At 63.6% G+C, this 57,671-nt stretch carries 49 protein-coding genes and 3 tRNA genes (2 of these 52 cut by a window edge); 30 read left to right on the top strand and 22 right to left on the bottom strand.

Annotation, left to right across the window (positions count from 1 at the left end):
• From BMW76_RS02160 to BMW76_RS02175, 4 genes are all read left to right on the top strand, one after another.
• Positions 1-803 carry the 3' portion of a sugar kinase gene (locus tag BMW76_RS02160; protein WP_090862192.1) on the top strand. It extends 136 nt beyond the left edge of the window, so the window shows 803 of its 939 coding nt (coding positions 137-939); the start codon falls outside the window, past its left edge; its stop codon occupies positions 801-803.
• 145 nt (positions 804-948) lie between these two features.
• Positions 949-2,133 (top strand): beta-ketothiolase BktB, encoded by a 1,185-nt coding sequence (gene bktB, locus BMW76_RS02165; RefSeq protein ID WP_090862194.1) that lies wholly within the window; start codon positions 949-951, stop codon positions 2,131-2,133.
• A 172-nt stretch (positions 2,134-2,305) separates the two neighbouring features.
• Positions 2,306-2,932, top strand: a complete 627-nt coding sequence (locus BMW76_RS02170) for a hypothetical protein (protein ID WP_090862196.1) — start codon at positions 2,306-2,308, stop codon at positions 2,930-2,932.
• A 61-nt stretch (positions 2,933-2,993) separates the two neighbouring features.
• Entirely contained in the window at positions 2,994-4,181 is a 1,188-nt protein-coding gene (locus tag BMW76_RS02175) for a cystathionine beta-lyase (RefSeq protein WP_090862198.1), read from the top strand.
• Between the two features lie 114 nt (positions 4,182-4,295).
• On the opposite strand, the gene serB is transcribed toward BMW76_RS02175, so the two are convergent.
• Positions 4,296-5,135: a phosphoserine phosphatase SerB gene (gene serB, locus BMW76_RS02180; RefSeq protein ID WP_090862200.1), complete on the bottom strand. Its 840-nt coding sequence runs from the start codon at positions 5,133-5,135 to the stop codon at positions 4,296-4,298.
• Between the two features lie 211 nt (positions 5,136-5,346).
• Here serB and BMW76_RS02185 point away from each other — a divergent pair, with 211 nt between their 5' ends.
• The 4 genes from BMW76_RS02185 to BMW76_RS02200 all read left to right on the top strand — a co-directional run bounded on the left by BMW76_RS02185 (position 5,347) and on the right by BMW76_RS02200 (position 11,278).
• Positions 5,347-6,582: a cytochrome P450 gene (locus BMW76_RS02185; protein WP_090862542.1), complete on the top strand. Its 1,236-nt coding sequence runs from the start codon at positions 5,347-5,349 to the stop codon at positions 6,580-6,582.
• Positions 6,583-6,801: 219 nt separating this feature from the next.
• On the top strand, positions 6,802-7,800 hold the full coding sequence (gene ku, locus BMW76_RS02190) for a non-homologous end joining protein Ku (protein ID WP_090862544.1): 999 nt from the start codon (positions 6,802-6,804) through the stop codon (positions 7,798-7,800).
• A 78-nt stretch (positions 7,801-7,878) separates the two neighbouring features.
• Complete coding sequence (ligD, locus tag BMW76_RS02195) at positions 7,879-10,794, top strand: DNA ligase D (protein ID WP_090862202.1); 2,916 nt, start codon at positions 7,879-7,881, stop codon at positions 10,792-10,794.
• A 145-nt stretch (positions 10,795-10,939) separates the two neighbouring features.
• Positions 10,940-11,278 carry a hypothetical protein gene (locus tag BMW76_RS02200; protein WP_090862203.1) on the top strand — a complete coding sequence of 113 codons (339 nt, stop codon included), beginning with the start codon at positions 10,940-10,942 and terminating at the stop codon, positions 11,276-11,278.
• A gap of 62 nt (positions 11,279-11,340) precedes the next feature.
• Here BMW76_RS02200 and BMW76_RS02205 read toward each other — a convergent pair whose 3' ends face one another.
• Positions 11,341-12,300, bottom strand: a complete 960-nt coding sequence (locus BMW76_RS02205; RefSeq protein WP_090862547.1) for a LysR family transcriptional regulator — start codon at positions 12,298-12,300, stop codon at positions 11,341-11,343.
• A 153-nt stretch (positions 12,301-12,453) separates the two neighbouring features.
• Between BMW76_RS02205 and BMW76_RS02210 the strand changes: the two genes are divergently transcribed.
• Positions 12,454-13,470 (top strand): zinc-binding alcohol dehydrogenase family protein, encoded by a 1,017-nt coding sequence (locus BMW76_RS02210; protein ID WP_090862205.1) that lies wholly within the window; start codon positions 12,454-12,456, stop codon positions 13,468-13,470.
• Between the two features lie 357 nt (positions 13,471-13,827).
• Positions 13,828-14,394: a DUF6013 family protein gene (locus BMW76_RS02215; RefSeq protein ID WP_090862208.1), complete on the top strand. Its 567-nt coding sequence runs from the start codon at positions 13,828-13,830 to the stop codon at positions 14,392-14,394.
• Between the two features lie 189 nt (positions 14,395-14,583).
• Here BMW76_RS02215 and BMW76_RS02220 read toward each other — a convergent pair whose 3' ends face one another.
• Both BMW76_RS02220 and BMW76_RS02225 read right to left on the bottom strand, forming a co-directional pair.
• The gene (locus tag BMW76_RS02220) at positions 14,584-15,390 is read right to left on the bottom strand and encodes an ABC transporter permease (protein WP_090862211.1); all 807 of its coding nucleotides are present in this window, start codon (positions 15,388-15,390) and stop codon (positions 14,584-14,586) included.
• Positions 15,390-16,148, bottom strand: a complete 759-nt coding sequence (locus tag BMW76_RS02225) for an ABC transporter ATP-binding protein (RefSeq protein WP_090862550.1) — start codon at positions 16,146-16,148, stop codon at positions 15,390-15,392. Before BMW76_RS02225 ends, BMW76_RS02220 begins: the two co-directional genes overlap by 1 nt.
• Before the next feature lie 105 nt (positions 16,149-16,253).
• Here BMW76_RS02225 and BMW76_RS02230 point away from each other — a divergent pair, with 105 nt between their 5' ends.
• Positions 16,254-18,806: an AsmA family protein gene (locus BMW76_RS02230; RefSeq protein ID WP_090862213.1), complete on the top strand. Its 2,553-nt coding sequence runs from the start codon at positions 16,254-16,256 to the stop codon at positions 18,804-18,806.
• 15 nt (positions 18,807-18,821) lie between these two features.
• A complete protein-coding gene (locus BMW76_RS42405) occupies positions 18,822-18,956 on the top strand; it encodes a hypothetical protein (RefSeq protein ID WP_281248478.1) in 135 nt (44 codons plus the stop codon).
• Here BMW76_RS42405 and BMW76_RS02235 read toward each other — a convergent pair.
• Complete coding sequence (locus tag BMW76_RS02235) at positions 18,953-19,453, bottom strand: hypothetical protein (protein WP_087735769.1); 501 nt, start codon at positions 19,451-19,453, stop codon at positions 18,953-18,955. The genes BMW76_RS42405 and BMW76_RS02235 overlap by 4 nt on opposite strands.
• 605 nt (positions 19,454-20,058) lie before the next feature.
• Between BMW76_RS02235 and BMW76_RS02240 the strand changes: the two genes are divergently transcribed.
• From BMW76_RS02240 to BMW76_RS02250, 3 genes are all read left to right on the top strand, one after another.
• Entirely contained in the window at positions 20,059-21,678 is a 1,620-nt protein-coding gene (locus tag BMW76_RS02240) for a sensor histidine kinase (protein WP_090862216.1), read from the top strand.
• Positions 21,679-21,857: 179 nt separating this feature from the next.
• Positions 21,858-22,349, top strand: a complete 492-nt coding sequence (locus BMW76_RS02245; RefSeq protein ID WP_090862552.1) for a response regulator — start codon at positions 21,858-21,860, stop codon at positions 22,347-22,349.
• 81 nt (positions 22,350-22,430) lie between these two features.
• Positions 22,431-24,422 (top strand): hybrid sensor histidine kinase/response regulator, encoded by a 1,992-nt coding sequence (locus BMW76_RS02250; RefSeq protein ID WP_090862218.1) that lies wholly within the window; start codon positions 22,431-22,433, stop codon positions 24,420-24,422.
• A gap of 171 nt (positions 24,423-24,593) precedes the next feature.
• Here BMW76_RS02250 and mscL read toward each other — a convergent pair whose 3' ends face one another.
• Positions 24,594-25,043: a large conductance mechanosensitive channel protein MscL gene (mscL, locus tag BMW76_RS02255; protein ID WP_090862220.1), complete on the bottom strand. Its 450-nt coding sequence runs from the start codon at positions 25,041-25,043 to the stop codon at positions 24,594-24,596.
• Positions 25,044-25,227: 184 nt separating this feature from the next.
• Here mscL and BMW76_RS40130 point away from each other — a divergent pair, with 184 nt between their 5' ends.
• The gene (locus BMW76_RS40130; RefSeq protein WP_143062193.1) at positions 25,228-25,494 is read left to right on the top strand and encodes a hypothetical protein; all 267 of its coding nucleotides are present in this window, start codon (positions 25,228-25,230) and stop codon (positions 25,492-25,494) included.
• Positions 25,495-25,564: 70 nt separating this feature from the next.
• Here BMW76_RS40130 and BMW76_RS02260 read toward each other — a convergent pair whose 3' ends face one another.
• The 4 genes from BMW76_RS02260 to mfd form a co-directional block, all read right to left on the bottom strand.
• A complete protein-coding gene (locus BMW76_RS02260) occupies positions 25,565-26,584 on the bottom strand; it encodes a threonine/serine dehydratase (RefSeq protein ID WP_090862221.1) in 1,020 nt (339 codons plus the stop codon).
• Between the two features lie 85 nt (positions 26,585-26,669).
• The gene (gene argE, locus BMW76_RS02265; RefSeq protein WP_090862223.1) at positions 26,670-27,917 is read right to left on the bottom strand and encodes an acetylornithine deacetylase; all 1,248 of its coding nucleotides are present in this window, start codon (positions 27,915-27,917) and stop codon (positions 26,670-26,672) included.
• Positions 27,918-28,106: 189 nt separating this feature from the next.
• The gene (locus tag BMW76_RS02270; RefSeq protein WP_090862225.1) at positions 28,107-29,285 is read right to left on the bottom strand and encodes a M20 family metallopeptidase; all 1,179 of its coding nucleotides are present in this window, start codon (positions 29,283-29,285) and stop codon (positions 28,107-28,109) included.
• A 13-nt stretch (positions 29,286-29,298) separates the two neighbouring features.
• Positions 29,299-32,787, bottom strand: coding sequence for a transcription-repair coupling factor (gene mfd, locus BMW76_RS02275; protein ID WP_090862227.1), 3,489 nt, complete (start codon positions 32,785-32,787; stop codon positions 29,299-29,301).
• A 235-nt stretch (positions 32,788-33,022) separates the two neighbouring features.
• On the opposite strand from mfd, the gene ispD reads away from it, so the two are divergent.
• Positions 33,023-33,733 carry a 2-C-methyl-D-erythritol 4-phosphate cytidylyltransferase gene (gene ispD / locus BMW76_RS02280; RefSeq protein ID WP_090862229.1) on the top strand — a complete coding sequence of 237 codons (711 nt, stop codon included), beginning with the start codon at positions 33,023-33,025 and terminating at the stop codon, positions 33,731-33,733.
• Between the two features lie 72 nt (positions 33,734-33,805).
• A complete protein-coding gene (gene ispF, locus BMW76_RS02285; RefSeq protein WP_090862231.1) occupies positions 33,806-34,285 on the top strand; it encodes a 2-C-methyl-D-erythritol 2,4-cyclodiphosphate synthase in 480 nt (159 codons plus the stop codon).
• A 103-nt stretch (positions 34,286-34,388) separates the two neighbouring features.
• Here ispF and BMW76_RS02290 read toward each other — a convergent pair whose 3' ends face one another.
• The 4 genes from BMW76_RS02290 to ompR form a co-directional block, all read right to left on the bottom strand.
• Entirely contained in the window at positions 34,389-34,913 is a 525-nt protein-coding gene (locus BMW76_RS02290; RefSeq protein ID WP_090862232.1) for a carboxymuconolactone decarboxylase family protein, read from the bottom strand.
• Between the two features lie 76 nt (positions 34,914-34,989).
• On the bottom strand, positions 34,990-35,538 hold the full coding sequence (locus tag BMW76_RS02295) for a peroxiredoxin (protein WP_090862234.1): 549 nt from the start codon (positions 35,536-35,538) through the stop codon (positions 34,990-34,992).
• A gap of 292 nt (positions 35,539-35,830) precedes the next feature.
• Positions 35,831-37,180 (bottom strand): ATP-binding protein, encoded by a 1,350-nt coding sequence (locus tag BMW76_RS02300; protein ID WP_087735756.1) that lies wholly within the window; start codon positions 37,178-37,180, stop codon positions 35,831-35,833.
• Positions 37,181-37,223: 43 nt separating this feature from the next.
• On the bottom strand, positions 37,224-37,958 hold the full coding sequence (ompR, locus tag BMW76_RS02305) for an osmolarity response regulator transcription factor OmpR (RefSeq protein WP_007585880.1): 735 nt from the start codon (positions 37,956-37,958) through the stop codon (positions 37,224-37,226).
• A gap of 230 nt (positions 37,959-38,188) precedes the next feature.
• Between ompR and BMW76_RS02310 the strand changes: the two genes are divergently transcribed.
• Together BMW76_RS02310 and BMW76_RS02315 are read left to right on the top strand one after the other, a co-directional pair.
• On the top strand, positions 38,189-38,524 hold the full coding sequence (locus tag BMW76_RS02310; protein WP_090862236.1) for a hypothetical protein: 336 nt from the start codon (positions 38,189-38,191) through the stop codon (positions 38,522-38,524).
• A gap of 95 nt (positions 38,525-38,619) precedes the next feature.
• Positions 38,620-39,801: a DUF1501 domain-containing protein gene (locus BMW76_RS02315; RefSeq protein ID WP_090862238.1), complete on the top strand. Its 1,182-nt coding sequence runs from the start codon at positions 38,620-38,622 to the stop codon at positions 39,799-39,801.
• A gap of 12 nt (positions 39,802-39,813) precedes the next feature.
• Here BMW76_RS02315 and BMW76_RS02320 read toward each other — a convergent pair whose 3' ends face one another.
• Entirely contained in the window at positions 39,814-40,647 is an 834-nt protein-coding gene (locus tag BMW76_RS02320) for a squalene/phytoene synthase family protein (RefSeq protein ID WP_090862555.1), read from the bottom strand.
• 267 nt (positions 40,648-40,914) lie between these two features.
• Here BMW76_RS02320 and BMW76_RS02325 point away from each other — a divergent pair.
• Positions 40,915-41,001: transfer RNA gene (locus BMW76_RS02325), tRNA-Leu, on the top strand.
• A 211-nt stretch (positions 41,002-41,212) separates the two neighbouring features.
• Here the strand turns inward: BMW76_RS02325 and BMW76_RS40985 are convergent.
• The 3 genes from BMW76_RS40985 to BMW76_RS02335 form a co-directional block, all read right to left on the bottom strand.
• Positions 41,213-41,350, bottom strand: coding sequence for a hypothetical protein (locus tag BMW76_RS40985; RefSeq protein ID WP_177200285.1), 138 nt, complete (start codon positions 41,348-41,350; stop codon positions 41,213-41,215).
• Positions 41,351-42,062: 712 nt separating this feature from the next.
• Positions 42,063-42,518: a MarR family winged helix-turn-helix transcriptional regulator gene (locus BMW76_RS02330; protein ID WP_090862240.1), complete on the bottom strand. Its 456-nt coding sequence runs from the start codon at positions 42,516-42,518 to the stop codon at positions 42,063-42,065.
• Positions 42,519-42,581: 63 nt separating this feature from the next.
• Entirely contained in the window at positions 42,582-43,727 is a 1,146-nt protein-coding gene (locus BMW76_RS02335; protein WP_090862242.1) for a glycerate kinase, read from the bottom strand.
• A 523-nt stretch (positions 43,728-44,250) separates the two neighbouring features.
• Here BMW76_RS02335 and tig point away from each other — a divergent pair.
• The 8 genes from tig to BMW76_RS02375 all read left to right on the top strand — a co-directional run bounded on the left by tig (position 44,251) and on the right by BMW76_RS02375 (position 53,441).
• Positions 44,251-45,597 carry a trigger factor gene (tig, locus tag BMW76_RS02340; RefSeq protein WP_090862244.1) on the top strand — a complete coding sequence of 449 codons (1,347 nt, stop codon included), beginning with the start codon at positions 44,251-44,253 and terminating at the stop codon, positions 45,595-45,597.
• A gap of 193 nt (positions 45,598-45,790) precedes the next feature.
• Positions 45,791-46,450, top strand: a complete 660-nt coding sequence (gene clpP / locus BMW76_RS02345) for an ATP-dependent Clp endopeptidase proteolytic subunit ClpP (protein ID WP_007585897.1) — start codon at positions 45,791-45,793, stop codon at positions 46,448-46,450.
• 207 nt (positions 46,451-46,657) lie between these two features.
• On the top strand, positions 46,658-47,929 hold the full coding sequence (gene clpX / locus BMW76_RS02350) for an ATP-dependent Clp protease ATP-binding subunit ClpX (RefSeq protein WP_090862246.1): 1,272 nt from the start codon (positions 46,658-46,660) through the stop codon (positions 47,927-47,929).
• Between the two features lie 183 nt (positions 47,930-48,112).
• On the top strand, positions 48,113-50,530 hold the full coding sequence (lon, locus tag BMW76_RS02355) for an endopeptidase La (RefSeq protein ID WP_090862249.1): 2,418 nt from the start codon (positions 48,113-48,115) through the stop codon (positions 50,528-50,530).
• Positions 50,531-50,877: 347 nt separating this feature from the next.
• Entirely contained in the window at positions 50,878-51,150 is a 273-nt protein-coding gene (locus tag BMW76_RS02360) for an HU family DNA-binding protein (protein WP_007585907.1), read from the top strand.
• 70 nt (positions 51,151-51,220) lie between these two features.
• Positions 51,221-51,296 (top strand) — tRNA-Val (locus BMW76_RS02365).
• 41 nt (positions 51,297-51,337) lie between these two features.
• A tRNA-Asp gene (locus tag BMW76_RS02370) sits at positions 51,338-51,414 on the top strand.
• Between the two features lie 98 nt (positions 51,415-51,512).
• A complete protein-coding gene (locus BMW76_RS02375) occupies positions 51,513-53,441 on the top strand; it encodes a SurA N-terminal domain-containing protein (protein WP_090862251.1) in 1,929 nt (642 codons plus the stop codon).
• A gap of 119 nt (positions 53,442-53,560) precedes the next feature.
• Here BMW76_RS02375 and BMW76_RS02380 read toward each other — a convergent pair whose 3' ends face one another.
• On the bottom strand, positions 53,561-53,899 hold the full coding sequence (locus BMW76_RS02380) for a hypothetical protein (protein ID WP_090862253.1): 339 nt from the start codon (positions 53,897-53,899) through the stop codon (positions 53,561-53,563).
• A gap of 143 nt (positions 53,900-54,042) precedes the next feature.
• Positions 54,043-54,720 carry an arylesterase gene (locus BMW76_RS02385; protein WP_407668880.1) on the bottom strand — a complete coding sequence of 226 codons (678 nt, stop codon included), beginning with the start codon at positions 54,718-54,720 and terminating at the stop codon, positions 54,043-54,045.
• Between the two features lie 70 nt (positions 54,721-54,790).
• Here BMW76_RS02385 and BMW76_RS02390 point away from each other — a divergent pair, with 70 nt between their 5' ends.
• Positions 54,791-55,477, top strand: coding sequence for an ABC transporter ATP-binding protein (locus BMW76_RS02390; RefSeq protein ID WP_090862257.1), 687 nt, complete (start codon positions 54,791-54,793; stop codon positions 55,475-55,477).
• 102 nt (positions 55,478-55,579) lie between these two features.
• Here BMW76_RS02390 and pgi read toward each other — a convergent pair whose 3' ends face one another.
• Complete coding sequence (gene pgi / locus BMW76_RS02395) at positions 55,580-57,202, bottom strand: glucose-6-phosphate isomerase (RefSeq protein ID WP_090862259.1); 1,623 nt, start codon at positions 57,200-57,202, stop codon at positions 55,580-55,582.
• Positions 57,203-57,507: 305 nt separating this feature from the next.
• Positions 57,508-57,671, bottom strand: partial view of an NAD(P)H-hydrate dehydratase gene (locus tag BMW76_RS02400; protein ID WP_090862261.1) — the 3' portion only. 1,447 nt of this gene lie beyond the right edge of the window; the window shows 164 of its 1,611 coding nt (coding positions 1,448-1,611); its start codon lies off the right edge, out of view; its stop codon occupies positions 57,508-57,510.

A 57,671-nucleotide genomic window follows, 5' to 3' on the forward strand; every position in this document is an offset into this window, starting at 1 on the left:
CGGCCGCGCGTCAGGGCGCGTCGACGGGCTTCGTGTCGGCTGTCGGCGGCGATCAGTTCGGGCGTCTGCTGCTCGATCTGTGGCAACGCGAGCACGTGGATACCTCGTTCGTGTGCATCGACGATCAGGCGTCGACGGGCGTGTATTTCGTGTCGCATGGCCCGTCCGGCCATCAGTTCGACTATCTGCGCGCCGGCTCCGCCGCGAGCCGCTACGCGCCGCGCGATCTGCCGCTCGACGCGATTGCCGCCGCGAAGGTCATCCATCTGTCGGGCATCAGTCTCGCGATCAGCGTGAGCGCCTGCGATGCCGCGCTCGCCGCCATCGAACACGCGCGCGCGAACCGAGTGCTCGTCAGCTTCGACACGAATCTGCGCCTGAAGCTTTGGCCGCTCGCGCGAGCGCGCGCCGTGATGCTCGAAGCGATCCGCCAGACGGACATCTGCCTGCCGAGCTGGGATGACGTCATCGAACTGACGGGTCTCTCGAAGCGCGACGACATCGTCGATTTCCTGCTGGCGCAAGGTCCGCGTATCGTCGCGTTGAAGCTCGGCAAGGAAGGCTCGTATGTCGCGACGCCCGATGAGCGTTGCGTCGTGCCGGGTCATGCCGTCGACGCCGTCGATGCGACGGGCGCGGGCGACTGCTTCGGCGGCGCGTTTATCGCGCGCATTGTCGCGGGCGACGACCCGTTCAAGGCCGCGCGTTACGCGAACGTCGCAGCGGCACTGTCGACGCAAGGCTTCGGCGCTGTCGCGCCGATTCCCGATCGCGGGACCGTCGAAAAACTCCTGGGCGCTTGAGCGCATCGCACGATGCTCGCTCACAATAGCGTCAGGGCGCAATGCGTCAATCCGGCAACCCGGACAGATTCAGCGGGACATCGTCGCGCGTGTTGTCTTCATGAAGCACGCGGCATTCATCTGAGACACGAGAGAGGAGCAAGCGATGCAACGTGAAGTGGTGGTGGTAAGCGGCGTACGGACCGCAATCGGCGATTTCGGCGGCAGCCTGAAGGACTTCGCGCCTACGGAACTGGGCGCGCGTATCGTGCGCGAGGCGCTGTCGCGCGCGAGCGTCGTCGGCGACGAAGTCGGTCACGTCGTGTTCGGCAGCGTGATCCACACGGAGCCGAAGGACATGTATCTCGCGCGCGTCGCGGCGCTGAACGGCGGCGTCGCGCAGCACACGCCCGCGCTGACCGTCAACCGGCTGTGCGGCTCCGGGCTGCAGGCGATCGTGTCCGCGGCGCAGAGCGTGCTGCTCGGCGATGCCGACGTCGCGATCGGCGGCGGCGCGGAAAGCATGAGCCGCGCGCCGTACATGATGCCGGCGGCGCGTTTCGGTCAGCGCATGGGCAACGCGAGCATGATCGATATGATGCTGGGCGCGCTGCACGATCCGTTTCAGCCGATCCATATGGGCGTGACGGCCGAAAACGTCGCGAAGAAATACGACATCACGCGCGAAGCGCAGGACGCGCTCGCGCTGGAGTCGCATCGACGTGCTGCGAAGGCGATCGAAGGCGGCTATTTCAAGGAACAGATTCTCCCGATCACGGTTGCATCGAAGAAGGGCGACACCGTCTTCGACACGGACGAGCACGTCCGCATGAACGCAACCGCCGATGACTTCGCGAAGCTCAAGCCCGTGTTCGCGAAGGAGAACGGCACGGTCACGGCGGGCAACGCGTCGGGCCTCAACGACGCGGCGGCGGCCGTCGTGCTGATGGAGCGCAGCGTCGCCGAGAAGCGCGGCGCAAAACCGCTCGCGCGGCTCGTCGCGTACGCGCATGCGGGCGTCGATCCGAACTACATGGGCATCGGCCCCGTGCCCGCCACGCAGAAGGTGCTGGAGCGCGCGGGCCTGAAGGTCGGCGATCTCGACGTGATCGAGGCGAACGAGGCATTCGCCGCGCAGGCGTGCGCCGTAACACGGGAACTGGGCCTCGACCCCGCGAAGGTGAACCCGAACGGCTCGGGCATTTCGCTCGGACATCCGATCGGCGCGACGGGCGCGCTGATCACGGTGAAGGCGCTGTACGAGTTGCAGCGCATCGGCGGGCGCTACGCGCTCGTGACGATGTGCATCGGCGGCGGCCAGGGCATTGCCGCGATCTTCGAGCGCATCTGACGAAGAAGCGACGCGTGAAAAGGGGACGGCGAAAAATCGCGCCGCCCCTAGCTGAACGAACTTGCGGTATAACCGGTCGAAGCCGGTTCTCGCTGCGCTTGATGTTAAAACATGATGTCAAGGCGTGACGTCGAAGGCGGGACACCAAAGGCCGGTTGAAAGGAAACAACGGATGCAGAAGATGAGGTCGAAACAGAGGGCGTCGTGGCCCGCGATGATCGCTGCCGCGGCATTGGCCGTCACGGTCGCGCTGCCCGCTGCGACGTACGCGCAAAGCGATGCCGTGAAGCAACTCGCGGCGCCGCCGCCGATCCAGTTGCCGTTGAAGCCGAGCCCCGAGTTCGCGAAGTTTCCGCACTATGCGGGGACGCTCGGCAAGCGGCAGATCGTGCTGCGCCTGGGCGCGAAGACAGACGACCCATCCGGCGTGCACGGCGAGTATCAGTTCGCCGATTCGGGCGAGGTGATTCTGATCGCAGGCGATCGCGACGGCGATACGCTCGAAGTCGAAGAGTCGAATGACGGCACGCACATCACGGGCAACTGGGTCGGCAAGTTTGCCGCCGACGGCTCGCTCGAAGGCGAGCGGATGAACGTCGACGATTCCGATCCGCAAGCGTTCTCGCTGCGGCCGCTCGCGGCGGGACAGGCAGCGGCAGGCGTAAGTGCCAAGAGCGCGGCGGCTCAGTTACCCGTTCAGACTCCTTCTCAAATGCAACAGCCCCAGCAACAGCCCGCTCAGGCGCGCAAGGGCGGCCAGCCCGTCAACGGCGTGAGCAATCTGACGACGGGAGAGTAGGCGCGCCGCGCGCATCACTGACGTACTACCTCAAGCACTTCGAATCAAACATCAACTGACCATGACTCAAAAGACTCCGAAGCACGGCTTGCAAACACGCATCGTCCAGCCCGCCGATCAGCTGACGCCCGGTTTCGAATCGTTCTCGGTGCCCGTTGCGCGCGCATCGACGGTGGTTTTTCCGGATCTCGCGGCGATGCGCACGCTCGACTGGCGCAACGACGCGCAGTGGCGCTACGGCCTGCACGCAACGCCGACGTCGATCACGCTCGCGCAGCGCCTCGCCGCGCTCGAAGGCGGCAATCACGCGCTGTTGCAGCCGTCCGGCCTCTCGTCGATTTCGAACGTCTATTTCGGCCTCGTGAAGTCGGGCGACGACGTGCTGATTCCCGACAACGTCTATTCGCCGAACCGTGACCACGCCGAGTGGCTCGCGAAGGACTTCGGCATCAGCGCGCGCTACTACGATCCGCTGATCGGCGCGGGTATCGCCGACCTGATCCAGCCGAACACGAAGCTGATCTGGCTCGAAGCGCCGGGCTCCGTGACGATGGAAGTGTCCGACATTCCCGCGATCACGGCCGTCGCCCGCGCGCGCGGCGTCATCACCGCGATCGACAACACGTGGTCGGCGGGCCTCGCGTTCCGTCCGTTCGATCACGGCGTCGATATTTCGATGCAGGCGCTCACGAAGTACCAGTCCGGCGGCAGCGACGTGCTGATGGGCGCGACGATCACCGTCGACCGCGAATTGCATCTGAAGCTGAAGCTTGCGCGGATGCGCATGGGCATCGGCGTGTCGTCGGACGACTGCTCGCTGATCCTGCGCAGCCTGCCGTCGATGAAAGTGCGCTTCGAGCAGCATGACAAGAGCGCGCTCGAACTCGCGAAGTGGCTGAAGACGCGGCGCGAAATCGCGGCCGTGCTGCATCCGGCGCTGCCCGACTGCCCGGGCCACGCGTTCTACAAGCGCGACTTCACGGGCGCGGGCGGGCTGTTCTCGGTCGTGTTCGACGAGCGCTATACGCCCGCGCAAATCGACACGTTCTGCGAATCGCTCGAACTGTTCTCGCTGGGCTGGAGCTGGGGCGGCGCGCAGAGTCTCGCGATGCCGTACAACGTCGCGTCGATGCGCACCGAGTCGCAGTGGCCGCATCGCGGCACGCTGGTGCGCTTCTATGTCGGCCTTGAAGACGAATCGGACCTGCGCGCGGATATCGAGCGTTGCCTCGCGGCGCTGGCCGCTTGACGGCTGCATTCGCCGCCTGCTTTCGAGTTGAACGCGACGCAAGCAGAAAGGCCCGCTCGGAAACGAGCGGGCCTTTCGCGTTTTCACACCATCCGGCGATGCAAGCGCGCCGGCTCAGAACAGCCGCAGCAGCCCATCGAGTCCGACGTGATTGAACGCGACGCTCGCGGCCTCGCGCACGACGGGCTTCGCGCGGAACGCGACCGACAGGCCCGCGGCCGCCATCATCTTCAGATCGTTCGAGCCGTCGCCCATCGCGATCGCCCGCGACGGTTCGATGCCGAGCTTGTCGCATGCTTCGCGCAGCGTGCGCGCCTTCACATCGGCGTTGACGATTTCTCCGAGCACGCGGCCCGTCAGCTTGCCGTCGACGATCTCCAGCGTATTCGCGCGCGTGAAATCGAGGTTGAGCCGCGCCTGTAGCTTCTCGGTGAAGAACGTGAAGCCGCCCGACACCAGCAGCGTTTTAAGACCCGCCGCCTTCGCGCCCGCCAGCATCCTTTCCGCGCCCGGCGACAGACGCAGACGCTCTTCGTAGACCTTTTCGAGCGCGCTCGCGTCGAGGCCCTTGAGCAGCGCGACGCGGCGCATGAGGCTCTCGTTGAAATCCTTGATCTCGCCGCGCATCGCCGCTTCCGTGATGGCCGCCACTTCGGCCTTCAGGCCGCAGAAATCCGCGATCTCATCGACGCACTCGATCGTGATCAGCGTCGAGTCCATGTCCATTGCCACGAGGCCGAAGTCGGTCAGCCGGCGGCCTGCTTCGACGAACGCGTAGTCGAGCGAATGCGTCGCGCAGTACACGTCGAGGTCGGCGCGCTGCGCGAGGTCGGCGTTGTCGATGCGCACCGCGTGCGGATCGATCACGGTGAGGTTCGAACCGCGCGAGAGCGCGGTCAGCGGCTTGTGGTGTTCGGCGGCAAGAGGCGCGAGGCTTTGGATGACGAGATTCATGTCGACGCGGAAAATAGGCGCGCAACGTGTGGCATGCGCGCGTGAATTGTGCAGCGGGACAGCACGGGAAATCCGGCTATTGTAACGGTTCCGTGGGCGACGGCCGGTCGGCGGGTGGGGCGGCGATGCTCGTGAAGGCGGCATGCTTCATACTGACGACTCGACGCATTCAGCCGCGACGTGCGGCGAAAACAACAACATGGAGACACCGATGACCCCGTTTCACGGAACGGCAACCGATGCCGACATCGCCCGCGATTTCGACTTGCGGCATCTCGATGCGTCGTTTCACGCCGACCCGTATCCCGTCTATCGCGCGCTGCGCACGCATGAGCCCGTCAAGCGCATGCCCGACGGTTCGCTCTTTCTGACGCGCTATCGCGACGTGCAGGCCGTCTATCGAGATCCGAAGACCTTCAGCTCCGACAAGAAAGTCGAGTTCGCGCCCAAGTACGGCGCGACGCCGCTTTTCGAGCATCACACGACGAGCCTCGTGTTCAACGATCCGCCGCTGCACACGCGCGTGCGCAAACTGATCGCAGGCGCATTGACGGCGCGCGCGATCGCCGCGATGGAAGACGGCCTCGTCCGTCTCGTCGATGGCCTGCTCGATCGCGCGGCTGCGCGCGGCGAGATCGATCTGATCAGCGACTTCGCGGCCGCGATTCCCGTCGAAGTGATCGGCAATCTGCTCGACGTGCCGCACGACGAACGCGAGCCGTTGCGCGACTGGTCGCTGGCGATTCTCGGCGCGCTCGAACCGACGCTCACGCCGGCGCAGCACGAACGCGGCAACCGCGCAGTGACGGAGTTCGTCGCGTATCTGAAGCATCTCGTCGCGCGACGCCGCGCGAAGCCCGGCGATCCGCAGCACGACGTGCTTACGCGCCTGATCCAGGGCGAGGCGGGCGGCGAGCAACTGTCCGAAGTCGAGCTGCTGCAAAACTGCATCTTCATTCTCAACGCCGGCCACGAAACGACGACGAATCTGATCGGCAACGGTCTCGTCACATTGAGCGCGTGGACGGCCGAGCGGGATGCGTTGCTGCGCGAGCCGGAGCTGATCGAGAGCGCCGTCGAGGAGTGCCTGCGCTTCGAGAGTTCGAACCAGCTCGGCAACCGGATGACGATGCTCGACACGGAGCTCGGCAGCGTGCGCGTGACGGCGGGGACGCCCGTTACATTGTGCATCGGCGCGGCGAATCGCGATCCCGAGCAGTTTCCCGAGCCCGACCGCTTCGACATCCGGCGCACGCCGAACCGCCATCTCGCGTTCGGCTTCGGCATTCACCAATGCGCGGGACTGTCGCTTGCGCGCCTCGAAGCACGCATCGCGATCGGACGTTTCGTGCGGCGCTTTCCGTCGTACAGAATCAGCGGCGAGCCGACGCGCGGCGGGCGCGTGCGCTTTCGCGGCTACGCAGCAGTGCCGTGCGCCGTCGAGTGAAGCCGTCGCCTGAAGCAGAAGCGAGCTGAAGATTCCAAAGGCCGGCAAGCCGGCAAGCGAGCATCAGGCGCGCATCCGTAGCTTTTGCCGCACACACGCAAGACTTACAGCGCCGCCTGTCGCTGTCGCGGCGATGCGTGGAAGCAGACGCGAGCGGGCTCGCGGAACGGCTGGGCACGCTTGCTGCTTCGCATGAAGTTCAACTTCGGGGAGCGCGCTATGCCTCATATGATCTGGAAGGGCGCGATCAGCTTCGGCCTCGTGCATGTGCCCGTGCAACTTTATCCCGCCACGAGGTCCGAGAAGGTCGGCTTCAATCTGCTCGACAAGCGCACGATCGATCCCATCGGCTATCGGCAGATCAACAAGCGCACGGGGAAGGAAGTGACGCGCGACAACATCGTGCGCGGCTACGAGTACGAGAAGGACCGGTACGTTGTGCTGACCGACGAGGAGATTCGCGCGGCGAACCCCGAGTCGACGCAGACGGTCGACATACTCGCGTTCGTCGAGGCGCCCGACATTTCGTTCCTTTATCTCGACACGCCGTATTACCTCGCGCCCGACCGCAAGGGCGAAAAGGTCTACGCGCTGCTGCGCGACGCGATGAAAGAGTCGGGCAAGATCGGCGTGGCGAGCGTCGTGCTGCATAACAAGCAGCATCTCGCAGCGCTAATTCCCGTCGGGCCCGTGCTTGCGCTCAACACGCTGCGCTGGTCGGAAGAAGTGCGTTCCCTCGACGAATTCAAATTGCCGGACGAAAGCGCGAAAAAGTCGGGCGTGACGACGCGCGAACTCGACATGGCGAAGAAGCTGATCGACGACATGAGCGATACGTGGGACCCGTCCGAGTACAAGGACACGTTTCGCGACGACATCCTCGCGCTCGTCGACAAGAAGGTGCGCGCGGGCAAGATCGAGGAAGTCATGGACATCGAGACGCCGCGCGAAGCGCGGCCATCGGCGGATATTCTCGACCTGTCCGATCTGTTGAAGCGCAGCCTCGGGCGCGGCAAGGGCAAGCCGGCGGCACGCGCCGCGCGCAATACGGAGGACGCCGAACAGGCGCAAGTCGAGGACAGCGACGAAGAGGCGGAAGACGCCGAAAAAGCGTCCAGGAAATCGCGCGCGCCCGCGAAGAAAGCGGCGCGCCACGCGACGGGCAAGGCCGCGCGCAAGAGTACGTCATCGACGGCGCGCAAGCGTCGCGCGGCGTGACACCGCAGTGCGAGGCGAACGCGACGCAAACAACGTATAGCGCAACATACAGCGCCACGTATAGCGCAAACACACATCATGACGGACAAGCTCGAGACCTATCATCGCAAGCGCCGTTTCGACAGGACACCTGAACCGTCGGGGATCGCCGCGCGCGCGACGAGCGCAAAAAGCACGAAGGGCACGGAGAGCACGAAGGGCACGCCGAAAACGAAGCGCGCCGCGAAGATGCCGGCAACGGCGGCCTCGAAGCACGCGCTGTCGTTCGTGATCCAGGAGCATGACGCGCGTCGTCTGCATTACGACTTCCGTCTCGAACTCGACGGCACATTGAAGTCGTGGGCGGTGCCGAAAGGGCCGAGTCTCGATCCGTCGGTGAAGCGGCTCGCCGTTCACGTCGAGGATCATCCCCTCGAATACGGGTCGTTCGAAGGCGACATTCCCGAGGGCAACTACGGCGCGGGCTCGGTGATCGTCTGGGACCGCGGCACATGGGAGCCCGTCGGCGGCGAAACGGGTGCGCGCGATGCGTATGCCGCGGGCAAGCTCAAGTTCCATCTGGACGGCGAGAAGCTGCACGGCGGCTGGACGCTCGTGCGCAGCCACATGCAAGGCAGCGGCGGCAAGGAGCAGTGGCTGCTTATCAAGGAATGCGACGACGAAGCGCGCAGCGAAGCCGAATTCGACGTGCTCGAAGCGATGCAGGGCAGCGTGATATCCGACGCGCCGGGCGCGCGCGGCGGTGCCGACGGTAGCGACAGGTCCGCTGCCGGCAAGTGGAAAACCAGGGCACAACGCGCGAACGTATCGACGAGGCCAGCGAAGGCAGCCACGCCGCGCAGAGCAAAGGGCACGGCCGACGGGCATCCCGACATCGTCGCGACGCGCAGTGCGGAGTCGTTGCGCGAGCTGGCCGGACATCCGTCGATCGAAGGCGCCGTCGAGGCGAAGATGCCCGCGACGCTCAAGCCGCAACTCGCGACGCTGGTCGATACCGCGCCCGCCGGCGACGACTGGGTCTATGAGATCAAGTTCGACGGCTATCGGGCGCTCGCCCGTATCGATCATCACGCGAAAGAGCCCGTGAAAGTCTTCACGCGCGCGGGCAACGACTGGACCGCGAAGTTTCGCAAGCAGGCGCAGGCGCTCGCGCGCATCGGGCTCGACTGCGCATGGCTCGACGGCGAGGCCGTGGTGCTCGACAGCAATGGCGTCCCGAGCTTTCAGCTGCTGCAAAACGCCTTCGACGCAAACCGGCCGCAGGACATTACGCTCTATCTGTTCGATCTGCCGTATCTGAACGGCTACGATCTGCGCGGCGTGCCGCTCGTGCAACGGCGCGCGATTCTGCACGCGCTGATGGAAACCGTCGACGACGATACGCTGCGTTTCTCCGACGACTTCGGCTACGACGCCGGCGAACTGCTGAAGAGCGCATGTGCGATGCACCTCGAAGGGATCATCGGCAAGCGGCGCGACGGTCACTACACGTCGGGCCGCACGCCGTCGTGGATCAAGCTCAAGTGCCGGCGGCGCCAGGAGTTCGTGATCGGCGGCTATACGGAACCGACGGGCAGCCGCGAGGCGTTCGGCGCGCTGCTGCTCGGCGTGTACGACACGAAGGGCAAGCTGCAATACGCGGGACGCGTCGGCACGGGCTTCAACGCGGCCTTGCTGCGCTCGGTGAAGCAGCAACTCGATGCGCGCGAAACGGCGAAGATGCCGTTCGCGAGCGAGCCGCGCGAACGCAGCCGCACGCCCGTGCATTGGGTGAAGCCCGAACTCGTCGCCGAATGCAATTTCGCGGAATGGACGGGCGACGGCATCGTGCGGCAGGCGTCGTTCGTCAGCTTGCGCAGCGACAAGCCTGCGAAGCAGATCGTTCACGAAACGCCGCAAAAGGGAGCCGACGTGGAGCACACGAACGAAGAGCGGGACGCGGGCAACGTGAAGACGTCAACGGCGAAAACGTCAACGGCGAAAACGTCAACGGCGAAAACGTCGACGTCAAAAGCATCGACATCGAAAACATCGACGGCGAAGAAGGTGGAAGCGCAAGCCCCAAGCGCAACGACGACGAAGCGCTCGGGCGCAACGACGACAGTCGCGGGCGTGCGCATCTCGCACCCCGAGCGCGTGATCGACAAGAGCACCGGCGTGCGCAAGATCGAGCTGGTCGAACACTACGAGTCGGTTGCATCGTGGATGCTGCCGCACCTGAAGGACCGGCCCGTCGCGCTCGTGCGCGCACCCGAGGATATCGGCGGCGAACTGTTCTTCCAGAAGCACAGCCAGAAGCTGTCGATTCCGAACATCACGCAGCATCCGGGGCTGGACCCGGATCATCCGCCGCTGCTGACGATCGAGAGCGAGGCGGCGCTCGTCGGCGCGGCGCAGATGGGCACGATCGAGCTGCATACGTGGAACGCGGTCGCCGCCAACATCGAAAAGCCCGACCGCATGGTGTTCGATCTCGATCCGGACCCGGCGCTCGGCTGGAAGCGGATGATCGAGGCGGCGCAGCTCACGCACGAACTGCTCGAAGAGCTGGGCCTCGCGTCGTTCTGCAAGACGAGCGGCGGCAAGGGGCTGCATGTCGTCGTGCCGATCGCGAAGCAGCTCGGCTGGGACGACGTCAAGGCGTTTTCGCAAGCCGTTGCGCAGCACATGGCGAATGCGCTGCCGAAGCACTTCGCCGCGAAGATGGGCGCGCAGAATCGCAAGGGCAAGATCTTCGTCGACTATCTGCGCAACAACCGCGGGTCGAGCACCGTGTGCGCGTATTCATTGCGCGCGCGTCCGGGGCTGGGCGTATCGGTGCCGCTTGCGTGGGACGAAGTGTCCGATACGACGGCAGGCGATCAGTGGAATATCGCCAACGTGCATGAACGCCTCGACGCGTTGAAGAGCGATCCGTGGGCTGCCTACGCGAAGACGAAGCAGCGCATCACCGCGGAGATGCGGCGCAGGCTCGATACAGCGGAGCATGAATGAGCGCTGCGTTTTCGAGCGATTTCATCGCAGAGAATGACCTCATCGCAGTGAACGACCTCATCGCAGCGAACGACAGCGACGCGCGCAATGTGCTCATGCACGCGCATGCACGAAGAGGCACCGCACCTGAATCATGGAGAGCATCATGAAGACATCGCAGCAACACGCGACAGGCGACGATCATCAACGGCAGTCGGAGCGCCCGGAGGGCAACGACAATTCGAACGTGCCGAATCGTCCGTTCGAGGAGAAGGCCGCGCCATTGCCGCATGAGAACGATCAGAGCGCCGGATCGCAGGAAGAGCATGAGCCGCGCGACGTCGGCAAGCAGGCGCATAGCGATCTTGAACACGGTCTCGAAGACACGGACCTGCGCGGCGGCGGCGACTATCAGGCGCGCACGCAGAACGACGCGCACGCGAACAAAAATTCGGCGACGCGAGGCAAGCAGGACAAGTCCGCGACGCCAACCAGGCGCCGTTGATCGAACGGCATGCGATGCGCGCGCCGTGGCGTGACATCAGCGCCGCATCGCTTCGCTTCACTTCACTGAGGATCGGCATCCCAGTACGGCGGATCGCCGAAATGCGCGGCGAGAAAATCGATGAACGCGACGGTCTTCGGCGGCACGAACGCGCGCGACGGATACACCGCCCAGATCGCGACCGTCTCCGCGAGCGGATACGTGTCGAGCACCGTCACCAGTTGGCCGCTGCGCAGATACGGCGCGACGTCCCACGTCGATTTCAGCGCGATGCCGAAGTCTGCCAGCAGCGCATCGCGGATCACTTCGCCGTTGTCGGTCGCGAGCCGGCCGCCGACGCGCACGGTCAGCGGGCCCGTCGGCGTGACGAACGACCAGTCGCGCTGACCGGAGAGGATCACGCATTCGTGCTGCGCGAGATCGGACGGATGGCGCGGCGTGCCGTGTTCGGCGAGATACGACGGCGCGCAGCAGATCACGCGCCGGTTCATCGCGAGGCGCCGCGCGACCAGCGACGAATCCTTCAGCGCGCCCAGACGGATGCCGACATCGACGCCCGCATCGACGAGATCGACGATGGTGTCCGTGAGCCGCAAGTCGACGCTCACGCCCGGATAGCGGCGCAAGAACTGCGCGATGACGGGCGACACGTGCTGCCGGCCGAACGACGACGGCATCGACACGCGCAGCCGTCCCTGCGGCTCGGCCTGCCCACGGCCCACCGACGCGCGCGCGGCCGAGGCCGCGTCGAGCAGCGCCTCGGCGCGCGCCATGAAGACTTCGCCGTCCTGCGTGAGGCTGACGCGGCGCGTCGTCCGGTGCAAGAGGCGCGCGCCCAGCAGCCGCTCGAGACTCGCGATGCGCGCGCTCGCGACGGCGGGCGACAGTCCGAACTCGCGTCCCGCCGCTGACACGTTCGCGAGCAGCGCGGCGCGCACGAAGAGCGCGACGTCGAGCAGATCGAGCCGGTGGCGCTCGTCGGCGGAAGATGCAACAGGCAACGCGGCAGGGTTCGGCTTCATCGATTCTTCGGAAAATCCATAAAATGTTTCAGTCATTGCGCTGGTTTTCAGAGGGTAAAGAATTTTCTACGATTCGGTCAATGCGAGCGGCGCCCCGCGCATGCCGCCGAAGCTCAATCCCATCAAAGACTTCACACGAATCAAGGAGCCGTCATGAAAGCCGTAGGCCTTACCCGTTACTTGCCCATCGACAATCCAGAGTCGCTCGTCGATATTGAAATCGACAAGCCGCAGCCGACGGGGCACGACATCCTCGTGAAGATCGAAGCGATTTCCGTGAACCCGGTCGACTACAAGGTGCGCGCGCCGAAGGACACCGTCGAGAAGGCGCCGCGCGTGCTCGGCTGGGACGCCGCGGGCGTCGTCGAGGCCGTCGGCCCGGACGTGACGCTGTTCAAGGCGGGGGACGCCGTGTTCTACGCGGGCAGCATCACGCGGCCGGGCGCGAACAGCGAGTTCCATCTCGTCGACGAGCGCATCGTTGGACGCAAGCCCGCGTCGCTCGATTTCACGCAGGCGGCCGCGTTGCCGCTCACGGCGATCACTGCGTGGGAGGCGCTGTTCGATCGCCTCGGCGTGTCGCCGCAGGGCGCGGACGCGGGCAAGTCGGTGCTGATCATCGGCGGCGCGGGCGGCGTCGGCTCGATCGGCATTCAGCTCGCGAAGCAGTTGGCGAAGCTCACCGTGATCGCGACGGCGTCGCGCCCCGAATCGGCGAAATGGGCGAGCGGGCTCGGCGCGGATGATATCGTCGACCACTTCGGCGACATGCCCGCGCAGCTGAAGCAACTCGGCTTCGAGCAGGTCGATTACGTGCTGATGTTCAACGACACCGACCGCCACTTTCCGGCCGCCGCTGCCGTCATCAAGCCGCAGGGCGGCATCGCGACGATCGTCGAGAACGCGAAGCCCGTGCCCATCGAGTTGCTGAAGGCGAAGAGCGCCGCGTTTCACTGGGAGTTCATGTTCACGCGCTCGATGTTCGGCACGCCGGACATGATCGAGCAGCACAAGCTGCTGACGGAAGTCGCGCGCCTGATCGACGCGGGCACGCTGCGCACGACGGTCGGCGAAAACCTCGGCAAGATCAACGCGGAGAATTTGCGCCGCGCGCACAAGCTGCTTGAGGAAGGGCGCGCGATCGGCAAGCTGGTGCTGAGCGGCTTCTGATGCCGCGCGCCTGACGTCGTTGTCACAATGCCGCTGCAAGTGAAGGGCGCATGAACCGTCATGCGCCCTTCATCCGCTGGACAGGCACCAGAGATGTCCAGCCATTCATCCGACGTCCCGATGCCGGATCGAATCCCTGCGCACCGTGAGCGTCAAATGGACAGATCACGGACAGATCACGGACGGATTGCGCACGCAAAAACGCGCGGTTGCGCAAGCGGGGTAATACCCGATCACAGCAAAGCCCGCGCCCGTCCGCTTGGCGTTAGACTGCTTCTGCATCATGCAAACCTGCCGCGCGCCTTCGACGCGCCCGCAACGCATGGCCGCGTGGCAGCACAACAACGAGGTGACAGTATGAGCATCAGCGTCAAACTTCCCGCCGTTTCTGTTGTGACTTCTCTCGCATGCGCGGCTTTCGTGCTTGCCGCGATGCCGGCGCCCGCGCGCGCGGCGACGCCGATCACCGTGACGTCGCAGGCGCCCACGGACGGTCCCATCCGCTATACCGTCAAGGTGACGTCGAAGCAGTTCGGCAACTCGCAGGAAACGCGCACGATCCGCTCCGGGGAATCCGACGACTTCACGTGGAAAACGGTGCCGCCCGGCGGCCCCGTCGCTGCCGATGGCGACTGTCCCAACATGTCGTCGCTGCCCGTCGATACGAACGGCGCGATGATCCGCCAGACGCAGATCCGCTTCGCGCCCGTCGTCGCGAAGGACGGCACCGCGACCGTGCAGATGAACTTCCAGGCGCAGACGCCGAAGGGCACGAAGACGGTAACGAACAACGGCAAGTCGCTCAAGTGTCCGAACTACACGAGCGTGAGCCAGGTATTGCGCTTCACGATGCCGACCAACGGCAGCACGAAGACATTGACGCTGAGCGACGGCTCTCAGGTGTCGGTCACGGCGAAGCGTTAGCGTAGAAGCGGCATCAGCGGCATCAGCGGCATCAGCGGCATCAGCGGCATCAGCGGCATCAGCGATCTGACCGTTCGCGCGCCGCATCGATCGCATGCGTTGAACGATTGCATGCGGCGTGCACGTATCGACGATCATCGTCTCGCGACGGCCCGCGCGCACGACCGCGCGCGCTGGCCCGGCTGACGTCTAGCTTCGCCCCGAAGCGCGCTCGACGAGCCGCGATGCGAGAAAGCGGTGCTCCGGCGAAAAGAGCCGCCGATAGGTGAGCAGCACCGCGCCCACCGTGCCGAGCGCCGACGCCGCCGCGATCAGGAACATGATCACGATCTGATAGCGCACGGCCTGCAACGGCGATTGCCCTGCAAGCACCTGGCCCGTCATCATCCCCGGCAGGCTCACGACGCCGACCACGGCCATCGCATTGAGCGTCGGGATCATGCCCGCGCGCACGGCCTGGCGCGCCGGTCCTTGCGCCGCTTCCCAGCGCGTCGCGCCGAGCGCGAGCGCCATGTCGACGCGGTCTCGGCGCGCCGTCAGTTCTTCCGTCATCCGTTCGATGCCGAGCGATACGCCCGTCAGCGTGTTGCCGAGAATCATCCCGAGAATCGGTATCGCGTATTGCGGCTCGTACCACGGGCGAATGCGGATCACCGCGAACAGGCCGATCGCCGCGACGAGCCATGCGCTTGCCCAGATCGACGCGATGCTGTCGGCGCGCTGCCCGGCATAGGTGCGCGAGCCGCGTCCCGCGCCCGCGAAGCCCGCGATCAGCGTCATCACGATCATCAGCGGCAACACGACGTACCAGCGGTCGTACGCGAACACCCATGCGAGCACGTAGCCGATCGCGAGCAACTGGGCGACGGTGCGCACGGCGGCCCACGCGAGCTTGCGTTCGAGATCGAGCTTCAGCGCCACCGACACCGCGCCATTCACAACGATCAAAAGCGCCGCGAGCCCGACGTCCCACAGACTGAGGTTTTGCAGCGTCATCACTTGATCCCCGTTGTGGTGTCGGCGGACGCGTTCACGTGAGTGGCCGCTTGCGCATCGGATTGCGCTTCGCCGAGCACGCCTGCGCGCATCGTCAGATGGCGGTTGCTCACGCGCGCGGCCTGCGCGAGATCATGCGATACCCATAGCCACGCGCGCGCATCCGGCGCAGCGTCGAACCATCCGCGCAGCAGCGCTTCGATCGCGCGCGCCGATTCGGGGTCGAGCGATGCCGTCGGTTCGTCGAGCAGCAGCACATCGGGCGCGAGTTGCAGCACGCGGATCAGCGCGGCGATCTGCGCTTCGCCGCCCGACAGCTCGCTTGCGCGACGGTCGAGGAAATCGTTCGCGCGCCCGGCCTGCGATGCGAGCTTGGCGGCCTGCTGGCGATCGAAGCGCACGTCGCGATAGACGTGCAGCGTGTACGGATAGCGCAAATTGTCTTCGACACTGCCGTCGAGCAACGCGGGTCGTTGCCGGATATACGCGACATGCCGCCGGTAGCGCGGAATCGCCGCGCGCGCGATGCGCTTGCCTCGCCACAGCACGTCGCCGCCGTCGAGCGGATCGAGCAGCGCAAGCGCGCGCATGAACACGCTTTTGCCCGAGCCCGATGGGCCCGTGATCGAGATGCGCGCGCCGGCATCGATGGCGACGCTCGTCGCATGCAACAGCGTCTCACCGCGCGTCGCGTCGCGCCGCACGATGTTGTTCGCATGGACGAGCGGTGCGTCCGTGGGGTAGGTGTTGTGGGGCATGGGCAAATGGAAGCTGTCGCAGCGCATCATCATAGCGGGCGCGTGGGGCGGGCACATCTCATGCTGCGCTGACTATCGATGGTCGTATTCCCCCACGGAGCCCTCATGGCTGCGCTGCACCCGACTGGATTATCCATCGGCAAAACGATAGGCAAGATCCTCGCGTGGCTCATCGCCGTGCTGATCATTCTGATCGCCGCGCTCGCGGTATTCATCCTCACATTCGACTGGAATCGCGCGCGTCCGTATGTCAACGACAAGGTGAGCGAAGCCATCGGCCGGCCGTTCGCGATCGAGGGCGATCTGAAGGTCGGGTGGCGGCATCCCGTCGGCGAAAACGGCTGGCGCGCATGGGTGCCCTGGCCGCGCTTTTCCGCGCAGAACATCACAGTCGCCAATCCCGACTGGACGAAGCAACAGCACTTCGCGACGCTCGACGAAATCGACTTCCAGGTGAAGGTGCTGCCGCTGCTCACACACGACATCGTGATCCCGGCGATCAATCTCGTGAATCCGTCCGTCGATCTCGAACGGCTCGTCGATGGACGCAACAACTGGACCTTCAAGCTGAAGTCGGCGGGGCCGTCGGAATGGAAGCTCGATCTGCACGACATCCAGTTGAACAAAGGCAACATCGCGTTCAACGATCAGCAGAAGAAGATCGACATGCAAGCCGTCGTCGATACGCTCGGCCAGCCGATTCCGATCGGCGAAGCGCTCAGGCAGCAGGAGCAGGCGTCACGCAACGCTTCAGCAGACGTGGTCGGCAAGCAGGGCGCAAAACGGCTCAATGCGCAGGTGCAGCAGAGGGCCGCTTCGGAGGCGGCTGCTGCGTCCGCTGCATCGGCCGCGCCTGGCGCGCCTGCCTTGCCGGGTGCATCGGGTGCATCGGCTGTACCAGGCGCTTCGGCGTCTGCCGCGCCCGCGGGCGTGGGCGCATCGAGTCTCGCGAGCGCGAGCGCCAGCGCGGGTGGCTCGACGGCCATCGCAGCATCGGGCAGCGCGCCCGCCAGCGCAACGGGCACGGCCGTCGCGCAACATCCAACCGCGCCGCAATATGGAATCGGCTGGACCGTGAAGGGCACGTACAACCGCTCGCCCGTATCGGGCAGCGGCAAGTTCGGCGGCGTGCTCGCGTTGCAGGACGCGTCGCGCCCGTTCCCGGTGCAGGCCGATGTGAAGGCAGGCGACTTGCGCATCGCGATGGTCGGCACCGTTACCGATCCCGCGCATCTTGCCGCTGTCGATCTGCGTCTGTGGCTGCAAGGCACGAGTCTCGACCATCTGTATCAGCTGACGGGCATCACGCTGCCCGAGACGCCGCCCTATGCAACGGAAGGCCATCTGATCGGTAACTTCAAGCAGGGCGGCAGCGTGTTCAGGTATGAAAATTTTACAGGCCGTGTCGGCGGCAGCGATGTGAGCGGCACGGTCGTCTACACGCAGCGCGAAACACGTCCGCTGCTTCAGGGCACGCTCGTGTCGAACCTGCTCCAGTTCAAGGATCTCGCGCCCGTCATCGGCGCGGACACCAACGCGAGCAAGAAGAAGCGCGGCGAGACGGCACGCCAGCCTTCGAACAAGGCGCTGCCGACCGAAGAGTTCAAGACCGACCGCTGGAAGGCCATCGATGCCGATGTCAGATTCACGGGCCGACGCATCGTCAAGGACCCGGCGCTGCCCATCACCGATCTCGACACGCACGTCGTGATGACGGACGGCGTGCTGTCGCTGGAGCCGCTGAAGTTCGGCGTGGCGGGCGGCTCGCTTGCGTCGAACATTCATCTCGACGGCAGCGGGACGCCGCTCAAGGGCCGCTTCTCGACGGAAGCGCGCCACCTGAAGCTCAAGCAGTTGCTGCCGACCGTGAAGACGATGCAGAACGCGCTCGGCGAAATCAACGGCGATGCCGCGTTGTCGGCGACGGGCAATTCGCCGGCGGCACTCGCGGGCACGTCGAACGGCGAAGTGAAGCTGCTCGTCACCGACGGCACGATCAGCCGCCTGCTGATGGAAGCCGCAGGATTGAACGTTGCGAACGTGGTCTATGAAAAGCTCTTCGGCAACCGCGACGTGCAGATCAATTGCGCAGCCGGCGATTTCGTCGTGACGAATGGCGTGCTCGATTCGCGCGTGTTCGCGCTCGATACGCAGGACGCGGTGATCAATATCGACGGCACGGTGAGCATGAAGGACGAGTCGATGGACCTCGGCGTGCATCCGCACACGAAGGGCTTTCGCGTCTTTACACTGCGCTCGCCGCTGTACGTGAAGGGCACGTTCAAGAACCCGAGCGTGGGCGTGAACGCGGCGGCGCTCGCACTGCGCGGCGGCGCAATGGTCGGCCTCGGCCTGATCAATCCGTTTGCCGCGTTGATTCCGCTGATCGCGCCGAGCAACAACAAGCCGCTGCCGTGTCATCAATTGCTGACGGCGCTGCAGGCGCAGCCCCCGACCGCGCCGTCGCCGGGACAGCGCGAAAAAGCGAAGGGTCCTGTACTCCCGCCGGGCACGCCGGGTGCATCGGCCGTCGAGCCGTCCGCGCCTGCGACATCGGGATCGAAGAAGTCTTCCGGGTCATCGAAGAAGCCCGCTGCGCCCGCTAGCGGCGCGTCGCTGCCGGGGCCCGGCCATGCTGCCGACTACAAGGGAAGTTGAACGTTAGCCGTCGACATGGCGGTGAAACACATCCGCATGTTCGATGCGGCGAAAGCCATTGAGCGCTATGCAATAGAGCAGCAGCGCAGCACGCGAAAACACCACGGCCGCGAATTTCGCGGCCGTGTTTCATGGGTTCTGCAGATCTAGCGCAGCGAACGAGGCGTCGCGTCGCCGGCGGCATCCTGACGCCGCACGCCGCGCCGCGTGCCCGCAGCCGTAGCACGCGTCGCACCAAATTCCGGCAGGATGCGCGCTCGCGCACGGCTCGCGAACACGAGGAAACCGAAACCGTCGGCCTCGTACCAGTAGCCGCCGTTCTCCAGTCCGTCCAGCGGCTGTTCGAGCGCGTTCGCAATGGATTCGATACAGCGGCGGCGCAACTCGGCGACAGCGGGATAGGGCGGCTGCGCGCCGCGCACGCTGCACAGCAGGACGTCGAGTCCTGGCAGCACATGTGCGTAGAGCACCGGCTCGTCTTGCGCGCGAGCGCGCGCAATCTTGGTATCGAGTTGACCGAAGGGCTTGAAGTGCCGCAGCACAGCGAGGAACGACTCGTCGCCGTCCACCTTCGCGCGCCTGCGCTTTTTCGGGAAGGACATAAAAACTCGCCTGAAAAAGAATTGCAAGAAACGCAGCGTCCTCATGCGACCACTCCCGGCTTCGCGCGCCGCACGTCGATCTTTTATAGCATACGAAAATGCCGGATACACGGTGATTCGTCTGTCTCACTCCATCGTCCCGTGCGAACCAGGCCGAATCGCGTCGCCGTGCGCTTTCGCATCCCCTGTGCATCTGGTCTCAATAATAGACTCACCCACGCGCGACGTGTTTCCGGCACCGTAAAAAAAGACATTTTTGTGTGCGCCAGCCCCTTCTGTGCGTACGTTGAAATATCTTTTGTGCCCGTCGATAATGGCCCGGTCCCAGTTGCGGCGCGGCTTCGGACGCAGTGCACGGCGCCATGTCGAATCGATGAGCGGCGCGCATGAGTGAAATCATCAATGGCGCATGGTGCGTGTCGACGTTCCACGCTTCACATGCCGCGATGATGCATGCGTGCGTTTCATGATTCGTGCCGGTTCCGCATGTCAGGACGTGCGTTCGTTGCCGTGTATGTCTGCACGCGCAGTCGCCCGCAAGGCAAGCGCCGTGCTGACAGTTCGATGCGCGAAACGTAGCGCTGCTCGTGCGCCGCGCTCGCTGCTTTCCGCCGTTCTCGATGTTTCCGCCGCCATCGCACGATGCGTAGATGAAACTGTTCACAAAGGGCCTGTTGCTGATCGCATTGCCGAGCGCCGTCGAGCTGGCGCTGCTAGGCGTCGTGTCCGATATGCAGGCACAAACCGCGCAGGCCGTCGAACGCGCGTCGGACAGCAGGCAGATCGTGTATCAGGCTGCATCCCTCGAAAACCCGATGCTGCGGCAAGTGGCTCGCGTGCGTGCGGGCATCGTCACGGACGATCCGTCATTCATGGATCGTCATGCAGCATGGGGCGATCTCGCCGACCGGCTGGCGCGGCTCGAAGAGGCCGTTGCGGACACACCGGAGCAGGCTGCGCGCGTGCGGCAGATGCGCGAAGCGGTCGACAGTTATCGCCAGCAGGCGGTGTCCGTTGCGCAATCGCTGCGCACGGGCGCGACGATGAAGCCCTTCGCGACGCTCGAAGGCGGCGCATTGCCCGCGCAAGCCGTGCGCTTTCGCGACGTGCTGCACGCGTTCGTCGACGAAGCGATGCGGCTCGAAGCCGAACACAATGCCACGCTCGCGCAAACGCGCACGCATCAGCAAATCGCGCTGGTCGGCGCCGTGCTGGGGTCGATGCTGATCTGGGCCGCGACGGCGTTCGCGTTCGCGCGCGGCATCGGCCGGCGGCTGGATGTGCTCGCGTCGAACGCACGACGGCTCGGCGGCGGAATGCCGTTGCCCGCGCCGCTTGCGGGCAACGACGAAATCGCGGCACTCGATGCCGCGCTGCACCGCACGAGCGCGCTGCTGCGTGCCGCCGATCTGAATCAGGCGGCGCTCCAGGCGTCGTTGCAGACGCGCGCGGCGGAACTGGCGAGCGTCAACGAAACATTGCGCCAGGAGACGCAGGACAACGAGATGTTCATCTACAGCGTGTCGCACGATCTGCGTTCGCCGCTCGTGAACATGCAGGGCTTCTCGAAAGAACTGCAGGTTTCGTGCGATGAACTGCGCGCGACGATCCTCGAAGCCCGCCTGCCCGCCGACGAACACAAACGGCTCGCCGATGTGCTCGACGGCGACGTGCAGGAATCGCTGCGCTTCGTGCGCTCGTCGGTGACGCGCGCGGCCGCGATCATCGATGCGCTGCTGCGCATCTCGCGCGCCGGGCGGCTCGAATATCACTGGCAGCGCGTGAGCGTGAGCCGTGCGGTCGCCCGGGCCGTCGATGCGCTGCAAAAGCGGATCGACGAGCGCGAGGCCGTGGTCGTCGTGCGCGAATTGCCGGCGGCATGGGGCGATCCTGCCGCGATCGAGCAGGTGTTCAGCCAGTTGATCGGTAACGCACTCAGTTTTCTCGATCCGGCGCGGCCAGGACATATCGAAGTGGGCGCGCTCGATGTGGCCGACGCCGCGCACGAAAACAGCGCGATCGCGCCGCCGCAAAGAACGCGCACTTACTTTGTGCGCGACAATGGCATGGGCATTCCAGCCGCGTATATGTCGAAAGTATTTCGCGCGTTTCAGCGGCCGCATGGCGATGTCGCGCACGGCGAGGGCGTCGGCCTCGCGTTGGTGCGCCGCATGGTCGAGCGCCATGGCGGGCGCGTGTGGGTCGAATCGGCGGAAGGCGCGGGCTCGACATTCTTCGTCACGCTGCCCGATCAGCCATTGCGGGCCTGATGAATACGTGAATGCGCGCAGCGCGGCATCGCTGCATGGCGCAGTGCAAGAAGTGCGGTGCAAGAAGTCGTAAGCTGAACAACGCATAATGGCGTGCATCGGGTCGTGCTGGTTGACGCGGAATCGGAGAAGGTCGTGACACACGCGCGATGCGCAATGCAGGCGCGCCGGAGGGAACAATGTCACACGGGGAAGCGGTCGGTAAGTCGGTTGGCATCGTGCTGATCGAAGACGATGACGGACACGCGACGCTCGTCGAGCGCAATCTGCGGCGTGCCGGCATATCAAACGGATTCATACGCTTTGCGGACGGCCAGGAGGCGCTCGACTATTTCTTCGGCGAGCGAACGCCTGGCGAGCAAACGAGCGGTCGTCCATCGCGCGGCGATCTCGCCAATTACGTCGTGCTGCTGGACCTTAAGATGCCTCGCGTGGACGGCTTTGAAGTGCTGCGGCGTCTGAAGGACACACCGTCGACGGCGTCGATGCCCGTCATCGTGCTCACGACCACCGACGATCCGCGTGAAATCGAGCGTTGCTACGAATTGGGTTGCAACGTCTACATCACGAAGCCGGTCGAATACGATGCGTTCATCGAAGCCGTGCGGCGGCTCGGCTTCTTCCTGCAGGTCGTAAAGCTGCCGCCGGGACAACGCTACGCGTCTGCATGAATGCACGAAGGGGCACGCGGTGCTCGCTCATCATGGCGAGTCCGTGCCGCAAGCAGTCCAATTGACGATTGATCATCTGGCATGACTGAAGACGGATCCACGCCGCTCGCCGCGCACGTGCTCGTCGTCGACGACGACGAGGGCATCTTGCGGCTTGCGCGCAAATCGCTGGAGCGCGCCGGCTGCCGCGTCGAGCTATGCAATAGCGTCGAAAGCGCGCATCGCGCGATCGCCGGGAATGCGCCCGACCTGATCGTGCTCGACTATCAGCTCGATGGCGCGGAGACGGGGCTCGATTTTTTCAGACGTCTGCGCCACGAAGGCGTGCGCATTCCCGCGATACTCGTCACCGGTTTCACCGATGAATCGCGCGTGATCGAAGCGCTGCGTTCCGGCGTGTCCGATGTCGTACCCAAAGCGGGCGACTATCTCGACTATCTGCCCGAAGCCGTCGAACGCGTGTTGTCGCAAGTGCGGCTGCAGCGTGCGTCCGCGGAAGCGCTGCTGCTGCGCGAGCGCGAGGCGCACTACCGCACGCTGTCGGAAGCGCTGCCGCATCTCGTGCTCACCTGCAACGCGAATGGCGACTGCGATTTTCTGTCGAAGCAGTGGGTCGACTACACGGGCCTCGACGGCGCGAATGCGCTCGGGCTGGCGTGGCTCGACGCCGTGCATCCCGACGACCGTGAAGACGTGCGCCGCACGTGGCTCAAGACGGTGCGCAGCGAAGCCACCTTTTACCGCCACGAATTGCGCATTCGCCGCCAGGACGGCGCGTATCGCTGGTTCGACGCGCGCATTGCCGCCGTGCGCGACGCGAGCGGCACGCTCAGCAAGTGGTTCGGCAGTTGCACGGACATCCATTCGCAGCGCGAAGCCATCGAGGAACGCGAACACCTGCTCGCGTCCGAGCAGGCCGCGCGCCAGGCGGCGGAAGAAGCGAACCGTTCGAAGGACCGTTTTCTCGCGATGCTGTCGCATGAATTGCGCACGCCGTTGACGCCCGTGCTCGCGGGCGCGCGCATGCTCGAGATGATGCCGGAGCTGCCTGAAGCGGTGCGCTCGGGCGTCGTGATGATTCGCCGCAATGTCGAACTGGAAGCGCGCCTGATCGATGATCTGCTCGATCTCACGCGCGTGGCGAATGGCAAGCTGCGGCTGTCGCTGGAAACGGTCGATGTGCACGAGGTGATCGACAGCGTGCTCGATCTGTTTCGCAGCGAGATTCAGACCAAGCAGCAGGACGTGCACGTCAGCAAGACGGCGCAAAATCACTACGTGCTGGCCGATCGCGCGCGCTTGCAGCAGATGCTATGGAACCTGATCCGCAATGCCGCGAAGTTCACGCCTGACGGCGGGCATATTTTCGTGCGCACGCGCGACGAAAGAATGCATGTGCAGATATCGGTCGAGGATACGGGCGTCGGCATCGAGCCCGAGCAGATCGGCAAGCTCTTCAACGCATTCGAGCAGGGCAGCGAGAACATGTCGCGGCAGTTCGGCGGCCTGGGACTCGGGCTCGCGATCACGAAGGCGCTCACCGATGCGCATGGTGGCACCGTCACCGCGCAGAGTCCGGGCGCACATTGCGGCGCGACGTTCACGATCACGCTGCCGACAGCCGAAGAGCGTTTCGCCGAGCCCGCCGCGCCCGTCGCCGAGAGTGTGCAGCCGGCAGGCGGGCTCACGATTCTGCTGATCGAAGATCACGCGGACACGGCGGACGTGATGGCGCAGCTGATGCGCACGCTGGGCCATGAAGTGACCGTCGTCGGGCGTGTCGCCGATGCGCTTGCCGCGACGCAGAGCGCGCCGTTCGATCTGATCGTCAGCGACGTCGGCTTGCCGGATGGCACGGGCCTCGATTTCATCAAGGCGTTCCGCGAGCGCGATGATGCGCCTGCTGTCGCGCTGACGGGCTTCGGCAGTGACGAGGATATTCGCCGATGCCTCGAAGCGGGCTTCACGTCGCATCTGACGAAGCCCGTCAACTTCTCACAGCTCGAACAGGTGATCGAAGGCGCGGCGGCAGCGAAAGCGCAGAGGAATGCAGGCGAGGGGAGAGCGGACTAGGTGCGTGTGTCGGATACGAATTCGATATGAAGCATTCGATAGCTGGCATTCGATAGCTGGCATTCGACAAAAAGCGAAGGGCCTGTTGCGCACTAACGTACGCAACAGGCCCTTCGCGTGATGTGTTCTTTGCACGCGACGCCGAAACGGCGCCGCCTCACTCGCACGCGGTCAGCTACGCGGCGAATTCTTCAGCGAGTCGCGGATCTCGCGCAGCAGCAGCACGTCTTCCGGCGTGGGCGGCGGTGCTTCGGGCGCGGCGGGCGCCGGGGTGCGCAGCTTGTTGATGAACTTGACCATCATGAAGATGATGAAGGCGAGGATCACGAAGTTGATCGCGACCGTGATGAACGAGCCATAGCCGAATGCAGCGACGCCCGCCGTTTGCAGATCCTTGTACGAATCGGGATTGCCCTTGAAGTTTGGCGGTATGTGGCCGAGCAGGACGAACTTGTTCGAGAAGTCGAGGCCGCCCGTCGCAATGCCGACGACAGGCATGATCAGGTCTTTCACGACGGAATTGACGATCGTCGAGAACGCGCCGCCGATGATCACACCGACAGCGAGGTCCATTACGTTGCCCTTGAGGGCAAACTCCTTGAATTCCGTGACTAGGCTCATCGGGCAGTTCTCCTTGAAGTCGATGGCGACATGATAGCCAACGTTCGGCGCAGCGGGAAATCATTTGGGGATTAATCGCAATGCGCCACGGCAGAACGCAGGAAGCGATTGTCGTGCCCGTGCACGTTGAATAACACTGACTGCCGAAGCTTGGCACGCAACGGGCTATAGCGCGCCGTGCGACATGTCGGTTCGACAAGCGCGCGGACAACTGGACGCAAGAACCAGGCGCAAGAACCAGCTTCAAGAATCAGGTTCAAGAATCAGGTTCAAGAATCAGGTTCAAGAATCAGGTTCAAGAATCAGGTTCAAGAATCAGGTTCAAGAATCAGGCGCAAAAATCAGGCGCAAAAATCAGGCGCAAAAATCAGGCGCAAAAATCAGGCGCAAAAATCAGGCGCAAAAATCAGGCGCAAAAATCAGGCGCAAGGAATGCGCATTGAAGCGCTAACGAAAGAAAGCGCGCAGCGAGAACACGCGATCGCAGCGCGCGCAACGAGGCGGTTATATCGACAGGCCCGTCAAACTTGAGCGGCCCGCGCCTGTTCGATTTGCGCGGCGAACGTCACGGGATCGGTATTCGTCCCACATAGCAGCACGCCGACGCGCTTGCCTTGCAGTTGCTCGCGCAACGGGCCGAGCAGGGCGGCCGTCGCCGCTGCGCACGCAGGCTCGACCGCGAGCTTCAATTGCGTGAAGAGGGTCAGCATCGCGGCACGCAGCGCGTCGTCGGTGACGGTGACGAGACGGTCGATATGGCGGCGGCACAGCTCGTAGCTGTATTGCTCGGTATGCGGCGCCATCAGCGAATCGGCGATCGAATGCATGTGGCTCATGTGCACCGTGTGATTCGCAGCGAAGCTGCGGTTCATCACGTCGGCGCCTTCCGGTTCGACGCCGTACACATGCACGCGCGGATTGGCGAGCCGCAGCGCCGTCGAGATGCCCGCCGCGAGCCCGCCGCCGCCGATGGGCACGATCACCGCGTCGAGGTCCGGCGTTTGCGTCGCCCATTCGTAGCCGAGCGTCGCGGTGCCGAGCACCGTGCGATAGCCGTTGAACGGATGCACGAAGTAGCGGCCTTCCTCGGCTTCGATGCGCCGCACGATCTCGAACGCTTCCGTCACGTTCTCCGCGACGACGACTTCCGCGCGATATTTGCGGCACAACGCGATGCGCGCAGGATTAGCCGCATGCATCACGACGACCTTCGCGCTGATGCCCATGCGCATCGCCGCATATGCGACGGCCACGGCATGATTGCCGCCCGACACGCAGGTGACGCCCGCGCTGCGCTGCGCCGGATCGAGCGCGAGCAGATTCGTGAACGCACCGCGCGCCTTGAAGCTGCCGCCCGCTTGAAGCAGCTCGAACTTGAAGTTGAGCAGCGTGCCTTCGAGCGTCGGAAAATCCATCCGGTCGAACACGGGCGTTCGCACGACCCACGGTGTCAACGCGAAATGCTGCGAGGCGATGTCGTCGAGCGTCGGTATCGGCTCGCCGTCGATCGTGCGGTCGGAGTGCTGCGTGGCAGTGGACATGGCGTGCGTTACTCGTCTGTGGGGGAGGTCCGCGTTCGATGTCTTGTCGTCGGTTGTGGTCGCTTGTTGTTATGCGTTGCTTGCGTCAATGCGCGTGCGCGTCGACCGACATGCTATGGATGAACTTGCCCAGAAAGCGTTCGCACTGCACGAGCTGGTCGAGCGTGACGAACTCGTTGGCCTTGTGCGCCTGCTGGATGTCGCCCGGGCCGCACACGATGCTCGGAATACCCGCCCGCGAAAACAGGCCCGCTTCCGTGCCGTAGGCGACCTTGCGCTTGTCCTGATCGGCCGTGAGTGCCCGCACGAGTTGCGTGATGGCTGCCTGCTCCGATGCGTCGAGTCCGGGCGCCGCGGCAATCTTCGTGATCTCGATCGCGGCCGCTTCGTGCTCGCGCTTCATTTTCGGCAGCAGCGTCTCGCGCGCGTACTGGTCGATGCGCGCGAAGATCGGCTCGGGGTCGAGCGTCGGCAGATTGCGGAACTCGAATTCGAAGCTGCATTCGGCGGGCACCGTATTGATTGCATTGCCGCCCTTGATCGTGCTGGTCTGCGCCGTCGTGAACGGCACGTCGTAGAGCTCGTCGAACGGGCCTTGCTCGCGGAACTGGTCGGCCATGTCGCGGATGAAGCAGATAAGCCGCGCCGCGTATTCGATCGCGTTCAAGCCCTTCGGCGTAAGCGATGAGTGCGCCGCCTGGCCGCGCACACAGCATTGGTACGCGTTGATGCCCTTGTGCGCGATGATGGGCCGCATGCTGGTCGGCTCGCCGACGATGCAGCCGTCCGGCTTGACGCCGCGCTTCATCAGGTCGGCGATCATCAGCGGCGCGCCCACGCAGCCCACTTCTTCGTCGAACGAGAAGGCGAGATGGATCGGCTTCGCGAGCTTCGTCTGCTGCATTTGCGGGACCAGCGTCAGCGCCGCGCCGATGAAGCCCTTCATGTCGCAGGTGCCGCGCCCGTAGAGCTTGTCGCCGCGCACTTCGGGCCGGAACGGATCACTGTCCCATTGCTGGCCGTCGACGGGCACCACGTCCGTGTGACCCGACAGCACGATTCCGCCATTCGTCTCGCCGTCGTGCGCCGGGATCGTCGCGAACAGGTTCGCCCATTTCCCGCTTTCGTCATGCGTCAGCGTCGCTTGGATGCCGCGCTCGCGCAGCGCGTCGCGCACGGTTTCGATCAGGCCGAGATTCGGATTGCGGCTGACCGTGTCCATCGACACGAGGCGTTCAACCCAGGGAAGCGAAGCAGGAGATGCGGCGTTGGAGGCAACAGCGGAAGAGGAAGACGTTTGTGCGGACAGCGCTTTATCAGCGACCTGTGACATGACCTTGGCTCCAGCTTGTGTGTCATTCGATGATACCCAAAAAGCACTTAATAATCCAAAGCTCGATGCGGCCAGGTGCTTGCGGGGCTTGGCTTTGCGCGATGCAGCAATCCTTTGGCGAGTAATGGAAGCGCTTCCGTCGGCGCGTTGGGCTTCGACCGGTTTCGACGTTTTCAGGCGCGTCGACGGTCAGCCCAGCAGCGCGAGCAACGCGCGTTCGTAGACGCGATAGACGGGCGCGATGCTCGAAAGTTCGATGCGTTCGTCGGCTGCGTGGATGCCCTCGCAGCGCACGCCGAATCCGCACAGCGCGGGCACGCCCAGCGACGCCAGATAGTTGCCGATATTCGACGGCCCCGCGACGGCACACGGCAGTTCCGCACCGAATTCGTCTCGTGCCGCACGATATAGCGCCATGACGATCGGATGCGATGCGTCCACGCGATACGCGGCCCAGCCCGCGATCCACTCGATCGTCGTCGCGAGCGATGCGTCGTAGCGCGCATCGTGAACGCGGACGATCTCAGCAATACAACGTTGCGCTTCGCGTTGATCGAAGCGCGGCGTGAGCCGGCAATCGACGCTCAACTCGCAACGATCAGGCACGCTCGTGAACGTGCCGTCGCCCGCGCGGATGCCCGTCACCGTGAGTTGCGCGGGGCGTTCGAATGCGTGGTCGATGGGCAGCTTCGCGTCGTTCAGCGCGGCTGCGAGATGGGCGCCGCGTATCGCCGCATTGAGGCCGCGCGTGCTGCTGCCGCCTGAATGCGCAGCGATGCCGCGCACAGCAAGCCGTGCCCGGATGAATCCGCGCGCGCCCACGACAATGCGATCGATGCCCGGATAGCCGATGAACACGCCGTCGGGCCGGGGCGCGTCGACGGCATCGAAGAAGGCGCGTGCGCCGCCGAAACGGCCCGTGTGTTCGTCGAGATCGAACAGCACGCCGAGCGTGCCGGCGAATTCGTCGGTGCGCCGTGCGAGCGCGGCGGCCAGATGCGCGTAGATCGCGACGGCGGCCTTGCTGTCCGCGCTGCCGCGGCCGTGCAGCCAGCCGTCCGCGATCCGCGCGCTGAGCGGTGGGTACGTCCACGCGGATTCGTCGCCGAAGCTCGCGGTGTCGAGCGGTGCATTCAGCAGATAGTACGGACGTCGCGGCGCGTTCGCCGTGCCACGTGTCTCCGCGTAAAGAGCGAGCGGTTCGCCGTCATCGCCTGTGAGCCGGCGCGTGGCCACCTGATGCGCGCTGCACCACGCTTCGATACAGCCCAGCACAGGTGCACGCGCATCGATTCCGCCACGGCTCGGAATGCGCACGAGCGCCGTCAGCAGATCGACGACCGATGCCGTGTCGCTCGTGGCCGTCATGCGAGGCGTCCGCTCAGGACGCGACGCGCTGATCCGCCGCGCCCTTCGCCGGCGCGCCAAGCGCGCGCAGCGTCTCCTTGACCGTCGCGACGCGCACCGAGAAGTCGGGGCTGCGCGTCTCGATGCGCAGCTTGTCCTGGCCCGCGAGCTTGATGTGCTTGTGCTTCTGGACCATCTCGATGATCCGCATCGCGTCGATGGGCGGATTCGGGACGAACTGCAAGCCGATCACCGCTTCGCCCGCATCGATCTTCGAAATGCCGAGCGGCTTTGCGGCGAGACGCAGACGGTGCGTTTCGACGAGCGCATGCGCTTGCGGCGGCATCTTGCCGAAGCGGTCGATCAGCTCTTCCTGAATGCCGTCGATCGAATCGCTGTGCTCGCAGTTCGCGAGGCGCTTGTACAGCGACAGACGCTCCTGCACATCGCCGCAATAGTCGGCGGGCAGGATGGCGGGTGTGTGCAGATTGATTTCCGTCGTCGCGGCCAAAGGCGATGTGAGATCCGGCTCCTTGCCGTTCTTCAGCGCCTTGACGGCGTCGTTCAGCATGTCGGTGTAGAGCTGGAAACCGATCTCGTGAATTTCGCCCGACTGCTTGTCGCCGAGCACTTCGCCCGTGCCGCGAATCTCGAGATCGTGCATCGCGAGGTAGAAGCCCGCGCCCAGTTCTTCCATCTGCTGGATCGCTTCGAGCCGCCGTTGCGCCTGCTTCGTCAAGCCCTGCGGATCGTGCACGAGCAGATAGGAGTACGCCTGGTGATGCGAGCGGCCGACGCGTCCGCGCAACTGATGCAGTTGCGCGAGCCCGAACTTGTCCGAACGATGGATCAGAATCGTGTTCGCAGTCGGCACGTCGATGCCCGTTTCGATGATCGTCGTGCACAGCAGTACGTTCGCGCGCTGCGCAACGAAATCGCGCATCACGCGTTCGAGCTCGCGCTCGTGCATCTGGCCGTGCGCGACGGCAATGCGCGCTTCGGGCACGAGCGCTTCGAGCATCTGCCGGCGGTTCTCGATCGTTTCGACTTCGTTGTGCAGGAAGTACACCTGGCCGCCGCGCTTCAGTTCGCGCAGCATCGCTTCGCGGATCACGCCGTCTTCTTCGCGACGCACGAAGGTCTTGATCGCGAGGCGCTTCTGCGGCGCCGTCGCGATCACCGAGAAATCGCGCAGCCCTTCGAGCGCCATGCCGAGCGTGCGCGGAATCGGCGTCGCGGTGAGCGTCAGCACGTCGACTTCGGCGCGCAGCGCCTTCAGCGCTTCCTTCTGGCGCACGCCGAAGCGGTGCTCTTCGTCGATGATCACGAGCCCGAGCCGCTTGAACTGCACATCCGACGACAGCAGCTTGTGCGTGCCGATCACGATGTCGACGCTGCCTTCGTTGATCTGCTGGATAGCGGTGCTGACTTCCTTCCCGGTCTTGAAGCGCGACAGCTCGGCGATGCGCACGGGCCAATCGGAGAAGCGGTCGGTGAAGGTCTGCGTGTGCTGCTCGGCGAGCAGCGTGGTGGGCGAGAGCAGCGCCACCTGCTTGCCGCCCATCACCGCGATGAAGGCCGCGCGCAACGCGACCTCCGTCTTGCCGAAGCCGACGTCGCCGCATACGAGGCGGTCCATCGGCTTGCCGCTCGTCATGTCGCCGATCACGGCGGCGATCGCGGCCGCCTGGTCGGGCGTTTCCTCGAAGCCGAAGCTCTCCGCGAACTTCACATAGTCGCGTGGATCGAGCTTGAACGCGTGGCCTTCGCGCGCCGCGCGGCGGGCGTACAGGTTCAGCAGCTCGGCCGCCGTGTCGCGGATCTGCTGCGCGGCCTTGCGTTTTGCCTTCTCCCACTGGCCGGACCCGAGCGCGTGCAGCGGCGCGCTTTCCGGATCGGCGCCGCTGTAGCGCGAAATCACGTGCAGCTGCGCGACGGGCACGTAGAGCTTGCTGTCGCCCTGGTATTCGAGGTGCAGGAACTCGGTTTCGCCTTCGCCGAGATCCATCGTCACGAGGCCCATGTAGCGGCCGATGCCGTGCTGCGAGTGCACGACCGGGTCGCCGACCTTCAGCTCCGACAGGTCGCGCACCATCGAGTCGACGTTGCTCGCCTGTTCCTGGCGGCGGCGTCCCGCGCGGCGCGCGAGCGGCCCGTAGAGCTCCGTTTCGGTGATGATCGCCGCGCCTTCGCCAGGAATCGCGAAGCCGTTCGCGAGCGGCGCGACGCCGAGCGTGAACCGCGCATCGGAGGTCAGCCAGTCTTCGTAGCTGTCGACGGAAGCGGGGCGCAGTTCGTTTTCCGCAAGCAGTTGCGCGATCGTCTCGCGGCGGCCCGCCGATTCGGCCGCGAACAGCACGCGGTTCGGCGTCGTGTCGAGGTACGCGCGCAGCGCCGATACGGGGTCTTCGGCGTGCCGGTCGATGGCCAGATTGGGCAGCGGCGCGGCCCAGCCGCCGCCCGCGTTGCCAGGCAGCGCGAGGCGCGCGAAGGGCTTCGCGAACGCGAAGAAATCTTCGTCCGACAGAAAGAGCCGCTGCGGTTCGAGAATCGGCCGGTCGCGGTCATGCGACAGGAAGCTGTAGCGCTGCTTCGTATCGGCGGTGAAGCGCCGTATCGCGGCGTCGAGGTCGCCGACGAACGCGAGCTGCGCGCCTTCGGGCAAATAGTGAAAGAGCGTCGCCGTCTCTTCGAAAAACAGCGGCAGATAGTATTCGATGCCCGCCGACGGTACGCCGTTGCCGATGTCCTTGTAGATCGACGCGCGGCTCGGGTCGCCTTCGAACACTTCGCGCCAGCGGCTGCGAAATGCGGTGCGCGCGGCTTCGTCGAATGGAAACTCGCGGCCGGGCAACAGGCGCACGTCCTTCACGGGATAGAGGCTACGCTGCGAGTCGGGATCGAACGCGCGGATCGAGTCGACCTGATCGTCGAACAGGTCGATCCGGTACGGCAGCGGCGAGCCCATCGGGAACAGGTCGATCAGCGAGCCGCGCACGCAGTATTCGCCCGGCCGCACGACCTGGCTCACGTGCTCGTAGCCGGCGAGCGTCAGTTGCGCCTTGAGCTTGGCCTCGTCGAGCCGCTCGCCCTGTGAGAACGAAAACGTGTACGCGGCCATGAACGACGCGGGCGGCATCCGGTAGAGCGCCGTCGTCGCGGGGACGAGCAGGATGTCGCAACGGCCTTCGCCGAGATCGTGCAGCGTCGCGAGGCGCTCGGACACGAGGTCCTGGTGCGGCGAGAACGAGTCGTAAGGCAGCGTCTCCCAGTCGGGCAGCAGACGGACGCGCGCATTCGGCGCGAAGAACGCGAGTTCCTGCGACAGCCGCTGGGCATCGACGGCGCTCGCGCAGACGACGGCGAGCAGCGGCATCTGCTGCCGATAGGCGAGGTGATAGCGGGCGATCAGCAGCGCGTCGGACGAGCCGTGCGTGCCGTCGAAAACGAAACGCTGGCCGGCCTTGACCGGCGCGACGGGCGGTTCAGCGGAGGACTGCGTGGATGCGGCGATGTCGGGCATAAAAGGAAAACGGCCTTTGGGGTGACGCGAAGGGTGACGCGAATGAGCAACCTGTCGATTACCAGCGTGAGACCATCGGCTCGCGACGCGCCCAGCCAATGGACTGCGCCAGCGGACACCTCGAAGGCGTGTCGCCGGCGGAACATGAGCGGCAAGTTTACGCGTGTCGGGGCATGCGTGCCGAGGACCTATTATAAAATCCGTCCTTCACTTTGAACTGCGCCGCGTCCTTTCCGTGACTTCCCGTCTGTTTGCCCTGATTCCGTGCGCCGGCACCGGCAGCCGTTCCGGCGCGCCGATGCCCAAGCAATATCGAACCGTCGCGGGCCGCGACATGCTCTATTTCTCGCTCGCTGCGTTCGATGCATGCAGCGAGTTTGCGCAGACGCTCGTCGTCCTCGCGCCCGACGACCAGCATTTCGACGCGCGCCGCTTCGGCGGGCTGCGCTTTGCCGTGCAGCGCTGCGGCGGGGCTTCGCGGCAGGCGTCCGTGCTCAACGGGCTGCATGCGCTCGCGCAGTTCGGCGCGCGCGACGACGACTGGGTGCTCGTGCACGACGCCGCGCGTCCCGGCATCACGCCCGCGCTGATCCGTGTGCTCGTCAGCGTGCTGAAGGACGATGCCGTGGGCGGCATCATGGCGCTGCCCGTCGCGGATACGCTCAAGCGTGTCGCGCACGGCACCGACAATCGCATCGATCACACCGAGCCGCGCGACGGCCTGTGGCAGGCGCAGACGCCGCAGATGTTCCGCATCGGCATGCTACGCGAGGCGATCCTGCGCGCGCAAAGCGACGGCCACGATCTCACCGACGAAGCGAGCGCGATCGAATGGTCCGGCCATGCGCCTAAACTGGTGCAGGGCAGCTTGCGCAATTTCAAGGTCACGTATCCCGAAGACTTCGATCTGGCCGAGGCGATTCTCGGACGCGGCACCGCAGGCTGAGCGGCGTGCGCCGTCGCCTGATCGGAGCTTCATCGCAGTAACGCTTTCACGACATCACGGAACCCCACGCATATGGATTTGAGAATCGGACAAGGCTACGACGTTCACGCACTGGTGCCGGGACGGCCGCTCATCATCGGCGGCGTGACGATTCCATACGAGCGCGGGCTGCTCGGCCACTCGGACGCGGACGTGCTGCTGCATGCGATCACCGATGCGCTCTTCGGCGCCGCCGCGCTCGGCGATATCGGCCGTCACTTTCCCGATACCGCGACCGAGTTCAAAGGCGCGAACAGCCGCGTGCTGCTGCGCGAGTGCGCGGCACGCATTGCGAAGGCGGGCTTCGCGATCCAGAACATCGACAGCACGGTGATCGCGCAGGCGCCGAAGCTCGCGCCGCATATTGACGGAATGCGCGCGAATATCGCGGAAGACCTGAACCTGCCCATCGAGCGCGTCAACGTGAAGGCGAAGACCAACGAAAAGCTCGGCTATCTCGGGCGAGGCGAGGGGATCGAAGCGCAAGCCGCTGTGCTGCTGCTGCGCGGCTGAGCCTGGGCTGATGACGCGTACGTCATAGCCATACGTAGAAACGCAAAACGCCACGCATCGGGTGGCGTTTTTTTATGCACAAGCGCTTACGATTCGCGTGCCCTTACTTGCCTTCGGCGACGATCACTTGCGCAGCCGCGTTGATCACCGACGCGATACGGCCAACGTCGCGCAGTTGCGTCGAGCTCATGCCTTCGTTGATCAGCGTATCGAAGTGCGACTTCACGCAGAAATGGCACTTGCCGATGATCGACGCGGCAAGCGCGTACATCTCGAAGCGGCGCTTGTCGACGCCGCCGTGCGATGCGTAGGCGTTCATCCGCAAGCCGGCCGGCTGCGATTTCAGATCGGCGTTGCCTGTCATCTCGACATACGGATACCAGACGTTGTTCATGCCCATCAGCGCGGCAGCCGTCAGCGCGCCGTTGACTTCTTCCGGCGAGAGCACGCCCGCTTCGCGGATCGCGGCGATGATCTTCGGGCTCTTCGCAGCGAACGCGGCCGCCAGCGCGACGCCGACGGCATCGTTGCCTTCCAGCGACGAGCGCGCGATCGTGCCATCGAGATTCAGGCGAATGTCTTTAGCGTAGTCGGGGATGTGTTCCTTAATCGCTGCGATGAATTCCATTGATATCTCCTATCATTCTGCCGATAAAAAAGCCCGCCGGCCTTTTCAAGCTTAGCGGGCTTTCGACTGCACGTGCTTACAGCGTCGCGCCGCCGACTACGCGGTTGCAAGGGCACAGTTCGTCCGTTTGCAGACCGTCCAGAATACGCAGGACTTCTTCCGGATTACGGCCGACGTTCAGGTTGTTCACCGAAACGTGCTGGATCGTGTTGTCCGGATCGACGATGAACGTCGCGCGCAGTGCAACGCCTGCTTCCTTGTCGCGCACGCCGAGCTGGTCGATCAGCTCGCCCTTCACGTCGCCGAACGCGTAGTGGTTCAGCTTGTTCAGGTCCTTGTGCTCACGGCGCCATGCGAGCTTGACAAATTCGTTGTCCACGCTGCCGCCCAGCAGAACGGCGTCGCGCTCTGCGAAGTCCTTCTGCAGCTTGCCGAACTCGACGATTTCCGTCGGGCAAACGAACGTGAAGTCCTTCGGGTAGAAATAGATGATCTTCCACTTGCCCGGGAACGACGATTCGGTGATTTCTTCGAACGCCGACACGCCGTTTTCTTCGTGGTTATTGAAACCCGGCTTTGCAGCGGTGACGGTGAAAGCTTCGAGTTTATCGCCGACAGTTTTCATGCGCTTGCTCCTTGTGAATTGGCAAATGAGATTCGAAGACAACCTGCTCAAACTACCTGCTGGCTGTAACGAACGCGTTACACAAACTAAACTATAACTCTATTAGGCGATCGAATCAATAGTTTTTGTCTAATGGTTTGGATAGATTTTCTCGAAGACGCCGATAGCCCATATTGGAACGAGCGTTTTGCACGGATTCGGGAACAGGTTCGCCCAAAAAAGCGGCAGCGTAAAACGGCACTGGGGCGCCGTCTGACTGCCGCCTCCCCGACAGAGACGTACCCGAAGCGTGTCAGACGCTCTTCGCGAGCGGAAACTCGATCGTCACTTCGAGGCCGGGCAGCGGCGTGCGGTTGCGCAGCCGCAATGCGCCGCGATACCGTCCCACGAGGCGCTGCACGATCGCCATGCCGAGACCCGTGCCGTTGGCCTGCGTGCGCGCCGAATTGACGCGGTAGAACGGCCGCGTGACGAGCGCGAGCTGGTCCTCGGGAATGCCCGGACCTTCGTCGACGACCGACAGTTCGACCCGCGAATGCGAGACCCGCGTCTCGAGAATCACCCGCGGAATGCCGTCATCCTCGGAAAGACCGTATTTGCGGGCGTTCTCGATCAGATTCCCCACGACTCGCCGGATGTCCGTCTCGTCCGCCTCGATTACAGCAGAAGGAGCAAGCCGCGTGACCAGCCGCATGCCGTCTTCGCTCGACATGCGCGCGGCCAGTTCTCCCGCGATCACGGAAAGATCGACAGGCTCTGGATTTCTCTGAACAGGGCGCGCGTAATCGAGGAAGCGTCCGATGATCATGTCCATCTGCTCGATGTCGTCGATCATCGCGTCCTTGGTCGCCTGGTCCGAAGGACTCATTTCGGTTTCCAGACGTAGACGAGCAAGCGGCGTGCGCAGGTCATGCGAAATGCCGGCAAGCATCAGCGCGCGGTCGGCTTCGAGCTGCTCAAGATCCTGCACCATCTGGTTGAAACTTCGGTTCGTTTCCGCAGCGACGCCCATGCCGCGCTCAGGCAGCTTCTCGGGCGCCTGGCCCGAGCCGACTTTGCGCGCAGCTAGCGCCAGCCGCGCGAACGGTCTGTTCACCAGACTCGTGATGAACGCCGCGCCGAACAGCGACAGCGCGAGCGCGAAGATGCCCCAGCCGGCCCATTGCAGGCCCGTCACGTTATCCAGCTGATCGCGGTCGAGCGCGACCCAGTAGTCGTCGTCGTCGATCTTGAAGCTGATCCATACGCCCGGAATGTCATTGACGGACTGCGCGATGATCGTGTCGTCGCCGAGCCGGCCTCGTATGTCATGCTCGATCAGCCGATTGAGCGATTCGTCGGGCTGGAGCTTGTACTTGTCCGTGGTTTCGCGCGGATACACGCGCACGCCCTCATTGCTTTCCAGGTCTTGCAGCAGCGCGCGCCGCAGATCGGGATCGGAATAGAGGAGAGCGGTGCGCGTGAGCTTCACGATCGCGACGAGCTGCAGCGCCACGCGCTGTGCGCGTGGCTCGCGCTCGATCACGCGAAAGCTCTGAAACCATGCGGCGAGACTGACCGCGATCAGCAGCGCGATCAGCAGGAACGTACGCCAGAAAAGGCCGCCGAACGCGAGCGTCAGGAGGCGCCGGTCGATCCGCATGCGACCTTCTTGTCGACGAGGAGGAGGAACTGCAACGGCAGACTTAGGCTGCGCCGTCGGGGATGAAGACATAGCCCAGACCCCAGACTGTCTGGATGAAACGAGGGCTGCCCGGATCGGGCTCGATCAGCTTGCGCAGACGCGAGATCTGCACGTCGAGGCTGCGGTCGAATACTTCGTACTCGCGGCCGCGCGCAAGCTCCATCAGCTTTTCACGCGACAGCGGCTGACGCGGATGGCGCGCGAACACCTTGAGCACCGAGAATTCGCCCGTGGTCAGCGGGATTTCCTGGCCGGCCTTGGTGAGCGTGCGTGTCGCGAGGTTCAGCGCGAACTCGCCGAACTCGAACACTTCAGACGTCTCGGACGGCGCGCCCGGCAGCTCGGAAGGCGACTGGCGGCGCAGCACCGCGTGAATGCGCGCGACGAGTTCGCGCGGATTGAACGGCTTCGGCAGATAGTCGTCGGCGCCCATTTCGAGGCCGACGATGCGATCGACATCTTCACCCTTGGCGGTGAGCATGATGATCGGCGTGCGATCGTTGCTGCCGCGCAGGCGGCGGCAGATCGACAGACCGTCTTCGCCCGGCAGCATCAGGTCGAGCACCAGCAGATCGAAACGCTCGCGCACCCACAGCTTGTTCATCGAGGGTGCGTTCTCTGCAACATAAACGTTAAAACCCTGCTCGCCGAGATAACGGCGCAGCAGGTCACGCAGACGCGGATCGTCGTCGACGACGAGGATTTTCGAAGGGTTTTTGGTTTCCATGGTCGGCATCTTAGCGCGATTAGAATAGGGAGCGAGTTTGTACCAATTATCGCGTAACAGTCAGTTACAAAATTTACCGGGCCGGTGGCACGACGTAAAGCCTTGGCGCTTACACTCCTTTACTGTTTGCGCCAGTTCGGTAGATACTTCACTCGAATAAGGCTCTTGCGCCCGGTTTTCAAGCCGGAGTCATTACACGTATCTGAGGTTGCCGGTTGCCGCGCCACGAAGGGAACAAGATGAAGGGAGGGGTCTGGCCGAACATGCGCCTGAGCGTGATCGCAGTGGCAGTTGCGATCGTGTTCGTGAGCGCTGCGGGTCCCATCTCTGCCCATGCCGAATCTTCGACGGAACGTACAACCGAAGCGCGCCCAGTCCAGCGTCCGCATATGCGCACCGTGCGTCAACCGCGCAATCCCAACGTCGATCATCCCGCATCGGACGCCATCGTCCGCGCCACCGCCGTGCCGCCCGATCTCGATCAACGCCGGCGTGACGGGCATATGACGCCAGAAGAACGGCGTCTGCTGCGGCAGCACATCGAAGACGCCGTACGCGAACTGTACAAGCGCTGACAAGCTTTTGCCTTGCACCTGCTGTGCGACCGTGCGCGTTCTCGCGCGGCGGCTTCGCCCTTGGCAAAGCACGCGATACCTCTCGTGAGGTGTGGATGAAACGACGCGAGTTTCTTTCGATGGCGGCTGCAACGGGCGCTGCACTGTCGATGCCACGCGCGTTCAGTGCGTCAGTGCCCACGAGCGGCGTAGTGCCGCAACCGGATGCGTGCGCAACGGCCGCGCGCCGTCGCGGCAATCTGCTCATCCTGATCGAACTGAAGGGCGGAAACGACGGATTGAATACTGTCGTGCCGTTTGCCGATCCCGCTTACTACGCGCTGCGCAGACACATCGCCATCCCGCGCGATCGGGTGATCGCGCTCGACGAGCGGATGGCGCTGCATCCGTCGTTGCATCCTCTGTTGCCGTTGTGGCGCGGCGGGCAGTTGGCCGTTGTGCAAGGCGTCGGCTGCGTGCAGGCGAACGCGTCGCATTTCCGGTCGATGGAAATCTGGGACACGGGCTCGCGCGGCGATGTGTATCGGCGCGACGGCTGGCTGGCTCGCGCATTCTCACAGTGGCGGGTGCCGCCGGTCCGCGCTTTGGCTGCTGCATTCGGCAGCGTCGAGGCGGGCCCGTTTGCGGGTTTATCGTTTACTCACGCGTCGCGCGACTGCTGGGCGCATGTCCTTAACCGGGACGACGCGCCTCGCTTTAATCGAAGCAACGTGAATCTGGCAGAAGATGATCGCGTGAGACACGACGCCTTTGTCGATGCCCCGATTGCTCTGCCATCGCGCCCGGCGACATTTCCCGATTCGATTGACGCCGCGTTGCGCGCTGCGCTCGTCAGCACGCAACCGGGTTCATGCGGCGCGATCCGCGTGACGCTCGATGGTTTCGACACGCACGCCAACCAGCCCGAGCGCCACGCGGCGCTGCTCGAACAGCTTGCACAGGGTTGCGCGACGCTTCACGCGGAACTCGCGCTGCGCGGCAGTTGGAACGATACGCTGATCATCACGTACTCGGAGTTCGGCCGGTCCGCGCGCGAGAACATGGCGCGTGGCACCGAACACGGCGGCGCTGCCGCACACTTCGTGATGGGCGGACGGGTGACGGGTGGCCTGTATGGACGACCCCCTGATCTCGCGCGACTCGACGCAACAGGTCAATTGCCTGTCGATATCGACTTCAGACGGCTGTACGCGACCGTGCTCGGCCCGTTTTGGGGGCTGGACGCAAGAGGCATCTTGAAGGACGACGTGAAACCGCTGCCGTTGCTGCGTGCCTGATAAGCGTCGATGTCAACGCTTGCGTGCCGCGCGCCACGCGACCCACAGCTTGCGGATCGGCGTAAGGGCAATGCGTTGATGCAGGACGTGATAACCGTCGCGCTCGATTTCTTCGAGCAGCGCCAGCGCCAACGCCGCCAACGCGCGCAGCGTGCTCTGCGAATGACGCTCGCCCGCGGGCAGACCGTCGAGCGCCTTGCGAATCGCGTCGCGGGCACGCGTCGTCTGAAAGCGCATCAGTTCGGTGAACGCGTCGGTGTATTTGCGGTTGATCAGATCGGCAGCCGTCACGTTGTAGCGCTGCATTTCATCGATGGGGATGTAGATGCGTCCGTGGCGCGCGTCGTTGCCGAGCTCCACGACGATCTGCGCGAGCATCAGCGCTTCGCCGAGGGGCGCGGCCCACGATGAGGCCTGCGACGGATCGCGCGCCGTCGCGCGCGCAACCACCGACGCGAACGTGCCGCCGACGCCACCCATATAGCGGCGCAGATTCGGGTAATCGAGGTAGCGGGCCTGGTCGAGATCCATCTCGAAGCCAGCGATCATCGCCTGTAGCGCCGGGTACTCGGCCTGCACGTCGGGCAAGTGCGCGGCGAGCGCTTGCGACACGGGATGTGTGGGCTCACCGGCGGCGAGCGCGGCCGCTTCCTTCTGCCACCAGGCGAGTTTCGTGCGGCCCACGGTGGGGTCGGTGCTTTCCTTCACCGTTTCTTCGAACTCGCGGCGCAGCGCAAACAGCGCCGTCAGCAGCGGTTGTCGCGCGATGGGCGCCTGGCGCAGCGCGTAGTAAGTGCTCGAACCGGGAGGCGCTGCTTTTTGCAGGCAATATTCGTCGAAATTCACTGGATTCGCTTGGGGAATGCGGGCGCACGCGGCCGTGCGCAAAAGACCGAAAATTGTAGCATCGACGGTATTCGACAGATGCAGACAAGCGCAGACCAATCGGTTAGAATCTCGCGCTTACGCTTTCGGGCGCGCATTTTCAATGCAGACGTTCGCGGCTCGGCGGGTCGCTTCAGAGTCCTCGGCGCGGATGACATGGCGGTGAAAAGGCAGCGTTCGGCCGCTGGCGAAATATCGGGCGCCGGAGATTTGCGGCAACGCCCGGCTGCGAGGATGGCGAAATTGGTAGACGCACCAGGTTTAGGTCCTGACGCCCGCAAGGGTGTAGGGGTTCGAGTCCCCTTCCTCGCACCACTTGTTTTTACGCAGCACCCTATAGAAACCCCGCTCGTCGCTGACCAGCGGGGTTTTTTGTTTTTGCACCGCGCTCGGCGATGCGCATTTCGCCGCAAGACTGCACGCGACGCGCATCGATCACAATCACACTTCGCACTGAAATCGGCGCGCACAAAAAACCCCGCACGAGGGCGGGGCATCGGCCATCGCACTGACGGTTCGCCGCTGCTTAGTGGCAGTGCTTCTCCCAGTGATGATGCACGTGTACCTTGTGGCACACGGGATGATGATGGTCATACGCGAATGCCGGCGACATGCCGGCAAAACCAGCGGCTGCGGCGATCAGCGCCAGAACAACCTTCTTCATTTTTCGATCCTCGAAGTCAGAGAAAAAGCGAGCCGTCATCGTAGCAAGCCAGCATTACGATTTCCTTCAATCTGTGTGCCATGCAACGCGTTTCGCGCTTCATTTACAGGGCGATTCGTCGCAGGTCGTGGCATCCGGTTGCGCGTGCAACGAGATTCTTCTGTTCTGCGCAGATGCAATGCGCGTGATCCGACCGATGTGCAGGAAAAGGCGAGGGGCGTAAGCGGCAATATGCCGACAGCACGTTGTGAATCATGTGAACTCGATCGGCTTGTTCGTGCACTCCGCAATCAGCATCTATCGCGCACAGCCCACAGCCCACAGCCCGATTTACATCGGGTGATGCACGCGCATACGGTTGCGGGCCTCGCCGTTGCCCGTTTGCAAGCGCGCCTTGAACTCGACGACTACTATTCGGGCGCGACTGCACGAGATGATTTCGCGTCACGACTTCGAATGCACTACGTACGGTACGCGCCTGCTTGCGAACCTTGGCTGCGGCGGATCGACAAGATCGATCCCGCCTGGCGTTTCAGCATCGACCATGTTTCGCGCGCACGAAGGCAACGCCATTGGGGCATCCATCTATGACCGATGGCTTGTGAATGAGTGTTTAAGGAATTACGAAACCGCGAAGTCAACGGCGCAGCCAATGCGCCGTCGATCGAGTGGCTCGAAGCCCGCAGTCTGACGGGAGCGCTTCGTCCGGCTGCTATTCGGCGTTTCGCGCGATCGCGCTTTCGATCACCTTGTCCAGCGCCTCGCTGAGCGCGATCTTTTGGCGGTCGTCGAGGCAGTCGAACAGATCCGTGTTCCACTTGCGCGCGATGGGCATGATCTTGCGGTACAGGGCGCGGCCTTCCGTCGTCAACGAGACGAGCACGACACGGCCGTCCTGTGCGCTCGCTTCGCGTTGTACGAGTCCTTGTCTGATCAACGCTTCGGCTGCGCGGCTCGCCTGGCTCTTGTCGAGGTTCGCGTGGCGCGCGAGGTCCATGATCGAGAACGGCCCGAATGATCCGACCGAGGCAATCACGCGCGCTTCGGGCAGCGTCACGTCGAGCTTGGCCATATACCGTTCGCTGATGCCCCGCTCGGAAAGTTTATTCAGCACGTGCAGACGATACGTCAGAAACTGTTCGAGTCCGGCTTTATCGGAGGCCTTCATGGTCTTCCTGTTGTGAGTGGATGCAGTCCCGCGATGTGATTGTTGCTGCATCCGCTCGCGCGGTCAACGCGGGCCATACCTTAGTCGCGTCATCTGCTCGGCTTCGTTCGCGAGAAGGGTGGCCGCGTCGCGGATCGCCACTTCGAGCGTGATGGGACCGGGCGCCGGCGAGAAGCATCCGCTGAAGTGCTCGGCGAGTTTCGGCAAGGCGGCGGGATCGACGGCACCCGATAGCAGCGTCGCCGGCACGCCCGCCGCACGAGCATGGCGGCAGGCGATAAACGGCGCTTTGCCATGCAGCGTCTGCACGTCGGAGCGGCCTTCGCCCGTGATCAGCCAGTTAGCGCCTTCGAGTGCCGCATCGAGACCGATCTCGCGCGCAACCACTTCCGCGCCCGGCTCGAATTCGGCGCCCAGCATATGCAGCGCGAAGCCGAGGCCGCCCGCCGCGCCCGCGCCCGGCTCGTTGCGCGCGACACGATTCATCGCGGGTTCGACGAGATCCGCGAAGCGGGCGAGGGCGGCGTCGATGATCGCAACCTGCTCCGGCGTCACGCCTTTCTGCGGACCAAAGATTGCCGTCGCGCCATGGTCGCCCGTCAGCGGATTATCGACGTCCGACATGCCGATGAACGTCGTCTCGCGCAAACGCGCATCGAGCCCCGATGCGTCGACGCGCGCCAGTTGCGCAAGCTGCTCGGGCGTCGGGTCGAGTTGATGTCCTTGCGCGTCGAGCAGCTTGAGCCCGAGGCCGACGAGCAAGCCCGCGCCGCCGTCGTTCGTGCTGCTGCCGCCCAGCGCGACGAAGAAGCGCCGCACGCCTGCGTCGAGCAACGAGCCGATTGCTTCGCCCATGCCGCGCGTGCTGCGTTTTTCGACGGGGACGCCCATGCCGACAGGATCCGTAATGCCGACGATCTCCGCCGTTTCGATGATCGCGCTGCCATCGGCGAGGAGCCCCGTTGCGGCTTCACGCGATGGACCCGCCGCGCCGCGCACCGTGAGCATGCGGCGCTCGCCGCCGCGCGTGAGCATGGCGTCGAGCGTTCCTTCGCCGCCGTCCGCCATCGCGCAGACGCGGATGGTCGCATCGGCTCGCGCGCGCCGGATGCCCGTCGCGATGGACTGCGCGACCTGCTCGGCCGAGAGCGAGCCTTTGAATGAGTCGGGAGCAATGACGACGATGGGCGCGGGCGGCGTATTCGGCATGGTGTCTCTGTTGAATTGGAATGGAAGCCATCGACGCGATCACGCGATGCGATGTTGAGCGGCCGGAACGCTTCTGCGCGCAGCAGCGTATCAGGTTGTGGAGAAGCTTATCAGCATGCGGTTCGCGACTGAATATACCGGAAGGTATAGGCAGAATTGACTTTGCTTCACAGGTGCTGCGTGCGTGAGGAGGAGGCAAAGGCGCATGCAGCGACCTGCGCGACAGGTCAGATCAGCGTACGGGAGCCGTTCGAAATCTGCGAAACCGCGAATCGCGGCTAGGCGTGCAAATAGTTTGCTAGAATATTTGGCTCTCTGACCCAAACTGTGCTGCCGGCGGCCTCGCAGCCCGCGGCGAGAGGCACGCGATCGATGTCACACGTGAGTGAGCGAAGCGACGCGGCGGCCCTGCGCTAAAGCGAATGCAAAACGCAGTGTCGGGCGCAAGACGCAAAGCGGACATCGACAGGTGGCGCAGACAAGATAACTGATTCGCTCGAATAATTTTAGGACGATTGAAGCCATGGCTAACGTTGTTGAAAACCTCGGCAAGCTCGAACGCCGCGTGACGATTTCCCTGCCGAAGGACACCGTGCAGAAGGAAGTGGACGCGCGCATCCGTCAACTCGCGAAGAACGTGCGCATGCCGGGTTTCCGCCCGGGCAAGGTGCCGCTCAAGATGGTGACGCAGCAGTATGCGGGTCAGGTGGAAGCCGAAGTGCTGAGCGACAAGGTTGGCAAGGAGTTCTTCGACATCAGCCGCGCGGAAAACCTGCGCGTCGCTGGCCAGCCCAGCTTCAGCCCGAAGACGGACGCCACGGAAGGTGCCTACGCATTCGACGCCACGTTCGAGGTTTACCCGGAAGTGAAGCTGGGTGACGTGGCGACGGCTGAAATCGAACGCACGAAGACCACGATCAGCGACGCGGAAATCGACCGCACGCTGGACATCCTGCGCAAGCAGCGCGTGCACTTCCACGCTCGCGGCGAAGCCGGCGAGCACGGCGACGGCGGCGCGGACACGGCTGCGAAGGATGGCGATCGCGTGACGGTCGACTTCGTCGGCAAGATCGACGGCGAAGCATTCCAGGGCGGCAGCGCTGACGACTTCGCGTTTGTCCTGGGTGAAGGCCGCATGCTGCCGGAATTCGAAAAGGCTGCGCTCGGCCTGAAGGTCGGCGAGTCGAAGGAATTCGACCTGAACTTCCCCGAGGACTATCACGGCAAGGAAGTCGCCGGCAAGACCGCGCAATTCACGATCACGATGAAGAAGATCGAGTGGCCGCACCTGCCGGAAATCGACGGCGAGTTCGCCAAGTCGCTCGGCATCGAAGACGGCGACCTGACGAAGATGCGCAATGAAATCAGGGACAACCTGGAGCGCGAAGCGAAGCGTCGCACGCAGGCTGTCGTGAAGAACCAGGTGATGGACGCACTGCTGAAGATCTCCGAACTCGACGTCCCCAAGGCGCTGATCGAGCAGGACCAGCAGCGCCTCGTCGAAATGGCGCGCCAGGACCTGGCGCAGCGCGGCGTGCCGAACGCGAAGGACGCGCCGATTCCCGCCGAAATGTTCGCCGAGCAAGCCGAGCGCCGCGTGAAGCTGGGCCTCGTGCTGGCCGAGCTGGTGAAGGCCAACGACCTGCAGGCGAAGCCCGAGCAGATTCGCGCGGAAGTCGACGAATTCGCGAAGAGCTACGAAGACCCGAAGGAAGTCGTCCGCTGGTATTATTCGAACCAGCAACGCCTTGCCGAAATGGAAGCGTATGTCGTTGAATCCAACGTCGTCGATTTCGTGCTGAGCAAGGCGAAGGTGACGGACAAGGAAGTGAGCTTCGAAGAGCTGGCAAGCGCGACCGCGCAAGCTTAAGCATCGCTCAAACGGCGTGCCGGCTGTCCGAACGACGGCCCGCACGCCGTTTTTACGTGCTGAGAAACCGTACCGATGGCCGATTCGTGCTAAAAGAACGCTTGTCGGCGGTTTTTGCACTTGAAGAAGTGCGTGGCCGCACCCAATTGTCCAGAATCGGCTATCAGAACATTTCCTGACAAGGATCCATTGCATGACCTTTCGCGCTCAAATGCTGGACACGTTGACCTCCCAGTCGTCACGGGATCGGGATCTCGAAGCGCAAGCGCTCGGCCTCGTGCCGATCGTCGTCGAAACGAGCGGTCGCGGCGAACGTTCTTATGACATCTACTCGCGCCTGCTGAAGGAGCGCGTGGTTTTCCTGGTCGGCGAAGTGAACGATCAGACCGCGAACCTCGTCATCGCACAGTTGCTGTTCCTCGAAAGTGAAAATCCGGACAAGGACATCAGCTTTTACATCAACAGCCCGGGTGGCTCGGTGTCGGCGGGTATGGCGATCTACGACACGATGCAGTTCATCAAGCCGGACGTCTCGACGCTGTGCATGGGTCTCGCGGCCAGCATGGGCGCGTTCCTGCTTGCAGCGGGCGCGAAGGGCAAGCGTTTTGCGTTGCCGAACGCACGCGTGATGATCCACCAGCCGCTGGGCGGCGCACGCGGCCAGGCGTCGGATATCGAAATTCAGGCACGCGAAATCCTGTACCTGAAAGAGCGTCTGAACCAGTTGCTGTCGCATCACACCGGTCAACCTGTCGAGCGGATCCAGCGCGACACGGATCGCGACAACTTCATGTCTGGCGACGACGCGCAGGCGTATGGTCTCGTCGATCAGGTCCTGCATAAGCGTCCATAAAGATTCGCTGAAACATGACTGATCCGGAGCGCTTTTCCTTCAAATTGGGGGAAGAGCGCCGGCGCAAAACCTTGTGAAATAATAAGACCCGTCTGAACGCCTGCGGCAAACGCCGTCACAGCTTTTGCGCATCCGTCCTACCCCGAACTGAACGGGGTGGGCAAACGGCGTATCATGTCATTCGAGTGTCCGGAGGCTCACACATCTATGGCGGACAAAAAAGGTTCTAACAGCGAAAAGCTGTTGTATTGCTCGTTCTGCGGTAAGAGTCAGCACGAAGTCAAAAAGCTGATTGCTGGCCCGTCGGTATTCATTTGCGATGAATGTATCGACCTTTGCAACGAGATCATTCGCGACGAAGCAGCGGGCGCGGGCCTGGAAACAGGTCTGTCCAAGTCCGATCTGCCGAGTCCCCAGGAAATCCGCGAAATCCTCGATCAATACGTGATCGGGCAGGAACGCGCGAAGAAAATTCTCGCGGTCGCGGTCTACAACCACTACAAGCGTCTCAAGCATCTCGACAAGAAGGACGAGGTCGAGTTGTCGAAGAGCAACATTCTGCTGATCGGCCCGACGGGCTCCGGCAAGACGCTGCTTGCGCAGACGCTTGCGCGCCTTCTGAACGTGCCGTTCGTGATCGCCGACGCGACCACGCTGACGGAAGCCGGCTACGTCGGCGAAGACGTCGAAAACATCATTCAGAAGCTGCTGCAAAACTGCAATTACGAGGTCGACAAGGCGCAGCGCGGCATCGTCTATATCGACGAAATCGACAAGATCAGCCGCAAGTCGGACAACCCGTCGATTACCCGCGACGTGTCGGGCGAAGGTGTGCAGCAAGCACTGCTGAAGCTGGTCGAGGGCACGATGGCGTCGGTGCCGCCGCAAGGTGGTCGTAAGCATCCGAACCAGGATTTCATCCAGGTCGATACGACCAACATCCTGTTCATCTGCGGCGGCGCGTTCGATGGCCTCGAAAAAGTCATCGTCGATCGTACTGAAAAAACGGGGATCGGTTTCGGCGCAAGCGTCAAGAGTAAGCAGGATCGCGACGCGGGCGAGGTGCTGCGCGAAGTCGAACCGGAAGATCTCATCAAATTCGGCCTGATTCCGGAACTGATCGGCCGTCTACCCGTCGTGGCGACGCTCGGCAAGCTGGACGAAGCCGCGCTGATGAAGATTCTGGTCGAACCGAAGAACGCACTCGTGAAGCAGTATCACAAGCTGTTCAGCATGGAGCGCGTCGAACTGGAGATTCGCCCGGCCGCATTGCAGGCCGTTGCGCGCAAGGCGATCCGCCGTAAGACGGGGGCACGTGGCTTGCGTTCGATTCTGGAACAGGCGTTGCTCGACGTGATGTACGAACTGCCGGCAATGAAGGGCGTCAGCAAAGTCATTATTGACGACAATGTCATTGATGGTGACGGAAAGCCGCTATTGATCTACGAAGACGCTCCGAAGGTGGCGGGCTCGAATTGATCGGCTTTCCGATTTGTTGAAAAAAAGCCGTTCATGGCGCGTGAACGGCTTTTTTCGTTTATCGTGTCGTCAGGACGGAATGTTTTTCTGGAGTCACTGAACTTTTCCCACACGCGAAGGCTTGCAATCGTTTTATGCGGCCTCAACTACCGAACAAACTGATTCCACTCATGGGGAAATGAAATGTCAGGAACCCAACTCCTCCCGCCGGAACGCGTCACACTTCCGCTGCTCCCGCTGCGCGATGTAGTCGTCTTCCCGCACATGGTGATTCCGCTCTTCGTGGGTCGCCCGAAGTCGATCAAGGCGTTGGAAGCCGCGATGGAAGGCGGCAAGCACATCATGCTTGTCGCCCAGAAAACGGCGGCCAAAGACGAGCCGACCGAAAAGGACATGTATGAAGTAGGGTGTGTCGCGAACATCCTGCAAATGCTGAAGCTGCCCGACGGCACCGTGAAGGTGCTGGTCGAAGGCCTGCAGCGCGCGAAAACGCTGACAGTCGAAGAGCAGGAAACGCAATTCTCGTGCGAGGTCATGCCGCTCGAGCCCGACCACGCCGACAGCGCCGAAACGGAAGCGCTGCGCCGCGCGATCGTGTCGCAGTTCGACCAGTACGTGAAGCTGAACAAGAAGATCCCGCCGGAAATTCTGACGTCGCTGTCGGGTATCGATGAGGCAGGCCGTCTCGCGGATACCATCGCCGCGCATCTGCCGCTCAAGCTCGACCAGAAGCAGCAGATCCTCGAAATGTTCCCGGTCATCGAGCGCCTTGAGCATCTGCTCGCGCAGCTCGAAGCCGAGATCGACATCCTGCAGGTCGAAAAGCGCATCCGTGGACGCGTCAAGCGTCAGATGGAAAAGAGCCAGCGCGAGTACTACCTGAACGAACAGGTCAAGGCGATCCAGAAGGAACTAGGCGAAGGCGAAGAGGGTGCCGATCTCGAAGAACTCGAGAAGCGCATCACAGCCGCTCGCATGCCGAAGGACGCCAAGAAGAAGGCCGACGCCGAGCTGAAGAAGCTCAAGCTGATGTCGCCGATGTCGGCGGAAGCGACGGTCGTGCGCAACTACATCGATACGCTGATCGGCTTGCCGTGGCGCAAGAAGAGCAAGGTCAACAACGACCTCTCGAATGCGGAACGCGTGCTGGACGAAGACCACTTCGGACTCGAAAAGGTCAAGGAACGCATTCTCGAGTACCTCGCCGTCCAACAGCGCGTGGACAAGGTGAAGGCGCCGATCCTGTGCCTCGTCGGGCCGCCGGGCGTCGGCAAGACGTCGCTGGGCCAGTCGATTGCGCGCGCAACGAACCGCAAGTTCGTGCGCATGGCGCTGGGCGGCGTGCGTGACGAAGCCGAGATTCGCGGCCACCGTCGTACGTACATCGGTTCGATGCCGGGCAAGATTCTGCAGAGCCTGACCAAGGTCGGCGTGCGCAATCCGCTCTTCCTGCTCGACGAAGTCGACAAGATGGGCATGGATTTCCGCGGCGATCCGTCGTCGGCGCTGCTCGAAGTGCTCGACCCGGAACAGAATCACACGTTCGCTGACCACTACGTCGAAGTCGACTTCGACCTGTCGGACGTGATGTTCGTCGCGACGTCGAACTCGCTGAACATCCCGCCGCCGCTGCTCGACCGGATGGAAGTGATCCGCCTGTCGGGTTATACGGAAGACGAGAAGGTCAGCATCGCGCAACGTTATCTGCTGCCGAAGCAGAAGAAGAACAACGGCCTCAAGGCTGGCGAGATCGAAGTCACGGAAGCTGCTATCCGCGACATCATTCGCTACTACACGCGTGAAGCGGGCGTGCGTTCGCTCGAGCGTGAAGTATCGAAGATCTGCCGCAAGGTCGTGAAGATGCTTCTGTTGAAGAAGGCGGACAACGTGGTCACGGTCGATGGCAACAACCTCGACACGTTCCTCGGCGTGCGCAAGTACGACTTCGGTCTGGCCGCGAAGGAAAACCAGATCGGTCAGGTCACGGGCCTCGCGTGGACGGAAGTCGGCGGCGATCTGCTGACGATCGAAGCAGCCGTGATGCCGGGCAAGGGCAACGTGATTCGCACGGGTTCGCTTGGCGACGTGATGAAGGAATCCGTCGAAGCGGCGCGCTCGGTGGTGCGCTCGCGGTCGCGCCGTCTGGGCATCAAGGACGAAGCGTTCGAGAAGCAGGACATCCACATCCACGTGCCGGAAGGCGCGACGCCGAAGGACGGTCCGTCCGCCGGCATCGCGATGACGACGGCGCTGGTGTCGGTGCTCACGGGCATCCCCGTGCGCGCGGATGTCGCGATGACGGGCGAAATCACGCTGCGCGGCGAAGTGCTGCCGATCGGCGGGCTGAAGGAAAAGCTGCTGGCAGCACATCGCGGCGGTATCAAGCTCGTGCTGATCCCGGAAGAAAACGTCAAGGATCTGACGGAGATTCCGGACAACGTGAAGAACGCGATCGAGATCGTCCCGGTCCGCTGGATCGACAAGGTCCTCGAACTGGCACTCGAACGCGTGCCGTCGCCGTTGCCCGAAGAAGAGCCGAAGGCAGCTGCGCCCGTCGGCGAATCGAAGGATGCCGGCGCCAGCGATGTCGTGAAGCACTAAGCATCTGATTGGCCGGCGGCAGCCGGCCGTGTCAGCAAGTGGAAACCCGCGGCTTGGTCCGCGGGTTTTTTATTTGCATATGCCGAAGAAACGCGCAAACGTTTTTTCGTATGCGCTCTCGTGAATACCGTTTTCAACCGGCACAATTTGTTGCATCCGCATCGGTCTCTTTGCAAGATTTTGTCATCGACAAGCATTCGATGCACCCTTCGAATCAGGCCCAACCCCGCTTGACACAAGGGTTTCGGCCCATTCTAATGAGTGGCCGGCAAATAATGCCGTGCCGCAGATAAACCGGGCGCTTAAGCGCTTTCATGATTGCCCAACTACACACTCGGGGGCTTTAAATGAATAAAACGGAATTAATCGATCACATCGCACAGCAAGCCGACATTTCGAAAGCGGCAGCGGGCCGCGCACTGGATGCCGTGATCGGTGGCGTCAAAGGCACGTTGAAAAAGGGTGGTTCGGTCACGCTGGTCGGTTTCGGCACGTTCGCCGTGGGCAAGCGCACGGCTCGCACGGGCCGCAATCCTCGCACGGGCGCGGCGATCAAGATCAAGGCAGCCAAGGTCCCGAAATTTAGGCCTGGCAAAGCGCTGAAAGATGCGTTAAACTAATGGGCTCGCTGCTTGATGAGATTGCCGGTGAAAATCGGCATGAGCAATCAGGCGGCGGCGATCTCGGAGCGGGTGCTTAGCTCAGTTGGTAGAGCGGCGCCCTTACAAGGCGTAGGTCGGGAGTTCGAGCCTCTCAGCACCCACCAGTTCCAGATTGAAGTGACACGCTGCAGCATATGCAGCAAAAGGAGTGGTAGTTCAGTCGGTTAGAATACCGGCCTGTCACGCCGGGGGTCGCGGGTTCGAGTCCCGTCCACTCCGCCAGTATCCTAGAAAGGCGAACTCCGGTTCGCCTTTTTTATTGCCCGCTGTTGTACTATCGGGCGTTCCGTTTTTGGCACCTGACTATTGCCTCTTCAAGCATGCTCGACTTCTTCCGCAATCACCAACGTCTGATGATGTTCATGCTCATCCTGGTCATTCTTCCGGGCTTGGGCTTTGTGGGTATCCAGGGCTTCCGCGGTTTCTTTGACGAGAGCTCGAACGTCGCGAGCGTCAACGGTCACAAGATCACGCGCGGCGAATTCGACAACGCGTGGCGCCAGCAGATGGACCGCGCGCGTCAGATGCTCGGCGCCCAGTTCGACTCGAAGGTGTTCGACACGCCGGAGCGCCGCAAGGATATGCTCGACGGTCTGATTCAACAGCGCGTGCTCGCCGACGAAACGCAACGCCTGCATCTGACGGTCTCTGACGATGCGCTGCGCCGCGCGCTGCTGGCCGACCCGGTGATCGGTTCGTTGAAGAACCCCGATGGATCGATCGACCTCAACAAATATAAAGAACTCCTTGCGATGCAGGGCCTCACGCCCGATCAATATCAGGAGCAGGTCCGCTACGGCATGGCGATGCAGCAGTTGCCCGCCGTCATCACGCAGACGTCGTTCACGCCCAAGACGCTCGCTCAGCATCTGACCGAACTCGCCGAGCAGCAGCGCGAAGTGCAGGGTCTCGCATTCCACGCGAAGGAGTACGAGTCGAAGGTGAAGCCGACCGACGCGCAGATCCAGGCGTACTACGACGCGCACAGCAACGACTTCGCGACACCCGCGACGGCGACGATCCAGTACCTCGTGATGTCGCCGGCCACGCTCGCTGCGTCGACGAATCCGAGCGACGCCGATCTCAAGAAGTATTACGACGACAACATCGCGCACTTCCGCACGACGGCCGAAGTGCGTGCGAGCCACATCCTGATCGCGGCGCCGAAGGACGCGAGCGCTGCCGACAAGGACAAGGCGAAGCAGAAAGCGCAAGAGATCCTCGCGCAGGTCAAGGCGCATCCGGATCAGTTCGCGCAGCTCGCGCAACAGGATTCGCAAGATCCGGGCTCGGCATCGAAGGGCGGCGATCTGGGTTATTTCGGCCCGGGCATGATCGCGGGCGGCAAAGCGTTCGACGATGCCGTCTTCAAGATGAAGAAGGACGAGATCAGCGACCTGATCCAGTCGGACTTCGGTTATCACATCGTCAAGGTGACGGACGTGAAGCCGTCGGTGACGAAGCCCTTCGACGAAGTGAAGGACTCGATTGCGAAGGATCTGAAGACGCAGCTTGCGGCCAAGGCGTTCAGCGACGATTCGGAAGGCTTCACGTCGACCGTCTACGAACAGGCGAAGAGCCTGCAGCCGGCCGCGGACAAGTACAAGCTGCAGATCCAGACCGCGACGGTCACGCCGAAGGCCAACACCGCTCTGGCGCCGGATAGCCCGCTGAACAGCGCGAAGTTCCTCGCTGCCGTCTTTGCGAACGATTCGGTGAAGGACCGCAACAACACGCAAGCCATCGACGTCGGCAGCAACACGCTGGTCGCCGCGCACGTGACCGACTACAAGCCGGCCGCCGTGCCCGCGCTCGCCGCAATCAAGGATGCCGTGCGTCAGAAGCTCGTCGTACAGCAGGCCGCCGAGCTGGCCCGCAAAGAAGGCGAAGCGAAGCTGGCGGATCTGCAGAAGTCGAAGTCGACGGACGGCTTCTCGTCCTCGCTGAAGGTGTCGCGCAACGACGCGCAAGGCGTGCCGGCTGCCGCATTGGGTGCAATTTACAAGGCCGATGCCCAAAAGTTGCCGGGTTACGTCGGTGTGGATCTCGGTGCGGACGGCTACGTGATCTATCGCGTGAACGCTGTGGTTCCGCCGGCTCCGACCGATTCGAAGCGTCTCGCGGCTGCGCAGCAGCAGATTGCATCGGTGAACGCGCAGGCCGAAGCGGAAGCCTATCTGGACGCGTTGCGCGAGCGTTCGAAGGTGAAGATGTACGGCTCGCTCGAAAGCAGCCAGTCGGGCGAGTAAGCCCGCTTCGATCGACGCATGAGGCCGTTCCCGGCGGCTTCATGCAGACATCGGAAAGCCCCGCACATGTGGCCGCACATGCGGGGCTTTTTTGTTTTGCGACGAGCGTCGCACCGGCGTTACAGGCAGGCGCTGATATCGCTCGTTGCGTCGCTGCCTGCGCCGCCCGCCGCACGGAACCCGACCCACGTGCCCGTGCCCCGATAGTTCGGACGCACAATCGCGGCGGCGCCGTTCGGCGGCTGCTGGCCGGGGACGTAGACGTCCAGCGCCTGATCGTTGGCCAATGTATCTTGTGCCACGACCTGCTGCTGCGACTTGTCCGCCCACTTCTTCGCGATGCATTGGCCGACAGCCCTCGGTGGCTGCTGGCTGGTGCCGACGGACTGCACGCCGGCGGGCTGCGCGGCGCAAGCGGAAATGGCGACAGCCATAGCGACAAGCGGTAAGTATTTCATGTTATCTCCTTCCAGAAATCGATCGGGTCGAGCCGGTAATCAAAGTCAGGCGTGTCCATCCGATGACGTGCCCGATCACGTTTCCCGTTATTCGAGACGAGTTGTCGGCGCGCCGTCACGGACCCGCATGAGCGGCCGCGCGTTCATTGGGACGTGGCGTGGAGCAGCGGCTTCAGCGCCGGCCACACGTTGTCGAGGAGCAGGGGCTGTGCCTGTTGCGTCGGATGGATCTGATCCGACTGAAACATGTCCGGCTTGTTTTCGATCCCGGCGAGGAGAAATGGGACGAGCGGCACGCGCAATTGCTTCGACAACTCGCCGTACAGTCCGTGGAACTTTTGCGTGTAGTCGAGGCCGTAATTGGGCGGCACGTACATGCCGATCAGCAGGACCTTCGCGTGACCCTGCAGGGCTTCCTTGATGATCGTGCGAAGATTGTCCTCTGTCGTGCCGAGCGGGACACCGCGCAGCGCATCGTTGGCGCCGAGTTCGACGATTACGATGGCGGGCTTGAGACGCTGCATCAACGCGGGCAGACGCGCGCGCCCGCCGCTCGTGGTGTCGCCGCTGATGCTCGCATTCGCAACGTTATAATCGATCCGCTCACTCGACAGACGCTGACGCATCAGCGAAACCCAGCCGGTGTCGCGAGGCAGCCCGTATTCGGCGGAGATGCTGTCGCCGAGCACGACGATCGTCGGCTTCGACTGCTGCGTATTGGTGCCTGCCGCTGTCGCGGCCGTCGCCGCCGTCGCTGCCGTCGCGGCGGAGTTGGCGCTGGCGTCTGTGCTATTGGCCGCCTGGGCGCACGCGCAAAACATCGCGGCGAAGGCGAGCGCAATACCTGCCGCGCTCGACGCAGCGGCGCGCACTTTCAACCTACGCTTCACCATGCCAAAGAAAACCGATCCAGTCATCGAAGTGCGGGGTTTGTGCAAGAGGGTTAAGGACGCTACAGGCGAGTTGACGATCCTCGATAACATCGACCTGTCGATTCGAGCCAGCAGCCGCGTGGCGATCGTCGGCGCATCGGGCTCGGGCAAGTCTACGCTGCTTGGACTGCTTGCCGGATTGGACAGCGCGACGTCGGGGTCGGTTCGTCTGCTCGGCCGCGAACTGACGGAACTCGACGAAGACGGCCGCGCCGCGCTGCGCAACGGTTCGGTCGGCTTTGTGTTCCAGTCGTTCCAGTTGATGCCGCATCTGACGGCGCTTGAAAACGTCACGCTTCCGCTCGAACTGCAAGGCGGCCTCTCTCCACGCGACGTCAACGCGCGCGCGCGGACGCTGCTCACGCAAGTCGGGCTGGGTGAGCGGATGCGTCACTATCCGAAGCTGCTGTCGGGCGGCGAGCAGCAACGCGTGGCGCTGGCACGCGCGTTCGCAACCCATCCCGCGATTCTTTTCGCTGACGAGCCGACGGGCAGCCTCGATGCCGCGACGGGCCACGCCGTCATCGATCTGATGTTCGAGATGAATCGCGCAAACGGCGCGACGCTCGTGCTGGTCACGCACGACGTCGAACTGGCGCGCCGCTGCGATACGACGATAACGATCGAAGCAGGACGCCTGATCTGAGCGCGGGCCGCAACGGCTTCAAAACGTACGTCGACTGAGGTGCAAAAGCAAAACAGGCCTTCGAGAACGAAGGCCTGCGTTTGTGCGCCTGGCGACGCCCGATCAGCGCTTCAACGCCAAACGCGCACGCGCGATCAACGCCGATGTCGACGAATCGTGCTTCTTCTCATCGATGCTCGCGGCGTTGAGATCGGCCTCCACGACCTTGCCGAGAATCTTGCCGAGCTCGACGCCCCACTGGTCGAACGAGTTGATGTTCCACACCGTGCCCTGAACCAGCACCTTGTGTTCGTACAGCGCGATCAGCGCGCCGAGCGAGCGGGCGGTGAGGGCGTCGACGAGCAGGGTCGTGGTCGGACGGTTGCCGGGGAACATGATGTGTGGCACGAGTTCGGGCTTGTCCGGACCCGCGACCTTCTCGGCTTCTTCCCGCGTGCGGCCGAGCATCAACGCTTCGCTCTGCGCGAAACAGTTCGCGAGCAGCTTCGGATGATGCGAGGCGAGCGGATGCTCGGGTGTGAGCACCGCGACGAAGTCGATCGGGACGATGGTCGGCCCCTGGTGCAGCATCTGGAAAAACGCGTGCTGGCCGTTCGTGCCCGGCTCGCCCCACGTGACGGCGGAGGTATCGTAACTGACGAACGAGCCGTCCAGACACGCCTGCTTGCCGTTGCTTTCCATTTCGAGCTGCTGCAGGTAGGACGGCAGATAGTGCAGCGCTTCCGAATACGGCGCGACCAGATAGCTCTGCGAGCCGAAGAAGTTGCGATACCAGATGCCGATCATGCCCATCAGCACGGGCAGATTGCGCTCGAGCGGCGCGCTGCGGAAATGCTCGTCCATGTCGTTGGCGCCCGCGAGCAGTTCGTCGAACTGCTTCGGGCCAATGGCGATCATGATCGACAGGCCGACGGCCGACCACAGCGAATAGCGCCCGCCGACCCAGTCCCACATCTCGAAGACGTTGTCCTGCGCGATGCCGAACTTGACGACCTCTGCCGGATTTGCCGAGACGCCGACGAAGTGCCTCGCCAGCTCGTTTTGCGGGCAGCCCTTTTCGATGAACCAGTCGCGCAGCGAGTTGGCGTTGGTCATCGTTTCGAGCGTCGTGAATGTCTTCGAGACGATGATCGCGAGCGTCTCTTCGGGATCGATCTGCGTGAGCACGCGATACAGATCCGCGCCGTCGACGTTCGAGACGAAATGGGTCGAGATGTCTGGCGTCGCGAGATGATGCAGCGCGTGCACGACCATCTTCGGCCCGAGGTCCGAGCCGCCGATGCCGATGTTCACGATATGGCGAATGCGCTTGCCGGTGTAGCCCTTCCAGTCGCCGTTGCGGACCTTGTCGGCGAAAGCGGCCATTTTGGCGCGCTCGGCCTGTACCTTGCCGTAGAACGGCGCCGTTGGGCTGCTCGCGCGCAGCGCCGTATGGAGCACCGCGCGGCCTTCCGTCGGATTGACGATGTCGCCCGCGAACATCGCGTCGCGGCGCTTTTCGACGTTGGCCTCGCGCGCGAGTTGCACGAGCAGTTGCAACGTCTCATCAGTGATGCGGTTCTTCGAGAAGTCGGCTGCAAGACCGCCGCCGGCAAGCGTGAATCGTTCGGCGCGCGTCGGCGCGGGATCGTTCTCGGGAGCAAACCAGTCGCGCAGGCGCGCATCGCGAATCTGTCCGTAGTGTGTTTTCAGCGAGTTCCAGGCGGGGAGCGAGTTGAGAGTCATAACCGTCCGTCTAACGAAGGAAAACGAATGGCCGGCCGCGCATCGTGCGTGCCGGAAGGGGTCTGCAGACGCGCAGTCGGCTGAGCGGTACGGTCGCCGGATGCGCGGCGGCGCGCCTCGTGCCCCGTCAGCGAGCGTCTGCAGTTAGCGTCGTGGCCGAAGCCCGGCCGACCGACGCAGTCAATCAGTATAGCGGTCCAGGATGACAGCCGGCATCCATAGGGCCGGTACGCCAGATAAAGGGAAGCATGAGCGGGATGTTTTCCGGACGCATGCGCGGGACGCTGGAGCCCACGCGCAAACGATCAGTCCCGTCGCGGATACACGAGCCGGTTCAGCAGTTTGCGCACCATCGGCGCGAGTTCGCCCGCAGTCAGTCCGGCCGGGCCTTCGCCGCGGGCGGTGAGCGCGTCGGCGGCGAGTCCGTGCAGATAGACGCCCGCGAGCGCCGCTTCGTAGCGCGGCAGAC

The organism is Paraburkholderia diazotrophica (genome assembly GCF_900108945.1).
GTDB classification, from domain to species: Bacteria; Pseudomonadota; Gammaproteobacteria; order Burkholderiales; family Burkholderiaceae; genus Paraburkholderia; species Paraburkholderia diazotrophica.

Coding starts and splice junctions, on each gene's coding strand:
- BMW76_RS02330 (WP_090862240.1), bottom strand. CDS start 42,518: ATGAAGGCCTCCGATAAAGCCGGACTCGAACAGTTTCTGACGTATCGT.
- clpP (WP_007585897.1), top strand. CDS start 45,791: ATGACCTTTCGCGCTCAAATGCTGGACACGTTGACCTCCCAGTCGTCA.
- BMW76_RS02205 (WP_090862547.1), bottom strand. CDS start 12,300: ATGAAGCCGAACCCTGCCGCGTTGCCTGTTGCATCTTCCGCCGACGAG.
- BMW76_RS40985 (WP_177200285.1), bottom strand. CDS start 41,350: ATGAAGAAGGTTGTTCTGGCGCTGATCGCCGCAGCCGCTGGTTTTGCC.
- mscL (WP_090862220.1), bottom strand. CDS start 25,043: ATGAGCCTAGTCACGGAATTCAAGGAGTTTGCCCTCAAGGGCAACGTA.
- BMW76_RS02300 (WP_087735756.1), bottom strand. CDS start 37,180: ATGCGGATCGACCGGCGCCTCCTGACGCTCGCGTTCGGCGGCCTTTTC.
- BMW76_RS02200 (WP_090862203.1), top strand. CDS start 10,940: ATGAAGACATCGCAGCAACACGCGACAGGCGACGATCATCAACGGCAG.
- BMW76_RS02290 (WP_090862232.1), bottom strand. CDS start 34,913: ATGGAATTCATCGCAGCGATTAAGGAACACATCCCCGACTACGCTAAA.
- bktB (WP_090862194.1), top strand. CDS start 949: ATGCAACGTGAAGTGGTGGTGGTAAGCGGCGTACGGACCGCAATCGGC.
- serB (WP_090862200.1), bottom strand. CDS start 5,135: ATGAATCTCGTCATCCAAAGCCTCGCGCCTCTTGCCGCCGAACACCAC.
- BMW76_RS02295 (WP_090862234.1), bottom strand. CDS start 35,538: ATGAAAACTGTCGGCGATAAACTCGAAGCTTTCACCGTCACCGCTGCA.
- ku (WP_090862544.1), top strand. CDS start 6,802: ATGCCTCATATGATCTGGAAGGGCGCGATCAGCTTCGGCCTCGTGCAT.
- ompR (WP_007585880.1), bottom strand. CDS start 37,958: ATGCCGACCATGGAAACCAAAAACCCTTCGAAAATCCTCGTCGTCGAC.
- BMW76_RS42405 (WP_281248478.1), top strand. CDS start 18,822: ATGGCGGTGAAACACATCCGCATGTTCGATGCGGCGAAAGCCATTGAG.
- BMW76_RS02235 (WP_087735769.1), bottom strand. CDS start 19,453: ATGAGGACGCTGCGTTTCTTGCAATTCTTTTTCAGGCGAGTTTTTATG.
- BMW76_RS02270 (WP_090862225.1), bottom strand. CDS start 29,285: ATGACGGCCACGAGCGACACGGCATCGGTCGTCGATCTGCTGACGGCG.
- ispF (WP_090862231.1), top strand. CDS start 33,806: ATGGATTTGAGAATCGGACAAGGCTACGACGTTCACGCACTGGTGCCG.
- BMW76_RS40130 (WP_143062193.1), top strand. CDS start 25,228: ATGTCGGTTCGACAAGCGCGCGGACAACTGGACGCAAGAACCAGGCGC.
- BMW76_RS02335 (WP_090862242.1), bottom strand. CDS start 43,727: ATGCCGAATACGCCGCCCGCGCCCATCGTCGTCATTGCTCCCGACTCA.
- BMW76_RS02315 (WP_090862238.1), top strand. CDS start 38,620: ATGAAACGACGCGAGTTTCTTTCGATGGCGGCTGCAACGGGCGCTGCA.
- ligD (WP_090862202.1), top strand. CDS start 7,879: ATGACGGACAAGCTCGAGACCTATCATCGCAAGCGCCGTTTCGACAGG.
- argE (WP_090862223.1), bottom strand. CDS start 27,917: ATGTCACAGGTCGCTGATAAAGCGCTGTCCGCACAAACGTCTTCCTCT.
- clpX (WP_090862246.1), top strand. CDS start 46,658: ATGGCGGACAAAAAAGGTTCTAACAGCGAAAAGCTGTTGTATTGCTCG.
- mfd (WP_090862227.1), bottom strand. CDS start 32,787: ATGCCCGACATCGCCGCATCCACGCAGTCCTCCGCTGAACCGCCCGTC.
- BMW76_RS02225 (WP_090862550.1), bottom strand. CDS start 16,148: ATGCCCCACAACACCTACCCCACGGACGCACCGCTCGTCCATGCGAAC.
- pgi (WP_090862259.1), bottom strand. CDS start 57,202: ATGACTCTCAACTCGCTCCCCGCCTGGAACTCGCTGAAAACACACTAC.
- BMW76_RS02310 (WP_090862236.1), top strand. CDS start 38,189: ATGAAGGGAGGGGTCTGGCCGAACATGCGCCTGAGCGTGATCGCAGTG.
- BMW76_RS02375 (WP_090862251.1), top strand. CDS start 51,513: ATGCTCGACTTCTTCCGCAATCACCAACGTCTGATGATGTTCATGCTC.
- BMW76_RS02385 (WP_407668880.1), bottom strand. CDS start 54,720: ATGTTTTGCGCGTGCGCCCAGGCGGCCAATAGCACAGACGCCAGCGCC.
- BMW76_RS02360 (WP_007585907.1), top strand. CDS start 50,878: ATGAATAAAACGGAATTAATCGATCACATCGCACAGCAAGCCGACATT.
- BMW76_RS02380 (WP_090862253.1), bottom strand. CDS start 53,899: ATGAAATACTTACCGCTTGTCGCTATGGCTGTCGCCATTTCCGCTTGC.
- BMW76_RS02210 (WP_090862205.1), top strand. CDS start 12,454: ATGAAAGCCGTAGGCCTTACCCGTTACTTGCCCATCGACAATCCAGAG.
- lon (WP_090862249.1), top strand. CDS start 48,113: ATGTCAGGAACCCAACTCCTCCCGCCGGAACGCGTCACACTTCCGCTG.
- BMW76_RS02230 (WP_090862213.1), top strand. CDS start 16,254: ATGGCTGCGCTGCACCCGACTGGATTATCCATCGGCAAAACGATAGGC.
- BMW76_RS02245 (WP_090862552.1), top strand. CDS start 21,858: ATGTCACACGGGGAAGCGGTCGGTAAGTCGGTTGGCATCGTGCTGATC.
- BMW76_RS02215 (WP_090862208.1), top strand. CDS start 13,828: ATGAGCATCAGCGTCAAACTTCCCGCCGTTTCTGTTGTGACTTCTCTC.
- tig (WP_090862244.1), top strand. CDS start 44,251: ATGGCTAACGTTGTTGAAAACCTCGGCAAGCTCGAACGCCGCGTGACG.
- BMW76_RS02250 (WP_090862218.1), top strand. CDS start 22,431: ATGACTGAAGACGGATCCACGCCGCTCGCCGCGCACGTGCTCGTCGTC.
- BMW76_RS02170 (WP_090862196.1), top strand. CDS start 2,306: ATGCAGAAGATGAGGTCGAAACAGAGGGCGTCGTGGCCCGCGATGATC.
- BMW76_RS02390 (WP_090862257.1), top strand. CDS start 54,791: ATGCCAAAGAAAACCGATCCAGTCATCGAAGTGCGGGGTTTGTGCAAG.
- BMW76_RS02185 (WP_090862542.1), top strand. CDS start 5,347: ATGACCCCGTTTCACGGAACGGCAACCGATGCCGACATCGCCCGCGAT.
- BMW76_RS02260 (WP_090862221.1), bottom strand. CDS start 26,584: ATGTCCACTGCCACGCAGCACTCCGACCGCACGATCGACGGCGAGCCG.
- BMW76_RS02240 (WP_090862216.1), top strand. CDS start 20,059: ATGAAACTGTTCACAAAGGGCCTGTTGCTGATCGCATTGCCGAGCGCC.
- BMW76_RS02175 (WP_090862198.1), top strand. CDS start 2,994: ATGACTCAAAAGACTCCGAAGCACGGCTTGCAAACACGCATCGTCCAG.
- BMW76_RS02220 (WP_090862211.1), bottom strand. CDS start 15,390: ATGACGCTGCAAAACCTCAGTCTGTGGGACGTCGGGCTCGCGGCGCTT.